Source organism: Pseudoalteromonas sp. SG43-6 (assembly GCF_014164365.1).
Taxonomy (GTDB): Bacteria; Pseudomonadota; Gammaproteobacteria; order Enterobacterales; family Alteromonadaceae; genus Pseudoalteromonas; species Pseudoalteromonas rhizosphaerae.
This window is the reverse complement of record NZ_JACJEZ010000004.1, coordinates 115,344-164,838: the sequence shown is the minus strand read 5'-3', so window position 1 is coordinate 164,838 and position 49,495 is coordinate 115,344. Positions and strand designations below refer to the sequence as shown.

41 protein-coding genes are annotated in these 49,495 nt (G+C 40.4%); 16 read left to right on the top strand and 25 right to left on the bottom strand.

Annotated features, from left to right (window positions below; genetic code table 11):
• Positions 1–274: 274 nt before the first annotated feature.
• Entirely contained in the window at positions 275–1,084 is an 810-nt protein-coding gene (locus H5201_RS02945) for a sulfite exporter TauE/SafE family protein (RefSeq protein ID WP_182767445.1), read from the bottom strand.
• A gap of 511 nt (positions 1,085–1,595) precedes the next feature.
• On the opposite strand from H5201_RS02945, the gene H5201_RS02940 reads away from it, so the two are divergent.
• Positions 1,596–2,570 carry a DUF1852 domain-containing protein gene (locus tag H5201_RS02940; RefSeq protein ID WP_182717840.1) on the top strand — a complete coding sequence of 325 codons (975 nt, stop codon included), beginning with the start codon at positions 1,596–1,598 and terminating at the stop codon, positions 2,568–2,570.
• A 68-nt stretch (positions 2,571–2,638) separates the two neighbouring features.
• Complete coding sequence (locus H5201_RS02935) at positions 2,639–3,688, top strand: methionine synthase (protein ID WP_182783679.1); 1,050 nt, start codon at positions 2,639–2,641, stop codon at positions 3,686–3,688.
• 102 nt (positions 3,689–3,790) lie between these two features.
• Here H5201_RS02935 and H5201_RS02930 read toward each other — a convergent pair whose 3' ends face one another.
• From H5201_RS02930 to H5201_RS02915, 4 genes are all read right to left on the bottom strand, one after another.
• Positions 3,791–4,222 carry a DUF3859 domain-containing protein gene (locus tag H5201_RS02930; protein ID WP_145233930.1) on the bottom strand — a complete coding sequence of 144 codons (432 nt, stop codon included), beginning with the start codon at positions 4,220–4,222 and terminating at the stop codon, positions 3,791–3,793.
• 49 nt (positions 4,223–4,271) lie between these two features.
• Positions 4,272–6,095: a protein kinase domain-containing protein gene (locus H5201_RS02925; protein WP_182783677.1), complete on the bottom strand. Its 1,824-nt coding sequence runs from the start codon at positions 6,093–6,095 to the stop codon at positions 4,272–4,274.
• Positions 6,096–6,416: 321 nt separating this feature from the next.
• The gene (locus H5201_RS02920; protein WP_182783675.1) at positions 6,417–7,343 is read right to left on the bottom strand and encodes an electron transfer flavoprotein subunit alpha/FixB family protein; all 927 of its coding nucleotides are present in this window, start codon (positions 7,341–7,343) and stop codon (positions 6,417–6,419) included.
• The gene (locus H5201_RS02915) at positions 7,344–8,093 is read right to left on the bottom strand and encodes an electron transfer flavoprotein subunit beta/FixA family protein (RefSeq protein WP_182783673.1); all 750 of its coding nucleotides are present in this window, start codon (positions 8,091–8,093) and stop codon (positions 7,344–7,346) included.
• 195 nt (positions 8,094–8,288) lie between these two features.
• Here H5201_RS02915 and H5201_RS02910 point away from each other — a divergent pair, with 195 nt between their 5' ends.
• The 6 genes from H5201_RS02910 (at position 8,289) to H5201_RS02885 (ending at position 14,962) form a co-directional block, all read left to right on the top strand.
• Positions 8,289–9,935 carry an electron transfer flavoprotein-ubiquinone oxidoreductase gene (locus H5201_RS02910; RefSeq protein WP_182783671.1) on the top strand — a complete coding sequence of 549 codons (1,647 nt, stop codon included), beginning with the start codon at positions 8,289–8,291 and terminating at the stop codon, positions 9,933–9,935.
• Between the two features lie 139 nt (positions 9,936–10,074).
• Positions 10,075–10,545 carry an acyl-CoA thioesterase gene (locus H5201_RS02905; protein ID WP_145233918.1) on the top strand — a complete coding sequence of 157 codons (471 nt, stop codon included), beginning with the start codon at positions 10,075–10,077 and terminating at the stop codon, positions 10,543–10,545.
• Positions 10,546–10,767: 222 nt separating this feature from the next.
• Positions 10,768–11,340, top strand: coding sequence for an outer membrane beta-barrel protein (locus tag H5201_RS02900; protein ID WP_182717846.1), 573 nt, complete (start codon positions 10,768–10,770; stop codon positions 11,338–11,340).
• 108 nt (positions 11,341–11,448) lie between these two features.
• Positions 11,449–12,153 carry a tRNA (N6-threonylcarbamoyladenosine(37)-N6)-methyltransferase TrmO gene (gene tsaA / locus H5201_RS02895; protein ID WP_182717847.1) on the top strand — a complete coding sequence of 235 codons (705 nt, stop codon included), beginning with the start codon at positions 11,449–11,451 and terminating at the stop codon, positions 12,151–12,153.
• A 90-nt stretch (positions 12,154–12,243) separates the two neighbouring features.
• Entirely contained in the window at positions 12,244–13,968 is a 1,725-nt protein-coding gene (locus H5201_RS02890) for a proline--tRNA ligase (RefSeq protein WP_182717848.1), read from the top strand.
• A gap of 151 nt (positions 13,969–14,119) precedes the next feature.
• A complete protein-coding gene (locus H5201_RS02885) occupies positions 14,120–14,962 on the top strand; it encodes a UDP-2,3-diacylglucosamine diphosphatase (RefSeq protein ID WP_182717849.1) in 843 nt (280 codons plus the stop codon).
• Positions 14,963–14,979: 17 nt separating this feature from the next.
• On the opposite strand, the gene H5201_RS02880 is transcribed toward H5201_RS02885, so the two are convergent.
• The 4 genes from H5201_RS02880 to H5201_RS02865 form a co-directional block, all read right to left on the bottom strand.
• Positions 14,980–18,030: an ATP-binding protein gene (locus H5201_RS02880; RefSeq protein ID WP_182717850.1), complete on the bottom strand. Its 3,051-nt coding sequence runs from the start codon at positions 18,028–18,030 to the stop codon at positions 14,980–14,982.
• Between the two features lie 192 nt (positions 18,031–18,222).
• Positions 18,223–19,431, bottom strand: coding sequence for an ABC transporter permease (locus H5201_RS02875; RefSeq protein ID WP_182717851.1), 1,209 nt, complete (start codon positions 19,429–19,431; stop codon positions 18,223–18,225).
• A complete protein-coding gene (locus tag H5201_RS02870) occupies positions 19,424–20,212 on the bottom strand; it encodes an ATP-binding cassette domain-containing protein (protein ID WP_182717852.1) in 789 nt (262 codons plus the stop codon). Before H5201_RS02870 ends, H5201_RS02875 begins: the two co-directional genes overlap by 8 nt.
• Positions 20,209–21,018, bottom strand: a complete 810-nt coding sequence (locus H5201_RS02865; RefSeq protein ID WP_149981087.1) for a DUF3025 domain-containing protein — start codon at positions 21,016–21,018, stop codon at positions 20,209–20,211. The genes H5201_RS02870 and H5201_RS02865 overlap by 4 nt, the downstream gene beginning before the upstream one ends.
• Positions 21,019–21,126: 108 nt before the next feature.
• Between H5201_RS02865 and H5201_RS02860 the strand changes: the two genes are divergently transcribed.
• Both H5201_RS02860 and H5201_RS02855 read left to right on the top strand, forming a co-directional pair.
• Complete coding sequence (locus H5201_RS02860) at positions 21,127–22,752, top strand: M28 family metallopeptidase (RefSeq protein ID WP_182783669.1); 1,626 nt, start codon at positions 21,127–21,129, stop codon at positions 22,750–22,752.
• Between the two features lie 69 nt (positions 22,753–22,821).
• A complete protein-coding gene (locus H5201_RS02855) occupies positions 22,822–23,994 on the top strand; it encodes a putative manganese transporter (RefSeq protein WP_182739266.1) in 1,173 nt (390 codons plus the stop codon).
• A gap of 65 nt (positions 23,995–24,059) precedes the next feature.
• Here the strand turns inward: H5201_RS02855 and H5201_RS02850 are convergent, their stop codons facing one another.
• The 6 genes from H5201_RS02850 to seqA form a co-directional block, all read right to left on the bottom strand.
• Positions 24,060–25,637 (bottom strand): dihydrolipoyllysine-residue acetyltransferase, encoded by a 1,578-nt coding sequence (locus tag H5201_RS02850; protein WP_182739265.1) that lies wholly within the window; start codon positions 25,635–25,637, stop codon positions 24,060–24,062.
• Positions 25,638–25,645: 8 nt separating this feature from the next.
• A complete protein-coding gene (locus tag H5201_RS02845; RefSeq protein ID WP_145233893.1) occupies positions 25,646–26,623 on the bottom strand; it encodes an alpha-ketoacid dehydrogenase subunit beta in 978 nt (325 codons plus the stop codon).
• A complete protein-coding gene (locus H5201_RS02840; protein ID WP_182783667.1) occupies positions 26,623–27,837 on the bottom strand; it encodes a thiamine pyrophosphate-dependent dehydrogenase E1 component subunit alpha in 1,215 nt (404 codons plus the stop codon). Before H5201_RS02840 ends, H5201_RS02845 begins: the two co-directional genes overlap by 1 nt.
• 261 nt (positions 27,838–28,098) lie before the next feature.
• Entirely contained in the window at positions 28,099–29,151 is a 1,053-nt protein-coding gene (gene astE / locus H5201_RS02835) for a succinylglutamate desuccinylase (RefSeq protein ID WP_145233889.1), read from the bottom strand.
• Positions 29,152–29,235: 84 nt separating this feature from the next.
• On the bottom strand, positions 29,236–30,873 hold the full coding sequence (gene pgm / locus H5201_RS02830) for a phosphoglucomutase (alpha-D-glucose-1,6-bisphosphate-dependent) (protein ID WP_182761325.1): 1,638 nt from the start codon (positions 30,871–30,873) through the stop codon (positions 29,236–29,238).
• Positions 30,874–30,883: 10 nt separating this feature from the next.
• Complete coding sequence (seqA, locus tag H5201_RS02825) at positions 30,884–31,468, bottom strand: replication initiation negative regulator SeqA (protein ID WP_182717858.1); 585 nt, start codon at positions 31,466–31,468, stop codon at positions 30,884–30,886.
• A 141-nt stretch (positions 31,469–31,609) separates the two neighbouring features.
• On the opposite strand from seqA, the gene H5201_RS02820 reads away from it, so the two are divergent.
• From H5201_RS02820 to fur, 5 genes are all read left to right on the top strand, one after another.
• Complete coding sequence (locus H5201_RS02820) at positions 31,610–32,374, top strand: alpha/beta fold hydrolase (RefSeq protein ID WP_182739278.1); 765 nt, start codon at positions 31,610–31,612, stop codon at positions 32,372–32,374.
• A gap of 99 nt (positions 32,375–32,473) precedes the next feature.
• Positions 32,474–32,695, top strand: coding sequence for a DUF2788 domain-containing protein (locus H5201_RS02815; protein WP_054204660.1), 222 nt, complete (start codon positions 32,474–32,476; stop codon positions 32,693–32,695).
• Positions 32,696–32,697: 2 nt separating this feature from the next.
• On the top strand, positions 32,698–32,976 hold the full coding sequence (gene ybfE / locus H5201_RS02810; protein ID WP_016709654.1) for a LexA regulated protein: 279 nt from the start codon (positions 32,698–32,700) through the stop codon (positions 32,974–32,976).
• A 14-nt stretch (positions 32,977–32,990) separates the two neighbouring features.
• Positions 32,991–33,518, top strand: coding sequence for a flavodoxin FldA (gene fldA / locus H5201_RS02805; protein WP_145233882.1), 528 nt, complete (start codon positions 32,991–32,993; stop codon positions 33,516–33,518).
• A gap of 186 nt (positions 33,519–33,704) precedes the next feature.
• Entirely contained in the window at positions 33,705–34,145 is a 441-nt protein-coding gene (gene fur / locus H5201_RS02800; RefSeq protein ID WP_145233880.1) for a ferric iron uptake transcriptional regulator, read from the top strand.
• A gap of 91 nt (positions 34,146–34,236) precedes the next feature.
• Here fur and glnS read toward each other — a convergent pair whose 3' ends face one another.
• A complete protein-coding gene (glnS, locus tag H5201_RS02795; protein WP_145233878.1) occupies positions 34,237–35,898 on the bottom strand; it encodes a glutamine--tRNA ligase in 1,662 nt (553 codons plus the stop codon).
• Positions 35,899–36,409: 511 nt separating this feature from the next.
• Here glnS and H5201_RS02790 point away from each other — a divergent pair.
• Complete coding sequence (locus H5201_RS02790) at positions 36,410–37,480, top strand: DUF3083 family protein (RefSeq protein ID WP_182717859.1); 1,071 nt, start codon at positions 36,410–36,412, stop codon at positions 37,478–37,480.
• Positions 37,481–37,522: 42 nt separating this feature from the next.
• On the opposite strand, the gene H5201_RS02785 is transcribed toward H5201_RS02790, so the two are convergent.
• The 9 genes from H5201_RS02785 to sdhC all read right to left on the bottom strand — a co-directional run bounded on the left by H5201_RS02785 (position 37,523) and on the right by sdhC (position 49,440).
• Positions 37,523–39,370 (bottom strand): diguanylate cyclase, encoded by a 1,848-nt coding sequence (locus tag H5201_RS02785; protein ID WP_182739262.1) that lies wholly within the window; start codon positions 39,368–39,370, stop codon positions 37,523–37,525.
• Between the two features lie 215 nt (positions 39,371–39,585).
• A complete protein-coding gene (gene sucD, locus H5201_RS02780; protein WP_145233870.1) occupies positions 39,586–40,458 on the bottom strand; it encodes a succinate--CoA ligase subunit alpha in 873 nt (290 codons plus the stop codon).
• The gene (gene sucC, locus H5201_RS02775; protein WP_145233868.1) at positions 40,458–41,624 is read right to left on the bottom strand and encodes an ADP-forming succinate--CoA ligase subunit beta; all 1,167 of its coding nucleotides are present in this window, start codon (positions 41,622–41,624) and stop codon (positions 40,458–40,460) included. The genes sucD and sucC overlap by 1 nt, the downstream gene beginning before the upstream one ends.
• Before the next feature lie 176 nt (positions 41,625–41,800).
• Complete coding sequence (gene odhB / locus H5201_RS02770) at positions 41,801–43,315, bottom strand: 2-oxoglutarate dehydrogenase complex dihydrolipoyllysine-residue succinyltransferase (RefSeq protein WP_182717861.1); 1,515 nt, start codon at positions 43,313–43,315, stop codon at positions 41,801–41,803.
• A 3-nt stretch (positions 43,316–43,318) separates the two neighbouring features.
• Positions 43,319–46,138 (bottom strand): 2-oxoglutarate dehydrogenase E1 component, encoded by a 2,820-nt coding sequence (locus H5201_RS02765; RefSeq protein ID WP_182739261.1) that lies wholly within the window; start codon positions 46,136–46,138, stop codon positions 43,319–43,321.
• 86 nt (positions 46,139–46,224) lie between these two features.
• Positions 46,225–46,941, bottom strand: a complete 717-nt coding sequence (locus H5201_RS02760) for a succinate dehydrogenase iron-sulfur subunit (RefSeq protein WP_064666153.1) — start codon at positions 46,939–46,941, stop codon at positions 46,225–46,227.
• Positions 46,942–46,951: 10 nt separating this feature from the next.
• Positions 46,952–48,724 (bottom strand): succinate dehydrogenase flavoprotein subunit, encoded by a 1,773-nt coding sequence (gene sdhA / locus H5201_RS02755; RefSeq protein ID WP_182717863.1) that lies wholly within the window; start codon positions 48,722–48,724, stop codon positions 46,952–46,954.
• The gene (gene sdhD / locus H5201_RS02750; RefSeq protein WP_169017830.1) at positions 48,725–49,072 is read right to left on the bottom strand and encodes a succinate dehydrogenase, hydrophobic membrane anchor protein; all 348 of its coding nucleotides are present in this window, start codon (positions 49,070–49,072) and stop codon (positions 48,725–48,727) included. It lies immediately after the preceding gene.
• Positions 49,063–49,440, bottom strand: a complete 378-nt coding sequence (sdhC, locus tag H5201_RS02745) for a succinate dehydrogenase, cytochrome b556 subunit (RefSeq protein WP_084448108.1) — start codon at positions 49,438–49,440, stop codon at positions 49,063–49,065. Before sdhC ends, sdhD begins: the two co-directional genes overlap by 10 nt.
• Between the last annotated feature and the right edge of the window lie 55 nt (positions 49,441–49,495).

Here is a 49,495-nt window from a genome sequence, read left to right as displayed (position 1 = left end):
AAAATGTTTTAATAATTAAGCTGGCAGTGCCAGCTTTTTTGCGCTTATACGGATACTTTTCATAAATGTTCTAATGTACTTTCATTTAAAAAACGACTTAGCTTTCTCAGATTTAAATCCTCATTTATTTCTCATTCTTTTCTCTTTGTGCAATAAAATTTTAGTGAATTATTCACAAAGGTATTAAGGTTCTCTGCGCTTAAAGAGCTAGCCACGCAAATAGAACCGATTTGATTAATTATTGGCTAACCTTATCACTGCAGTGCCCTTCCTTTTAATACATAATCATTTTGACAGCGGTTACTAGCAACAATGCGGCGAAGATTTTTTTGACTAACGTGACTGGCAAGTGATGGGTGGCTTTGGCGCCTAACGGGGCGGTAAACCAGGATGTGCAAATAATACCGAATAACGCTGGTAAATACACAAATCCAGCAAATCCATCTTCTAGTGCAAAATGGCCGCTGCCTGAGCTGATGTAACCAATTGAACCAAATAATGCGATAACAATGCCGCATGCGGATGCACACCCTATGGCTTTTTTCATATCGACTGAGAAAAACGTTAACAATGGTACCAAAAGCGCGCCTCCGCCAATACCGATCATCGCAGACAAGCCGCCGGTGATCGTGGTCATAATGGTTAACACACTTTTATTGGGCATGCCACGCTCAACCGATGGCTCACGCTTGTTACTTACAAACATCTTTATCGCAATAAGTACCACTGTGATAGCAAACACTAAGCGAACAACCTGCTCAGGTAATAGTGCCGCTATAAAGCCACTGATAAGCGCCCCCAGTGCAACGCCCGTCATTACCCAAGGAGCAAGAGTCCATGGAACATTGCCATTTTTATGATGTGCGATTGCGGAAGACGTTGATGTAAATAATATTGATGCTAATGACGTTGCAATTGCGGCAATAACGACTTGCTCAGCTGGTAGAATTTCAAAATGCAGTAAAATAATACTCAACACAGGAACAATAACCAACCCGCCCCCAATACCTAGCAGCCCTGCTAAAAAACCTACGCCACAGCCAAGTAAGGCGCAGTATAAAATCAACATTATCAATTCACTCATTGCGTTATCTCTTATTATAATTTGGGAGCACTCATGCTAAATGAATGCGGTTCTATTTCCTATTGAGCTGCTATCACTCACCATATTGGCCGCGAGTATATCAATATAACTGATGTCTATTGATATATTTGGCTAAATTAAGCCCTGAATAATCCTCATGTTTTAGATGAAATAAATACAACTTACACATCTAGAAGTCTAAATGTCTGTAGGGCCAAGTTGAAACTCTTTTTTTTCAAGTGCCACTTCAGATAATTTATAGCTAATGGCGTGCAATATTATTAGTTGATGAATACAGCTCATGTTTTAGGTGAAATTAAACCGTTTTTATTCATGTATCGATCCACGTATAAATAGCTCAACTCTTAGAGGCACACAGTTTTACAGCGGTTTTAATTAAGCCATCAGGCACAAAAACTGTGAACATCACTTACGAGATCAGTAACGTTAATCCGCTCAAGAGCACAGCATAAACGCAGGTTTTAAATCAGATAATTGGATATAGATCACTATGACTAAAGATTTCACATTTACTATTAAGAGTATTTGTCTCGATGAAAATTATCATCCAGCAGCTAATACACGTATCACTACCAATTTTGCAAACTTGGCCAGAGGCAGTTATCGCCAAGCAAACTTACGCAACGCCTTAAAAATGATCGATAACCGTTTTAATGCCTTGGCGCAGTGGGATAACCCAAAAGCGGATCGTTATTCTGTAGAGCTTGAAATCATCTCTGTTGATATGGATATTGCTGGCAGTGGTAATAGCTTTCCATCGATTGAAATATTGAAAACAAATATTGTTGATCATCACACTAACAAACGCATTGAAGGCATTGTAGGAAATAATTTTTCCTCCTATGTGCGCGACTATGATTTTAGTGTATTACTGCAAGAACATAATAAAGATCAGCCTAAATTTAGTATTCCTGATAACTTTGGCGAGCTGCATGGCAAACTATTTAAATATTTTATTAGTTCTGACAGCTACAAAAAGCACTTTAAAAAGCCGCCAGTAATATGCCTAAGTGTTTCGGATAACAAGACCTATCATCGTACTGAAAATCAGCACCCTGCGTTAGGTGTTGAATATCAGCCAAATGAACCGTCTTTGACTGAGCAATATTTCAAAAAAATGGGCTTGCAGGTGCGTTATTTTATGCCGCCAAATAGTGTAGCGCCCTTAGCCTTTTATTTTGTTGGTGATTTGCTAAATGATTACACTCATCTTGAGCTTATTAGCACTATTAGCACTATGGAGACATTTCAAAAAATCTACCGACCAGAGATCTATAATGCCAATGCGACTGCGGGGAAATCATATCAACCAAATTTGAAGAACCTAGATCATTCACTCACGCAAATTGTTTATGACCGTGAAGAGCGCAGTAAATTGGCGAATGAACAGGGGAAATTTGCTGAGCAGCACTTCATCAAGCCATATCAAACAGTGCTTGAGCAATGGTCTGCTAATTACGCGTAATAGCGAGTTCAATCGTTAGATTCAATCGCAACTTAAAAAGTTAACCCAAATAAATGGCATTATTTATTATGAAAACATCTATTAGCAAAACAATATTACCGACTTCAACTGCAGGCAGCTTACCTAAACCTTCATGGCTTGCAGAGCCAGAGACTCTTTGGTCACCTTGGAAACTTCAAGGTGATGAATTAATTGACGGCAAACACGATGCATTACGGATCTCTCTGCAAGAGCAACAACGCGCAGGTATTGATATTGTCAGTGATGGCGAGCAAACACGCCAACACTTTGTTACCACATTTATTGAGCACCTTAACGGTGTAGATTTTGAAAACCGTAAAACGGTGAGAATTCGTGACCGCTATGATGCCAGTGTACCGACAGTCATTGGACCTGTTAGTCGTATAAAACCGGTTTTTGTTGATGATGCTAAGTTTTTACGCAGCCAAACCAAACAACCGATCAAATGGGCGCTACCAGGTCCTATGACTATGATAGATACACTTTATGATGACCATTATAAAAACCGCGAACAGCTCGCTTGGGAATTTGCCAAAATTCTTAATCAAGAAGCCAAAGAACTAGAAGCTGCGGGGGTTGATATCATTCAATTTGATGAGCCTGCATTTAACGTGTTTTTTGATGAGGTAAATGATTGGGGAATTGCGTGTTTAGAAAGAGCCATTGAAGGCCTTCAATGCGAAACGGCCGTGCATATTTGTTATGGTTATGGCATCAAAGCCAATACAGATTGGAAAAAAACGTTAGGCTCAGAATGGCGACAATACGAAGAAGCATTTCCAAAACTGCAGCAATCTAATATTGATATTATCTCATTAGAATGCCACAACTCGCACGTACCAATGGAACTACTTGAACTTATTCGCGGTAAAAAAGTAATGGTAGGTGCCATTGACGTTGCCACCAATACCATAGAAACACCAGAGGAAGTGGCAAATACGCTACGTAAAGCACTGCAGTTTGTCGATGCTGACAAGCTCTACCCGTGTACTAACTGTGGTATGGCCCCCCTACCTCGCGCAGTTGCAAGAGGTAAGCTCAATGCGTTAACCGCTGGCGCAGAGATTATTAGAAAAGAGCTGGCTCAAAGTAATTAAAATCTAATTTATTTCATGAGGTGGAGTAACCACCTCGTCCTAATTTATTTTCAACAATTACACTTACTACAAATACAATAAGCCTATATACACATAAAGTATTTAATACCCGCGCTTTTGCCAAAACTCAATTTCTGACATGGACTCTTGTTCAAACACTGAAAATGTTTTATCGGCAATCAGTTTACCGTTTAGCTCTATGGTCATGCGCCAGTCACCTATTTTATTGCTGATAGGTTGCCACAAGGTATCACCTAAGTAAAAGTGCCAGTCATTGTCTTTAACGTATTCAAAGCCGTCAAATGGTGGCATTACCTCACCATCAGCATCCGGTATGTCAGGATGATAAATACAATAATGAAGCTTTTCGCCTTTGGCTTTTTTAATATTAATGATAAAACCAAACTCCACATCGAGTTGTGCGGGTACTTTTGTGGTAAATGCTTGAATTTGCGGTAAGGCTTTTGATGATGAGTCCCACTTTGTATAAATACCGAAGCTTTGCATAGTGATTACGGGCTTAGTTTTTGCCATTATTTATCCTTTTTTTGATGCATTAGTTTAACGTATTTATACGGCAAAATTAAGCGCCAAAACGTTTAGGATCTTTAGGATAGAAAAAATCAGGCTGGCGATCACACAAGGCAAACTCACGGGTATTTTTGTAAGGTAGTTTCATAAACCCGGCAACCCCCACATCAGTAATGCTCACCGCATATTGCATCAACTTATTAAGCAAGCGCTTAAACTGTGCTTCTTTAGTGCCATCTAACAAACGATAGTAATGATGTATTTTCATTCTATCTGGTAAAGCTTCAAAAATAATGCAGCCGGTATGATGTATTTGGTTTAACTCAAATACGCATTTGATCACTTTTTTAGGTAGCTGCAGTTGCTCGTCCGGATCTTTACCGTCTTCAAAATACGAATGTGGTCGGGTGACTTCTGAGCTTTTTAAATTCATTATCTCATAGTCAAGCTCTGGAAGTTGTTCAAACTTAAATGCACCGGTGCCATCACGCTCCAGTTGAATGGTCTTTCTGGCATCAAATAAACAACACTTAAATAAGCCTTTTTGATGAATGCCTTGTGCCAACATCACGGTATTATTAACCGCTTGGGTAAAAGCATGGCCTAAACTTTCATCATGCATGATCAGTGATGATTCAACGAACAGTGATTCTTCTTTCCAATGAAAGCTTAAGCCCCCTACTACTGGGTATTTCGCTAATCGGCTGATAGAGGCTAAAAATGCTTTTTCAGTATCGCCGGTATCAAACAGGAATTCTTTATAATACCGGTCCAATTGAGCGTCATTTACATCAAGCAGTTGTTGATTGTGGTCGGCTTGGCGTAAAAATTGTTTACGTGAACTATAAACCACAGTATCAGGTAGTTCGTCATCGTTACCAAACCAAAATGGAATATTGGCTCGCACATCTTCAGCTAAATTGAGCTCTGGTAAATATGCTTTTGCCATAGCAGGCATATTACGCATAAAGTAATCACCCGCCCCGTCTCTTGTAATTTTATTTTTAGAGAGCATACCGTCAATCACTTTTGCAAGCTCCATAGGGAGCCCTAGTGAACTGGCTGGGATCACTTGCGCGCCAAATCGGCATGACTGTGCAGAAGCCAGTGCGTATAAGGTGGACGCCACGCCTTGCTCATCAAAACGCGGCGATGATTTAGCACCTGACATTTGCTCATCACCAATAAAATACACATCCCCCATCCGCGCATTGGTGGTACTTAAATCGCCAGACATTAAATCCATAAAGTTACTGGTGATTGGCTCGCCATTACTGTCTATTTGGGCATACACAGAGCTGCCCCAGTCCACCAGCGATAAGCCTTGGGTATGTTCATCCCACACTAGATTAGAGGGCTTGATATCGCCATGCACAATCGGTTGTGGCGTTATGCCATTTTGCTGAGTGCGTAGGTCTATTAATACATTACGTAGTTTTAGCGCTAAACTGGTGATTGCTGCGGCGCTAAAGCGGCCTTTTTTAAGTGATACTTTTTCTAAGTCTTCGCCTAGCGCGCGGGCCATCATTAAAATGCCCTGCTTTTTTATCCGTTCAAAAGCATAAAACTTAGGCACTAATGGGTTATCAACTTGCGAGAGCATATACGCTTCGTCCTCAAGTCGATCACGTACACTTTGCGCCAAGGTGATACGTGAAAATTTAAACACCCAAGGAAGTTTACGCTCATCTAAACCCGCAAATACAAATCCAAAAGCACCCGAGCCAATCATTTCAACCTGGCTGTAGCCTAAATTAGTGAGTTGCTTAATACAGATATTCAACCATTGGCGGTGTTTTTTGGCGTCATGGTGCGAAAGCAAATAGACCGACTGCTCTTCATTGATATAAAAATTGCGGATTGCTTTGGTTTTCACTGCGAAGTCTCAACGTATTCTAAAAAATGTAAGGGATAAGGGTGAAGCTAGCTTATTGATTATTAATTTTTTAGTTCTAAATTTCTAGTCATTTAGCCTCAGCTTAGCGTGTCCTGACATTTTGCGCAAAAAAAGTGTAAAAAGGCAATCTGTGTTAAAAAAATAATGCACCCAACTCACTAAACGACAAGTGATACTCCTTTTTCATGGTAATTGCTTAGTTAGATATTACAGACTTTCTGATTGGTAAAATAAAAGAAAAAAAGCCGCGTGATCAGCGAACTGATCACAACAGCTTTTAACAACCAGAATCGTTATAAATTAGAGTGCTTGTTCAAGCTCTGGTAGCACATCAAATAAATCCGCAACAAGGCCATAGTCTGCAACTTGAAAAATAGGCGCATCGGGATCTTTATTGATTGCAACAATCACTTTTGAATCTTTCATGCCTGCTAAATGCTGAATTGCGCCACTAATACCTACAGCAATATATAAGTTAGGCGCAACGATCTTACCGGTTTGACCCACTTGCATATCGTTTGGTACAAAGCCGGCGTCAACCGCAGCACGAGACGCACCAATTGCCGCGCCTAGTTTATCGGCAATACCATTAAGTAATGAAAAGTTCTCGCCATTTTGCATACCGCGTCCACCTGATATAACCACCTGCGCAGCAGTTAACTCTGGGCGCTCAGATTCGGTTTGCTCAACACTTACAAATGCGCTTAATTCACTGCTAAACACAGAATCAACAACACGACTCTCAGCGGGAGCTTGCTCACCTTGCAGATCAAAGCTACTTGCACGAACGGTGATCACTTTTTTGCTATCCAGTGATTTTACAGTTGCGATGGCATTACCTGCATAGATTGGACGTTTAAATGTATCAGCGTCAACCACATCAATGATTTCTGAAATTTGTGCAACATCAAGTAATGCGGCAACACGTGGCATGAAATTTTTGCCCGTTGTAGTGGCACTAGCAACAAGATGCGAATAATCTGGCGCAAGCAATAACACTAAATCTGCGATGTTTTCAGCTAACTGATGCGCATACTCACTATGATCAGCCACCAGCACGGTGTTTACACCTGCAATACTGGCCACTATTTCACTCATTGGTGCTACGTTTTCACCAGCAATTAGTACATCAACAGCAAAACCAAGCTTTAATGCTGCGTTTATGGTTTTAGAAGTTTCAGGCTTTAAACTGCCATTGTCATGATCTGCTATAACTAATGTTTTCATTTAAATCACCTTCGCTTGTGTTTTTAATAAATCAACTAACTGGGCTACATCATCAACAATGATACCGCCACTGCGTTTTTCCGGTTCATGTACCGCAACAAGTTCGATACGCGGGGTTAAGTCTACACCTAAGCTATCAGCTGCAATTACCTCAAGTGGTTTACGTTTGGCTTTCATAATATTTGGCAATGATGCATAACGGGGTTCATTCAAACGTAAGTCTGTTGTGACTACGGCCGGTAACTTTAATGCCACTGTTTGTAAACCGCCATCAACTTCACGCGTCACATTAACAGTGCCATTTGCTATGTCGACCTTTGATGCAAACGTACCTTGCCCGCGCCCAGTAAGAGCCGCCAGCATTTGACCTGTTTGATTGTTATCTGAATCAATCGACTGTTTACCTAAAATCACCAGTTCAGGGGCTTCTTGCTCGACGATTTTAGCAAGCAGCTTTGCAACGTGCAGTGATTCTAATTTTTCGTCAGTCTCAATATGAATCGCTTTATCGGCGCCCAGTGCCAGAGCTGTACGTAATTGTTCTTGAGATGCTTTAGCACCAATGGTTACAGCAATCACTTCAGTGGCAGTGCCCGCCTCTTTTAAGCGGATAGCTTCTTCAATGGCAATTTCGCAAAATGGGTTAAGTGCCATTTTCACATTAGTTAGATCAACGTCGCTATTATCTGCTTTAACGCGTGCTTTTACGTTGTAGTCGATAACTCTTTTTATTGGAACGAGAACTTTCATAGGAACTCCATAATTATTTAAACCTACAAGCTAACGTGTACGTCAACCTATTTATTTTATGAAATCAGACTACTTCCTGTTGACGTAAACGTCAACCTAAAATAACCTTAAACTATTCATCGCCTGTAACGTTTCATTTGCAAGTATGAAATTGCCCTCGTAAAGGCACAGGTCCGTCACATAAAAGAGGTTAATATGGTCGAACGCGAAACCATGGAATTTGATGTCGTTATTGTCGGCGCAGGCCCTGCAGGCTTAGCTACCGCCATACGATTAGCGCAACAAGCACAAGAAAAACAACAAGAGTGCATGATCTGCGTGGTTGAAAAAGGCTCTGAAGTGGGCGCTCATATTTTATCGGGCGCAGTATTTGAAACCACCGCTTTGGACGAGTTACTGCCCAATTGGCAAGAACTTGGCGCACCAGTGACCACTAAAGTAACCAGTGATGAAATATATTGGTTTAATAATGACAGCAAAGCCACCGCTATCCCTCACTTTGCCGCACCTAAAACATTTCATAATACTGATAACTATATTGTCTCTATGGGTAATGTATGCCGCTGGCTTGCAGAGCAAGCAGAAAACCTAGGTGTTGAGATTTTCCCAGGGTTTAGCGCGCACTCACTGATTATTGAAGATGACACAGTAAAAGGCATTATTACCGGCGATATGGGCCTTGATAGCAATGGCAATGAAAAAGATGGCTTTATGCCTGGCATGGAACTTCGTGCTAAATACACTGTATTTGCTGAAGGTTGTCGTGGTCACTTAGGTAAACAGCTGATCACTCAATTTGCACTTGATCAAGATGCCTCACCGCAACATTATGGTTTAGGCTTTAAAGAAATTTGGCAAATCGCTCCTGCTAAACACAAGCAAGGCACGGTAGTTCATGGCACCGGTTGGCCCTTAAGTGCAGATACTAACGGTGGTGCGTTTATGTACCACAGTGATAATAATCAAGTTGTAGTCGGCTTAATTGTTGATTTAAATTACTCAAACCCGCATTTAAGCCCGTTTGATGAATTTCAGCGCATGAAACACCACCCAATCTTTAAAGATGTATTAGCCGGTGGTGAACGTATTGCTTATGGCGCTCGTGCGATTGCAAAAGGTGGCTTACACTCATTACCAAAAATGCACTTCCCGGGTGGTTTGTTGGTCGGCTGTGATGCTGGCACCTTGAATTTTGCCAAAATCAAAGGCAACCACACAGCGATGAAGTCAGGTATGATTGCCGCTGAGGTGATCTTTAGCGCGCTTACAAACGAACAACAGCATACTGACTTAGTTGACTACAGCGAAGCATTTAAACAAAGCTGGGCTTATAAAGAGCTATACCAATCACGTAACTTTGGCCCTGTGATGCATAAGCTAGGAAAATTTATTGGTGGTGCGTATAACACCCTTGATCAAAATATTTTTGCAGGGGCATTACCTTTTACTTTTAAAGATAATATCCCAGATCACGCAACGCTAGTTGATAAAAATCAGGCCAGTGTCATTAATTACCCGAAGCCTGATGGTCAACTCAGCTTTGATAAATTATCTTCGGTGTTTTTATCAAATACCAATCATGAAGAATCTCAGCCGTGTCATTTAAAACTAAAAAATAGCGCTATTCCTATCGATGTTAACTTAGTTAAATTTGACGAGCCTGCTCAGCGCTATTGCCCGGCGGGTGTGTATGAGATACAGCAAATTGCCGGCAAAGACGAGTTTGTGATTAATGCACAAAACTGCGTGCATTGTAAAACCTGCGATATTAAAGATCCGAGCCAAAACATCACCTGGGTAACACCTGAGGGAGCCGGTGGTCCCAACTACCCAAATATGTAATCTAAATACAATTAAAGCGCTTGATACAGCGTAAAAATAATATTTTACATATAAGTTATAAACCTATCCTAAATTGCAGGGGCTTCGGCCCCTTTTTTGCGCTATGCTAATAAGAATTATATATGAGTGAGATATTTTTATGCCGTCGTCTAATGTTGTATTCCGTTTTTTAGCAGAGCCCACCGATGTGAATTTTGGCGGGAAGGTTCATGGCGGTGTCGTCATGAAGTGGATTGACCAAGCAGGTTATGCCTGCGCTGCTGGTTGGAGTGGTCATTACTGTGTCACTGTATCTGTCGCTGGGGTTAAATTTCGTCGCCCAATTCTAGTTGGTCAAATTGTTGAAGTTGAAGCTAAAATTGCCCACACTGGCAAAACCAGTATGCAAATCTTTATACAAGTTCGCTGTGGCGATCCGAAAACGCGTAATTTAGTTGAGACTAACCACTGTGTAATTAGCTTTGTTGCCATGGACGAAACAGGTTACCCCGTAGCAGTGCCAGAATACATCGCAGTGAGTAATGAAGACAAAAAATTAGAAAACTACGCAATTAAGATGAAAGAGATTGCCATAGAAACTGAAACTTTATTGCATAAATCAGAACCCTGATCACCTAAACTATCTATCTGTAAAAGCTACATCCTAGTCAGAAATATTTTCTCCAGCCAAACTGAACGAGCGTTTAAATAGCGCTCATTGGTATACTTTATATGCTATAAAAGACTATAACTGGCTGTTTTTAAGCCAAATTAATCATGGCACGCACCATGCAATATTAAAATTAACCGGTAATTTAAAGGTTATATTTTTATTTTGTAAAGGAGCTATTAAATGATTAAATCAATTTCACTTTCTGCTATCTCATTAGCATTGTTAGGTTTTAATACTGCAGCTAGTGCAGAAACAACAAACATGGATTACCCTCGCGTATATACAGGTATTGGCTATGGTCAATACTCATTCAAATTTGAAGACTCTGATGACGACATCGATTTTGATGATGATTCACAAATGCTTAAGGGTTACGTTGGTACGCAATTTAATAAGTATTTAAGTTTAGAGCTTGCCTATCAAAACTTTGATGAAGTAAGCGATATTGATAGCTATGCTGAAGTTGATGGTGTGTCTTTGGCCGCACGGTTAGCTGCCCCTATTACGGATAGCTTCTCTGTCTATGCTAAAGGTGGTTGGCTAGAATGGGATGCTGAGGTAACCAGCGACCTTCCTGCTATTGGTAAGATATCAGCAGATCAAAGTGGAGGCGATGTATTTTATGGTGCAGGTATCGAGTACGCATTCACCACCAACATGCAGGTACGCTTTGAGTATGAACGCTATGAACTAAAAGATGAAATTGATCCAGAAATGGATGTAGCATCGGTTTCATTCCAATATATGTTCTAAGAAATGCTTAACCTATTTTGAGGTTATTTAGCAGTAAAAGGCAGCTTCGAGCTGCCTTTTTTGTTGTTAGCGGTTAGAATATCGTATCTTTAACAGTAATTGAGTTTCATGAGCGATTTTCAACTAACGGCTATTGGCCATATTCAATCTCCTTATAAACAAAAGTTCGCCATTCCTCGCCAACCGCGTTTAGTTCCACAAGCAAAAGCTAAGTTGGTATTTGCTGCTGATTTTAACCGTGAAGAATTTGTTCGTGGTTTAGATGAATTTAGCCATATTTGGTTATTGTTTCGCTTTCATGAAACTGCAGATAAAGGCTACTCAGCCATGGTTAGACCACCGCGTTTAGGCGGTAATGAGCGCAAAGGCGTATTCGCCACACGCGCGACCTTTAGACCCAATGCCATAGGCATGAGTGCCGTCAAACTTGAAGGCATAGAGTATAAAAATGGCCAGCTGTGTTTATTATTGGCAGGCATAGATTTACTTGATGGCACCCCGATTTTAGACATCAAACCATATTTACCTTATTCAGATGCCATGGTTGATGCCACTGCAGGCTTTGCTGACACGCGCCCAGAAACGCAAATGACCGTTGAGTTTAGCCCGCAAGTGCAGGCGTTTATTGAACAGCAAACCAACTTCCCACAGTTGCATGACTTTATTAGTAATGTACTTAAGCAAGATCCTCGCCCTGCCTATAAAAAGCAAAAAGAGGGTGAACAAAGTTATGGAATGACCTTGTATGATTTTAATATCCGTTGGCAAGTAAACGACGAGCATAACTATGTCACTAGCATAGAAAAAAGTTAGAAAAACACACTTAGCGCTTTAGTGTAAAAGCAACCGCTGCTAAACTGAGTGCCCAATTGAAATAATAATTTTATAACTATCGGAATAAACATGCGTACCAGTCAATATATACTCGCAACACTTAAAGAAACGCCATCAGATGCTGAAATTGTATCGCATCAATTAATGTTAAGAGCGGGCATGATCCGTCGCGTCGCGTCGGGCCTATATACTTGGTTACCCTCTGGATTACGCGTGTTACGAAAAGTCGAAAACATTGTGCGTGAAGAAATGGACAAATCAGGTGCAATCGAAATGTTGATGCCTGTTATTCAACCTGCGGATCTATGGGAAGAGTCTGGCCGTTGGGAGCAGTTTGGCCCAGAACTTATGCGTTTTACTGACCGTCACAATCGTACTTTCGCGTTAGGACCAACCCATGAAGAAGTGATCACTGACTTTGTTCGTAAAGAAGTAAGTTCGTATAAACAATTACCGCTTACTTTGTATCAAGTACAAACAAAAGTGCGCGACGAACGTCGTCCTCGTTTTGGGGTTATGCGCGCGCGTGAATTTACTATGAAAGATGCCTATTCATTTCATTTAAGTGAAGAATGTTTAGATGCAACTTATCAAGTAATGCACAAAGCATACTGTAATATATTCGATCGCTTAGGCCTTGATTACCGTCCTGTTATTGCTGATACCGGCTCTATAGGTGGTAGTGTATCTCATGAATTTCATGTGTTAGCTGAATCAGGTGAAGATGCTATCGCCTTTAGTGATAAAAGTGACTACGCAGCAAACATCGAAAAAGCAGAAGCATTAGCGCCAAGTGAAGCGCGCCCTGCTGCCGCAAAAGAATTAAAAGCATTCCCAACGCCTGATGCGAAAACTATCGACGAGCTAAAGAAACACTATGGTGTTAAACCTCATCGCAGTGTTAAAACACTGATTGTTTACGGCGCGCCAAATGAAGATGGTCAACGTGGTTTAGTTGCATTAGTAATACGTGGCGATCATGAGCTTAACGAACTTAAAGCTGAAAAACATCCATTAGTAGATTCTCCACTGGAAATGGCAAACGAGGCTGACATAATTGCAGCCATTGGTGCTAAACCGGGTTCATTAGGCCCTGTTGGCTTAATCATGCCAATTTTAGTAGACCGTACAGCCAACGTAATGGCTGATTTTGTAGCCGGTGCTAACAAAGATGACGAGCATTACAGCGGTATTAACTGGGATCGCGATGTAACTGAGTATGAAGTTGCTGATCTACGTAATATTGTCGAAGGTGATCCTAGTCCATGTGGTAATGGTACTTTACATATTAAACGCGGTATTGAAGTTGGCCATATCTTCCAGCTTGGTACTAAGTATTCAGAAGCGATGAAAGCGGGAGTATTAAACGAAAGCGGTAAAAACCAAATAATGACTATGGGTTGTTATGGTATTGGTGTATCGCGTATTGTCGCAGCGGCTATTGAACAAAATAATGATCAATACGGTATTATTTGGCCACAGCCAATCGCCCCGTTCGATTTAGCTATTGTGCCAATGAATATGCATAAATCGCATCGTATACCAGATATCGCTAATAACCTTTACGACGGTTTAAAAGCCGCAGGCTTAGACGTGTTATTTGATGACCGTAAAGAGCGCCCAGGTGTGATGTTTAACGACATGGAATTACTCGGTGTACCTTTCACGTTGGTAATTGGTGAGCGTAATCTTGATGAAAACAAGGTTGAGCTGAAAAATCGCCGTACCGGTGAAAAACTAATGATAGATATTGATAGCGCTGTTGAAGCAATCAAAGCGGCCATGAACGCTTAATCATCAGCACCCTCTGTAACAAAAAAACCGCGAAATGCGGTTTTTTTGTTTTTGCACGATCATTAATTGTCATAGATGTTTCGTCAAACAGTCTTATAAACGTCATTCAAGTTGCTTAACTTTGTTGTTATTACACCGTGAGTAACCTCCTATGCACGACATCGAAAAAAGTGATAAAAAGTACTACCCAGCCGTTTGGATCTCCGATGTACATTTAGGCTATAAAGATTGTCGAGCAGATTACCTACTCGACTTTTTAAATAGTATTGAGTGCGATACCCTTTATCTAGTGGGTGACATCGTCGATTTATGGTCTATGAAGCGAAGTTTTTATTGGCATCCTAGTCACTATCAAGTATTAGCCTGTATTCAAGCCAAAGCAGTTCAAGGTACTCGAGTGATTTATATTCCCGGCAATCACGATGAAACATTCCGGCACTACGTCAATAACAGCCTATTTGGTATTGAAGTCCACCAGCAGTTTATTCACACAACCAAAGCCAACAAACGATTTCTTCTGGTTCACGGTGATGATTTTGACTCAGCAACTAGGTATAACAAACTGATCAGTATTGCCGGTGATACAGGTTATGACTTTTTACTGTTTTTAAATCGCTGGACTAATCGTATTCGACGCCTATATGGTGGTAACTATTGGTCACTTGCTGCTTGGATAAAAGCCCGCGTTCATAAAGCGCGTGAAGCAATAGAGGCATTTGAAAATGCTGCTATTCATGAGGCTAAAAAGCAAGGCGTAGACGGTATTATTTGCGGTCATATTCATCACCCACAACTCAAAGTCGTTGATGGCATTGTTTACTGTAATGATGGCGATTGGATAGAAAGTTGTACCGCAGTAGTAGAGCAAGAAAATGGTCGTATCGAATTGCTACACTGGTCTGACACTCAAACAGTGATTAATTCTGCTGATATTACCAAACTTAATCAAAATCTTGGTGGACCAAAGGCTAAACCTGAAAAATCAGCAGCTTAAAATTTAGACTGTGTGGTTTATTTTAACCACATAGCTAATTTGTCTTTCAAAACTTTTGGCTTTATGGGTTTGGTAATATAATCATTCATACCAGCTGTAATACAGCGTTCTCTGTCACCTGCCATAGCGCTGGCAGTCATAGCGATAATAGGCACTTTCGCATAGTCAGCACCAGCTTTGTTGCTGCGAATTGCAGAGGTCGTGTCATAGCCATTGAGGTTTGGCATTTGGCAATCCATTAAAATTAGATCAAATAAAGCTGTTTGCTCTGTATTTAATATTTCTAGCGCATCGAGGCCATCACTGGCACATACAATAGTGACACCGGTATTTTTTAATATTGCTTTGGCAACTTCAAGGTTGATCATATTATCATCAACCAATAACACCTTAAAATTTGAGAAATCGTATTCAACATATTCTGTTTGCTCACTACCTTGGCTAGCAACCAAAAAACTATTATTAACACCAAACAAACTTGCTAACTTATAGCTAAATTGATCTTGAGTAAGCGGCTTATTAAGTACATGGCAATTTTCAGGCACCTGCTCTTTGGCTTTTTTACTAAGCAGTAAATCCCGCAAGATTAATACATATTTTTTATTCTGCTTATTACATAAATTAATCAGTGTTTGTAAGTATGGGTGATCATTATCAACAACCAGTAAATCAACTTTTAACTCTTGATATTGTGCTTGGTAGTCAAATCGTTGAATATTATTGGCCGCTACTTGGCAATTTTTAATCAATAAATTAGTGACATTGTTATATACACTGTCGCTATCTATCAGCACGCCAACCTGAATATCTTTTGCCAACTCAACGGCTGTATTGAGCTTTTTCTCAGCTGCAATATGTAATTGCACTTGCGCTGTAAAACAGCTTCCCTGGCCCTTTTCACTGGTGACGCTAATATCACCGCCCATCAATTGTGCCAACTTACGACAAATTGACAAACCAAGCCCTGTACCACCAAAGTGGCGAGTGGTACTGGTGTCCTCTTGGGTAAAGGCCTCAAACAACTTATCGATATTTTTTTCAGCAATGCCGATGCCTGAATCTTCAATAACAAAGCTCATTAATAACTTTTCTTCAGTAAGATACTGACATCCAAGAGTCAAACTGACTTCACCTTGATGGGTAAATTTGAATGCATTATTAAGTAAGTTTATTAATATTTGTTTTAATCGGTGGCTATCTCCTACTAACATACGATCAATAACTTTATCGGTATGCAAAAACACTTCTAAGCCTTTACGCTGGGCTTGTAATGCCATAGAGGTGATCATATCACTGCATACAGTAATCACATCAAAACTGTGATTATCAATATCAAGTTTACCTGCTTCTATTTTTGAAAAATCCAAGATGTCATTAATTAATGTCATTAATGAGTTAGCGCTGCTATTGGCCAGCTCTAGGTATTGCTGTTGCTGTTGCGTTAGTGTGTCTTCTTTGAGCATTTCCAGCATCCCTAATACACCATTCATAGGGGTACGTATTTCATGGGAAATGTTAGCAATAAAATCACTTTTCGATTTACTGGCTGCCAACGCTTGTTCAATCGCACTTTCAAGTTCAGTTGTGCGTTGGCGAACCTTTTGCTCTAACGTACTATTGAGTTTTTCAAGCTCTACTTGAGTCTGTTTAAGTGAATTGATGTTTCGTAAAATCGCTGCAACCTGGTGGCGCTGGGTAAAAATATCAAACACGCTAGTAAGTGTAATTGAGTAAAAGTGTTGTTGATCCTGCGGATCAGTATACACGCCTTCAAATGATGGTTTTGACCCCTGCGCTATGGTTTCATCAATACATGAATTATCACTTTCAGCAAGCGTAAATAATTGCGTGAATTTGGTGTGATCAATAATGATATCAAAGAACTGCAACGCTGTTTTATTGGCATTACTGATAAGCCCATCCTCTTGTACTGTTAAGATTGCATCGAGGGAATTTTCAATAATCTTGTTATTACGCTCCTTCAAGGAGTGAAACTCTAATTTGCGGTTTATATACCTTTGGTATAACCACACTAATAACCACAAAGCAGTGAAAAGTGAAATAATTACCAGCACAAAATGATCACGACGCTTAGCAACGTCTTTTGCCAAAATATCGGTATTAATTGATACCGCAAGTTCAAGGGGCAACATGCTAATGTTATTTTCTAAACTAATACGTTGTTTTAAATAATAATGGCTTGGTAAATCATGAAAAGGTAAAGTCGCTTGGCTGCTCATATCTTGGCTTTGACTAAATACACTTGACCAAGTAATGTCTTGACCAAACTCAAAACCAAATCGCAGTTTAGGATCTGGGTGAAATAAAAACTGCTGCTGATCATTTAACAGATAAACATCAACCCCAGCAGGTGAACTAAAAGTAACACTATTAAATAACTCATCAGCAAAATAATTGGTTACTAATACAGCAAACACTGCTCCTTGTTTATTAAATACCGGCTTAGCAACTCGGTAGGTACTCACGTAGGGGATCTGAATTTGGCCATGCTCTCGATTATAGTTAATCGGTGATATATAGACAGATTCACTATCTAACCTGCTGGCATTAAGCATGTAATCCCGCTGCCCTTTTTGTTGTAATAAGTCTCCCTCTAGGCGAACCAAAGCATCATTGATCCTATCAACACGGACAATTTCTTGACCATTATCAGCAAGGGTAATATATCTGGCTTGTAATAGCTGCGGGTCAGTGCGCATAAAGCCACTAAATATTTCAGCTAAGCGCGTTTGCCATATTGCGATGGGAGTATTTAATAGTGGATCAATAAGGTTATTTGCAGCGGCTCGGCTGATGCCACTGATAGGCGGTGTGGCATTTAAAAAGTTGATTGACGAAACACTGTCTTTTAAATGTCCTTTTAACATCAGTGCTTTTGTATCAAGCTCTTGCTGTAGTGTGGTTTGGGCAACCTGGTAAACATCTTTGCGTACTTTCAGCTCAAATATATATAAAGCAGGTATTGCGAGGATGAAAAAAAACAGCAATGCTAATAAAGAAAGTTTATTACTGCGAAATAAATTAAAAAATGTCAGTGAGTTGCGCATCAAAATTGCCAGTTTGCTTTCAAATACAAACTACATTATAGAGCAATTAAAAAGTTATCTCTGCGCTTTTTATCGATTCTTAGTTTTTCTAAGGAAACTATAGTAATAAAAAATGACGAGCTAGCCCGTCATTTTTATTATTTAACTAAGAGTATTGTAACAACCACGCCCAGCCTACTTCTATATAATTTATTATCTAAATAAGACTTCTTCTTTATTAAACCATTTAACACAAAATGCTAATAGTGCACCGGCAACAATCACGGTCGCTAAAAAGATTAGTCCAAGTAACGTGTAATCAATCGTACCTTTGATAATTTCTTTAATCGCTAAAGCCACATTAGTAACCGGTATAAATGCGGTTTTAGCTGTTAGCTCAACATTCGGTAGTAAAGCAACAATGATAGGAAATATCACCCCCATACTCAGTGGTGTCATGTAATTCTGAGCTTCTTTAAAGCTACGAGCATAAATCGATATTGCTAACGCAAGAGAAGAAAAAATCGCGGCGACGGGTAATAAAATAATAAAAATGAGTGCCAAATCTAATACGCGTAATGAACTAAATGCTGTTTTTATCACATCCAAATCAATGAAAGAAATCGCGATACTGATCCAAACGCCCATACTCAACACGGTTATCGTTGTGGTGGCGATTGACGCTGCAAGTAAAGTAATAAATTTACCTAATACAAGTTGCGTACGGGTGATTGGTGTCAATAGTAACGTTTCTAATGTGCCGCGTTCTTTTTCACCTGCACCTAAATCAATTGCTGGGTATGTTGCTCCCATCAATACTAATGGGATCAGTAAGTAAGGGATAAAGCCGCCTATTTTCTCACCTAAATTTTCTCGTTTATCAGCAGTATCAACTTTTACAACTTTGATTGGATCAATAATTGCACTTTGTTGCTCAACTGAAACACCGTAGCTTAATAGTTTTTCAGCTCTTAGCTTATTACCAAATTCTTCAGCAAGCTCTTTTACTCTGTCGAATAAAAAGTTAATCGCTTTAGCATCGTTATAAACCACTTGCCACTGACTTTGTTTTGCGTCATCAAGGTTTTGTTTGGCATCTGCGGGTAAGAAAATACCCATATCAATGGTGCCGGCTTTAACGGCCTCTGTAAGCTCTGCAACTGTATTAAAGGTGTGATCACCTTTGTATAATTGAAAACTTTTATGATAAAAAACTTTATCTGTGAATGATTGCGCATATTCGCCATTGATAATGGCATAGGTATGAACTTTTTGTTCGGCTTCAAGTGTTGCTTGAGAACTAATAAATGCCATCACCGCAAATAATAATGGAAAGATAGCAACTGGTAATGCGACAATAAAAATGAGTGTTTTTTTATCTCGTAATAGCTCCTTTAATTCCTTTTTAAATACTTCAAACATTATTTTTCTCCGTCAATATATTCATAAACGCTTGATTAAGTTCGTCGCTTTTACCCACTTTTTTAAATTCGTCAAGACTGCCGTCAAAACAACTGATACCTTCGTTGATCACCGCAACGCGGTCACACAGTAGCGCTACTTCATCTAAATGATGGGTTGAAAATATAACAGGAGTCCCTTGCGCTTTAAGCCGTTTTATAAACTCGATCACCGTTTGAGTGGTCATAATGTCTAATCCAGTGGTCGGCTCATCAAGTACCACGACTGCCGGATGGTGCACAACTGCGCGGGCTATATTGGCTTTTTGCTTCATACCCGTTGATAAATTATCAGCACGTTTATCAATAAAGCTATGCATATCGAGTAAATCAAATAACTCTTCACACCGTGCTCTAATCGCGTCTTTACTCATACCGTGTAGTTTTGCAAAATATTCGATATTTTCTTTTACCGTTAAACGGCCATATAAACCGGTACTGCCAGATAGAAAACCAATAGACTTACGACCAAATAGTGGTTTTTTAATGATGTCTTCACCAGCAATAATTATTTGCCCTTCATCGGGTTTTAACGCTGTCGAGAGCATTCTTAGCGTGGTGGTTTTTCCTGCACCATTAGGGCCGAGTAAGCCCAGCACTTCGCCTTTATTACAATGAAAGCTGACATCTCGCACCGAATGAAAATAATCTTTATCTTCACGGGGATCTATTTTATCGACTTTGTTTTTTTTATGGTCTTTAGTTAGCTTAAATTTCTTTTTAAGCCCCGTAACTTCTATCATGTTCGTGTCCTTCGTTTTGGTCTAAAGTAATCCGTATTACTATAAAACTCGGGGTTATTATTATCATACCAGCCTGGTACGCCTAGCAGTGGTAATGGTGAGAGCTGGCTATTGTCCCTTAAACAGTTATCAATGCTAATCATCTCATAAAGGGTTTGATCAATATACTGATACTGCTGGGCTAAATCTTTACAAAATATGTCACTCGGTACTTTTACAAATAATGCTTTACCTGTCAGACCAATATACGGCTTTGTTAGCATTTCATAATTAGCGTGGCCGAACATAAATGGCGCAATGGTTTTACCCCACAACGCTCTTTGCTCAATAAATGCCTGCTGCCATTGATGATTTTTAAGTAACGCAGGCCAAACATCATCACTTACAGCAAGTACAACCCCACATTCATCAAACAAGGTTAAGGCATTGCGGTGTTTTGAGCGTACTTTAGTGCCGTGAAGTGTGATCTCTTCAACATGGCGTTGATTGATCAATGCTTTCGTTTTAGGAAATAAACACCAGATAAGTCCACCAAATAAGTCATGCCAATTTTGTTGTCGCGTTGGTACTTTACCGGTATCAAAAATGATTTGCTCATAATAGCGCTCTTCCTCACTAAAGCAGGCGTCTTCAACAAAGCGAATTGTTTGCTGATTTGCATTTTTAGCATCTAAAAATGATGAAATCCACGCACATTGCGGCCAGTCGGATAAACCGTTTAAAGAAAACAGTGTATTTAAATGGCTAAATGCACCATTTTCTAAACTGGCGCTATGCCATTGTTCGTAAGGGGTAAAACGCTTCATGAGTATCTTTAGCTTTACAATTATTATGGTTGGAGTTTACCGCAAAAACTGGTTCTCTTTAATAGAAGTTCTTATACTGAGCTCACTTAAAACAAAAAAAGAGCGACTATGAAACGTTATTTTTCTCTGACACTCCTTGCAACTGCGGTACTTGCAGGATGTGCAACAACAAGTCTCACCTCTGATGATGTTAGCAAAGGGTATAATTCAATCAATGCCCAACAACTCGCAGAGCATGTCAAAGTGCTTGCCTCCGATGAATTTGGAGGCCGCGCTCCATCTTCAAAAGGTGAAGAACTCACACTAGCTTACCTTACTGAAGAATTTAAAAAACTAGGTTATCAACCAGGTAATGGCGACAGCTTTTTACAAGAAGTTCCGTTGGTGTCTCTTGAAGCAGATCCAAACATGGTGTTAACTATCGGCGGCAAAGATTACCAGTATAAAAAAGACATGGTAATGGGCAGCAGTCGCATTAGCGAACGCCAAAGTATTAAAGACTCTGAACTGGTATTTGTTGGTTATGGTGTTAATGCCCCAGAATATAATTGGAATGATTACGCAGGTTTAGATGTTAAGGGTAAAACTGTGGTGATTTTAGTCAACGACCCTGGTTTTGCCACTAAAGATCCTGCTTTGTTTACCGGTGATGCCATGACTTACTATGGCCGTTGGACTTACAAATACGAAGAAGCCAGCCGTCAAGGTGCTGCTGGGGCTATCATCGTTCATGAAACTGCACCGGCCTCTTACCCTTGGTCTGTGGTTGAAAACTCATGGAGCGGCGAGCAGTTTGGTTTTCAAAAAGAAAACAATAATATGGACAGAGTCGCTGTTGAAGGTTGGGTAACCACAGAGGTTGCTAACGAGCTTTTCACTAAAGCAGGTTTAGATTTTGCCAGTGCGAAAACCAATGCAGCAAAAGGCGCTTATCATGTTGATATGGGCGATTTAACAGCGTCTGTTGCGGTTAAAAACACCATCAAAAAATCAATTTCATATAACTTCATTGCGACTTTACCCGGTAGTGAAAAACCAGATGAGCATATTATATACTCAGCACACTGGGATCACTTAGGTACTGATAAAAACCGTAAAGGCGACCAAATCTACAATGGAGCACATGATAACGCGACAGGCACTGCAGGCTTAATTGAAGTAGCAGAAGCGTTTGCAAGCTTACCAAAGCACCCTAGCCGCTCAATGACTTTCTTGGCAGTGACAGCTGAAGAGCAAGGTTTATTAGGATCTAAGTATTATGCTGCACACCCAGTGATAGCAGCAAATAAGACAGTCGCTAATATTAATATGGATAGCTTGAACTTGTTAGGCAAAGTAAAAGATATCAGCGTGGTTGGTATTGGTAAATCAGAAATGGACTCGCTATTAGCACAGGCAGCTAATGCACAAGGGCGCACTGTCTCGGGCGATCCTAAACCATCTTCAGGCGGGTACTATCGCTCTGATCATTTTGCTTTCGCCAACATGGGTATTCCAGCGATGTATGCGGGTGGTGGCAGTGAAGCACTTGACGAAGATACGGCTAATTATCGTAAACACATGAGCTTAGTGCTACGTGGTTGTTACCATCAACCATGTGACAGATACCGTGATGAATGGGATCTATCGGGAGCTGTACAAGACTTACAACTGTTTTATCAAGTAGGTTTTGATATTTCAGAGCAACCACAATGGCCCAAATGGAATGCGAACTCAGAATTCCAAAGAAAATAACGCAAATGATATTGATTTTCATTTAATTTGAATCTAAAGTGCAACTTAGATAGTTTTTAGGTTGCACTTATGTTTTTACTTTCACTGCCCAAAATTAGTTTTCCAGCGTCCACACATTTTATTACCAGTAATAAACGGCTGCTATTACCGCTATTGTTGTTGTGTTGTTTAGCTTATGCTCCTTTGCGAGCAATGACATTGACGGCAATGAGTGATGCGTTTTTTCAAGTTAGTATATTTGTTGCCGTCACTTTATTTATCTATTACTACGCCATCGATCGGTTGCCTCACTTAGAGCTTGGCTATTTAAGCCAAAAATCACCCTTGTTAGAAATTAGTTTTGCTTCACTACTAGGAGCTTTACCTGGCTGCGGAGGCGCCATCATAGTAGTGACACAATTTACCAAAGGACAAGCGAGCTTTGGCTCTATCGTTGCTGTATTAACAGCGACCATGGGGGATGCTGCATTTTTACTATTAGCAACGAAGCCGCTTGAAGGCTTACTTATTATGATTATTGGCCTAAGCGTTGGTATTATCAGCGGATCCTTAGTCAATGCATTTCATAAGCAAGATTATCTTCGCCCAGCAAAAAATGATTATGCTGATGAGTGCTTAAATCAGCCTAGTAAGGCAATTATAGTCAGTAAATCAATTTGGCAAATTATTATGATGCCCAGTCTTATTGTGGCAATAATGATTGCTTTCAATACTGACTTTTCAGCCTTTGATGCTCTACTTGCTGAATCAATAACCTTATTTGGCGCTATTATGGCGCTATTGGCTGTTACCACTTGGGCGCTGTCGTCTAAAGGTCAAAGCTATCAACAAGTAACTTCAGAAGAAGAGACTATAACGCCCCCTTCAAAGCTATATAAAGTTTTGCAAGACACCCATTTTGTTACGGCATGGGTAGTTGCCTCATTTATGCTATTTGAGTTATTAGTAACATTTGCCGGTGTGGATTTAAAAGCCTGGTTTACTCACTATGCATACTTAGCGCCTTTAATTGCCGTTTTGATTGGTTTTTTACCTGGCTGTGGACCACAAATAGTGGTAACTACATTGTATATTCAAGGCATCATTCCCTTTAGTGCCTTAGCTGCGAATGCAATATCAAATGACGGCGATGCCCTTTTCCCTGCAATCGCAATGGCACCACGTGCCGCATTTGTGGCAACAATATATTCGGCAATTCCCGCTTTACTCGTTGGCTATGGCTTATATTTCTTTGGGGTGTAAGTCACTGACATAAAAAAGCTCAGCGACTGCTGAGCTTTGATAAAATGAATAATTAAGAGCTACGCTTAACTCATTGCCATCATCATTTTGGCTGGGTTTTCTAAATACGATTTCCACAAGTTATTGAATCGCGCTATCGTGGCCCCATCAATCACTCGGTGATCGCCTGACCAACTAACTTGCATAATTGCAGCAGACACCACTTGCCCTTTGGCATCAAAACGCGGTAGATGTTGTAATTTACCCAATGCCACAATCGCCACTTCTGGCTTGTTGATAATTGGCGTCGCAACTGTTCCGCCAATCGCACCAATATTAGAAATGCTAATTGTGCCGCCTTTGAGATCGTCAGGGCTAACACGTCCTTCACGGGCAGCATCCGTCAATCGCGTTACTTCATTGGCTACATCAACAATACTCTTTGTTTGACATTGTTTGATATTTGGCACTAACAAACCAATTTTAGAGTCAACTGCCATACCGATATTGTGATCATCAAAGTAGCTAAGCTCAGTGCATTCATCATTTATTTTCGAGTTTAATACCGGAAATTCTTTCATAGCCAGCGATAAGGCCTTGATGAAAAATGGCATCATTGTCAATTTAACGCCTTGTTGCTTATATTGCTCTTTTAAATCACTGCGCAAAGCAATCAAAGTTGTTAAATCAATCTCATCACAAAATGTAAAATGTGGGATAGTCGTTACCGAAGCAACCATTTGTTTAGCCATTGCTGCTTTGATGCCTTTAATTGGCTCAATGCGCATGCCGCCAGTGTCGCTAGCTGTGGTTTTCGTAACGTCAGGCTTCGTTTGCAGTGGTGATGTATCAATACTATTTGGCACTTCCCCTTTCACAAACTGTTCAATGTCCTCTTTGTAAATACGGCCATTCTTACCACTGCCTGGGACTGTGGTTAGATCAACATCAAGTTCACGTGCTTTGCGTCTTACTGCCGGTGATGCGACCGCCTTTTTATTAATTACAGGGGCTGTCACTGACTTTTCAACTACTGCTGTTTTTTGCTCTACCGCTTTGGTTTGTGCTTTCACTAATGCATCATTGATATCGACAACGTTTGCTTGAGTGCCTGCAATCGACATTTGAAAAAGTGGACTGTGTACTTGTGCAACATCCCCTTTAGCATAATAAAGTTTTACCACTGTGCCGGTATATTTAGCTGGAATTTGTACCAGTGCTTTATCTGTCATTACATCACAAACGGCTTGGTCTTCTTCTATCAAATCGCCTTCGCTGACTAACCACTCAACAATTTCACACTCAACAATTCCTTCACCAATATCGGGAAGGATAAAATCCTCAACGACTTCAGCGTGAGTATTTGTTTGCGTGTGTTCTATCGCGCTGGTTGTTTCTGGTTGAGTATGATCGGCTGTAGTCTCACCAGCTACATCCATTGCAAACAGCGGGGCATGCACTAAAGCAATATCCCCTTTAGCATAATAGAGCTTACTGATCACACCATCATGAACCGCAGGAATTTGCACCAGTGCTTTGTCTGTCATTACATCACAAATCGGTTGATCTTCAGCTACGGTGTCGCCTTCGGCTACTAACCATTCAACAACTTCACATTCAACGATACCTTCACCGATATCCGGTAAAATAAAATCTTTTGCCATGATGACTCCTAAAATTCGACCGATTGCTTGATTGCTGCGAGCACTTTCAACGCATCAGGTACATATTCTTTTTCAAGCGCTAATGGATACGGAGTATCTAAGCCGCAAACACGTAAGATAGGTGATTCTAAATGCAAAAAACATTCTTGTTGGATTGTCGCCGCAATTTCTGCACCAAAACCATTAGTGATTGGTGCTTCATGGCTAACAATAAGTCGCCCTGTTTTTGTCACTGAGTTAACAATCGTTTCCATATCCCATGGTAAAATACTGCGTAGATCAATCACTTCACAACTAATACCTTGCTCACTTGCACGTTTTGCAGCATCTTCGATGATTTCCATCTGTGCGCCCCAAGCAAGTAGTGTTACATCCGTACCTTCACTAACTATTTCAGCTTTACCCAGTTCAATGCTGTAATCTTGTTCAGGAACTTCACCCGTTGATGCACGATATAAACGTTTAGGCTCAAAGAAAATAACTGGATTATCATCTTTAATTGCAGCACGTAATAAGCCCTTTGCTTGGTAAGGGTTGCGAGGGACAACAATCTTAAGTCCCGGGGTATGTGCAAAATAAGCTTCAGGTGATTGCGAATGATATAAACCACCGGCAATACCACCACCGTAAGGAGTACGGATAGTCAGGTTGCCAACATTAAACTCGTTACCGCTACGATAACGAAATTTAGCAGACTCATTTACTATTTGGTCAAAGGCTGGAAATATATAATCGGCAAATTGAATTTCAGCAAGTGCTGGTGCGCCAAACGCTGCTAAGCCATTAGCAAAACCCATGATCCCTTGTTCGGTTAATGGTGTATTAAATACACGGTGCTGACCATATTTCTCTTGTAGTCCAGACGTTGCGCGAAATACGCCGCCAAAATAGCCAACATCTTCACCAAAAATACACGCTTGCGGATGTTCAGCCATGGTTATATCAAGGGCTGAATTAATCGCATGTAACATATTCATTTTAGCCATTACTTAATTCTCCCTGCAGTCACTGGGTAAGCATCGGGGTGTTGCTTGATATGCGTTTTCAATTGCTCGTATTGACGTTGCAAAGAAGGGATCGGTGTATCATATACATCCGACACCAACTCTTCTAAGGCCGGTTTTGCAATCACTTCAGCGCGTTTTAATGCGGCTAGGATATCATCACGAATTTGCTCTTTGGCTTTATTGTCTTCTTCTTCATTAAGCCAGTTTTGCTTAATTAACCATTTGCGAAAACGTTCGATTGGACAAGATTGATAATTTGCTTCTTCGTCTTTTGAACGATAGCCACTAGGATCATCTGATGTAGAATGCGCGCCAAGGCGATATGCAATCGATTCAATTAAAATCGGCTCACCTGTTTTAGTGGCAAGTTCACGGGCTTTTTTAGTTGCGGCATAAACAGCAAGTGCATCAGCACCATCAACACGAATCGTTTTAATACCATAACCTACGCCACGAGAAGCGATGCCGTCGCCCTTAAATTGCTCATCCGCAGGGGTTGAAATCGCATAACCGTTATTGCGAGCAAAAAATATAACCGGTGACTTATGCACTGCGGCCATATTTAAACCAGCATGGAAGTCTCCTTCTGAAGCAGCCCCTTCGCCAAAGTAACAGATAGTTATGTTATCTATCGTTGAGCTTAGCTCACCTGATTTTGCATCTATGTGTTTAATTTTTTGGCCGTACGCGTAACCTGTTGCTTGCGGTATTTGAGTGCCTAGCGGCGATGAGATAGTCATGTAATTAAGTGCACTTGAACCGTAGTGAATTGGCATTTGGCGACCTTTACCTAAATCCAACTCATTTGAAAACATTTGATTCATAAACTGATCAAGTGTGAAGCCACGGTAATGAAGTGCAGCCTGCTCACGGTATTGCGCCATGATCATATCGTCTTGATCAAGTGCCGCAGCAGACGCTGTCACTGCCGCCTCTTCGCCTAAACATTGCATGTAAAAGCTTACCCGGCCTTGGCGTTGAGCAGCTTGCATACGCTCATCAAGTGCACGAATAAAACGCATTGTTTCATACAAGCGCAGCGCAGTACTTTCATCAATATCGGGGGCTGTTGCACCGTCGTGGATATCGCCATCCTCGTTTAAAATACTCAAGGTCGGAATATTTAAGGCATGACCGTCAATAAATGAGAGAGCATGACTAATATTCAGCGATACGTTATTTGGATTGCTCATAACCTACCTTCTTTTGTTGTCGTAAACAGTACAAGTCAGTTGTTATTATTGGCTGTGCTCTGCAGGATAAACTTTGCAGAAACTGTACTGTATTTAAATTAAAGCTGCTAACACTTTACGTTAACGTAAAGTGTTATTCAACTAATCATAGACGAAACAAAGTTAATTGGCGACAGTGGCATTGGAAAGTTAACTATACAAGAGCATAAAGTATATACAATCATATAGTTAACGATTTGAGCTGACCTGCAAAGCAACAAATTAAATAATATTATCAGTCAGTTGTAATGGTATTACCGTTAATAATGCACGTTGTCCAAGGGCAACATCGGCATTAGGAAATATAATTGCTTCGCCTTCAACATCTGCGTAATAACAGGTCTGACCATCCGTTGCGAGTAAATCACCTTTGCTAAACCCGGTAAAATTCTCGGCATCATCCGAAAAAGGAAACGAAAAATCGTGTTCAGTGCGATTGATTGATCGGTGCACAGCAAATAACTCAAAGTCACTTGCATCAAATTCTTTATATATCACTTCTTTTTGGCTAATTAATGCGATTAGGGTCGCTTTGGTTTTCGCAAAACGACTCATATCATTTTCACCAAACGGTTTTACTTGACCAAGTTCAACGGTAAATGAATCTGCACCATGAACAAAAGAAGAATAGTAACTAAAAGTGGTGGCTGGTGATTTCATCATTAGCACCGTATTTACTCCACAGCTTAATAAAAACTGTAGTTGCGACTTTTTCCACGGTTTACCATGCAAAAATGGATATACAGCAAATTTATCATTTTTTGAACCACGAATAGCAGTGTGTAAATCGTAATGACAGCGCTCTCGCTGCTGACCGCCGCGTTGATAAAAGTCACTAACATATTGTTCAAGCTTGGCCGCTCGTGTGCGCTCATTATTCATCTTTACACCTTCGACAGTGTGATGACCATTAAATAAACGGTTTAGATTTTCTTCAACAAAACGCTTGTCAATATTAATTGATTGCGGGTTACCAAAAATAAACAGTACACGCTGTGCTAGTTGTAAATCGCCTAAGATAATACGCTTAATTAATTCATCGCAAATTTCAATAGGTGCTGTTTCATTACCATGGATCGCACTTGAAAGTACCACATCGATTGTAGTAGCGCATTTTGGTTGAAACTCTATAACGCCGGTGTCATGAATAGTTACAGTGGTACCATTACTTAAAGTAAAAGCACTCGGTGCTAAGTGCCATTCATTATTACGGCTGAGAGTTAAAAAATCGCCTTGCTGTTGTAATTCGTTTAAATACTCTGAGTTGGCTGTCATAATCCAAATGCCTTCATATTATTATGCAAATGAGAAACAAAAACGGCTGAATAAATCAGCCGTTATAAAATAGTCTAAGCGTTATTAACTAATCACTGAATCAACCAACTTCTTGGCTTCTTTTTCTAATAGCGCTAAATGTTCTTCACCTTTGAATGATTCAAGGTAAATTTTATAAATGTCTTCAGTACCTGATGGACGCGCTGCAAACCAGCCGTTTTCAGTAACTACTTTTAAACCACCAATTGCGGCATTATTTCCAGGCGCATGAGTTAGCTTTTGTAAAATAGGCTCGCCCGCAAGTGTATCTGCCGTAACATCTTTCGCACTTAGCCCTTTAAGTCGCTCTTTTTGGGCAGAACTTGCAGGCGCATCTATACGTTTGTATATAGGCGCACCAAATTCGAGCTCAAGCTCTTTATAAAGTGCTGATGGGGTTTTTCCTGTTACAGCTAAAATTTCCGCGGCTAATAATCCCATGATGAAACCGTCTTTGTCGGTATTCCATACTGTACCGTCAAAACGAAGGAATGATGCCCCGGCACTTTCTTCACCGCCAAACGCGAGTGTTCCAGTACTTAGCCCTTCGACAAACCATTTAAAACCAACAGGTACTTCTCGTACTTGACGATTATTACGGGCAACTACTCGGTCAATCATCGCACTTGAAACAAGTGTCTTGCCAATTTCAACGCCTTTGGACCAATCACGATGATTTAATAAGTAATCAATGGCAACCGCTAAAAAGTGATTAGGATTCATTAAGCCGTCAGGAGTTACAATACCATGGCGATCATAGTCAGGATCATTGCCAATGCTTATATCAAAATCATCTTTAAGGGCGATTAAGTTTGCCATCGCATAAGGTGATGAGCAATCCATACGAATTTTGCCATCTTTATCAAGTGGCATAAATGCAAAGCGCGGATCGACACTTTCATTGACGATTGTTAAATCTAAAGCAAATTTTTCGGCGATAATAGGCCAAAAGTTGATCCCTGAACCACCGAGCGGATCAATACCCACTTTAATATTTGCTTTTGCAATCGCTTTTACATCAACAACATTAATCAGATCTTCAATATAAGGAGTCATTAAATCTTGGTATTTAATAAAACCTGAACGGGCTGCTTTTGCAAATGGGAATAGCTCAACTTCAACTAAATCTTCTAGTAGTAGTTGATTTGCTCTGTCTTCTATCCACTTAGTAACGTCAGTATCTGCCGGGCCACCATTAGGTGGGTTATATTTAAAACCGCCGTCTTCTGGAGGATTATGTGAAGGTGTAACAACAATACCGTCAGCTAATTCATGAGGATGTAATTTGTTATGACACACGACCGCGTGGCTAATCACCGGTGTAGGTGTAAAATCGTCGTTTTCTTGCGTGATCACTTGTACTTCGTTAGCAACAAGCACTTCAATCGCTGAATTGTAAGCCGCCTCACTTAACGCGTGCGTATCCTTACCTAAGAATAGCGGTCCAAAAATATTATTTTGTTTTCGGTAATCACAAATTGCTTGAGTAATGGCGAGAATGTGAGATTCATTGAATTTCACATCATATGAACAACCTCGGTGCCCTGAAGTACCAAAAGCAACACAATGTTCAGGGTTTTGCTCTAGATCGGGTTCATTTAAATAATAAGCAGACACTAATTTTGGTACATTTACTAAATCTGATTGTGTTGCAGGTTTCCCTGCACCGGAATGAATCGCCATTACATTTCCTTTATAAGTAGTCTCGAATTTTTTCAGCTTGTTCAGCACTATAGCCTAAGCCAAGTGCCACTTCGTGTAGCATCATTTTCTTACGGGTAGTATTTGAGTTGGTCATTACCCAGTATTCACTGTCGGTAATGTTTTTTGGATTCATACTGCTGCCACTGTTTACTAACGCTTCTTTGCTGGTTGCGAAGTAAACGCGATCACGCCCTTGCACATCCAATACCGCTGAAAAATCAGTTTTATGAGTTCTATGTAAAGCAGATAAAATAAACAAAAAGCGCCCTACTACGCCTTTTTGCATCGCCAACTCTTCTTTATTGAGTATATTAAAAACACTGGCATGCGCTTGTGTCAATGGTGTGACAGCGGCTGACTTTTTATTCTCGGTCGATGAGGTGTGTTCAGTTGTTTGAGTCGTCTTTGCAACCTCATGCGTGACGGGCTGTTCTGGTTTTTCTTGCGCGGCTAAATCATTTTCGCCGTGAATATTTAATAAACGACGTAAAATAGTTGAGGCGCTTTCGCCTATACTTTGAGTGTTACTTGCAATGTATTGATATAACTCGTCGTCTATGTCAATTTTTTTCATGTTATTCCTGTCGTTACGGGTCACATTTTTTTCATCCATGCTGATTATACCCAAACCTGATTTAATTCTCTATGTTTTGCAATTTGTTATTTCACTAGGCAAACTAGGCACACTTTTATGAAATTGTTTTTGGAAACTGTGATGCTGTTAAATTACAAACAAACTGGCCAAGGGCCGCATGTAATTTTGATCCATGGATTGTTTGGTTCACTGGAAAATTTAAATGTTATAGCCAATGCATTGGCAGAAAATTTTACAGTAACGAATCTTGATTTACGTAACCATGGCCGTTCACCACACAGTGATATTATGGATTACTCGGCAATGGCTGACGACGTACTCGCCTTAATGGACCATTTAAGTATTGATAAAGCCCATTTAGTCGGTCATTCTATGGGCGGGAAAGTTGCTATGCAAATAGCACATATTAATCCAAGCTCAGTAAATAAGCTCGTAGTATTAGATATCGCTCCTGTTGCATATCAAAGTCGTCATGATGATATCATTGCGGCATTAAAGCTGGTAAAAAGCCATGCTATTAATGACCGCAAAGAAGCGGATAAATTAATGACGCAGCTAATACCTGAATTAGGTGTTCGCCAGTTTTTGCTAAAAAGCTATGCGAAAAACGAACTTGGTGAACTGCAGTGGCGCTTTAATTTGACTACCCTAAGTGAAAAATATCGCAATATTTTAGCAAATATTAAAGCAAATGATTCTTGTTTATGCGATACTTTATTTATCAAAGGGAACGATTCTGATTATATATTGCCTGAATATCGTGAAGCTATTATGGCTCAATTTAGCAACGCAAAAGCAAAAATTATTCATGGCGCAGGTCATTGGTTGCATGCCCAAAAACCAATGGCGGTTAATAAGTCTATCAATGATTTTTTAATGGCTTAATAAAGCAAAATTTAATCTCGTATTTTTGACTTAGCGCACTAAATTATTACAATTTTATATGCTATAGTACGCGCCGTTTAATTTAAAGGTTATACGTTGATGGTCAGTCAGTTAATTAACGAATTTGATACCCTTGGGTTGTACTTTGGCTTAGCCGGTGTGTTCTTTTTTATCGGTATGGCTATCCAAGACGTACTAAAAAAAGGTAATGTGCCTAAATTTGGCCGTTATGTAGTATGGCTTGTGCTATTTTTAGGGTGTTCTGGTTTTATCGCTAAAGGACTTATTCAAGTTTTTTGGCAAGGTGCGGGTGTGGGTTAACCATGGCTAAGTCTGAAACAGATAGAACAACGCTCGATTTATTTGAATACGAAAAACGCCCCGGCAGACCAAAAACGAATCCCCTACCAAGGGAGGTTCAGTTAAAGGTAAATAAACGTAATCAAATAAAAAGAGATAAAGCACGTGGTTTAAAGCGTGTCGAATTTAAAGTTTCATCGCAGTTATATCAAGCGTTAAGCGATATGGCCGATGCACAAAATATTAGCCGCAGTGCGCTGATTGAAACTATTTTACAAGAAAGATTGGCTATTGATAGATAAAAGGTTTTAAATCCATGGCAAGTGTAGGTATTTTTTTCGGAAGTGACACAGGTAACACAGAACACGTAGCTAAAATGATCCAAAAAGAATTGGGTAAAAAGTTAGTGGCTGTGCATGATATTGCTAAAAGTTCAAAAGAACAGATCGCAGAATTTGATTTAATCTTATTTGGCATTCCTACTTGGTATTATGGTGAAGCACAATGTGATTGGGATGACTTTTTCCCTGAATTAGAAGAAGTTGATTTTGAAGGCAAGCTTGTGGCTATTTTTGGCTGTGGCGATCAAGAAGACTACGCTGAATACTTCCTTGATGCGATGGGTATGATCAATGACATCGTTACTGAGCGTGGCGCTATTGTTGTGGGTCATTGGCCAACACAAGGGTATGATTTTGAAGCCTCGAAAGGCATGGCTGATGACAACCATTTTGTTGGTTTAGGCATTGATGAAGACCGTCAACCAGAGCTTACTGAACAACGTGTAAAAGCATGGTCAGCACAAGTTTATGAAGAAATGTGTTTAAGTGAACTTGCTGATTAAATGCACTTTATTGCTAGTAATCGTATAAAATAATGACGTTCGTTTTCCTATTACACATTTTATAAGTATTTCTAGCAATTGATCTTTGCACTTAATGACTAGGCACGTTATTCTTATCGTTGCTAATGTGTCGTGTACATCTTTGTAAGGTGTCTAGTATAACCAAATATAATTGAGACAGATTTAATGACTGATCATAACTTGGAATTAAAAAAAGCCGGCTTAAAAGTAACTTTGCCGCGTATTAAAATTTTAGAGATTTTACAATCTCCAGATAACCAACACATCAGCGCTGAAGATGTTTACAAAATTCTTTTGGACCTAGGTGAAGAAATTGGCCTTGCTACTGTGTACCGCGTACTTAACCAATTTGATGATGCGGGTATTGTTAGCCGTCACCATTTTGAAGGCGGTAAGTCTGTATTTGAACTCTCTGGTAGCACACACCATGATCACCTAGTATGTTTAAAATGTGGTAAAGTTGTTGAATTTGAAGATGAAATGATTGAACGTCGTCAACTTGAAATTTCAGAAGAAAATGGTATTAAATTAACCAACCACTCTCTTTATCTGTATGGCGAGTGTACTGACACTGCAGCATGTAAAGCATTTGCTGATAGCCAATAATTTATTAGCTGAATAAAAAAAACCTGCAAATTGCAGGTTTTTTTATGTCTGTTACTTTTATCCCCTCGCCTTTGAGCGAAGGGATAAAAAACTACTGCTGTGTTTTAGTCCAAGAATCACGTAAACCAACTGTTTGGTTAAATACAATGTTCTCTGACTTAGTATCACGGCTGAAGTACCCTGTACGTTCAAATTGAAAACCTTGTGCAGGCTCTGCATTAGCAAGTGATGGCTCAAGTTTTGCATTTGCTAAAACCACTAATGAATCAGGATTTAAAGTTGTTGCAAAGTCTTCAGCTGCTGCAGGATTTGGTACGCTGAATAACCGATCATATAAACGAACTTCTGCGGTGATTGACTCACTGGCTGACACCCAGTGGATAACGCCCTTCACTTTACGTCCATCAGTTGGATTTTTGCCCAGCGTTTGTGGATCATAGCTACAGAAAATCGTGGTTATTTCGCCATTTTCGTCTTTTTCAACACGCTCTGCTTTAATAACATAAGCACCACGTAAACGAACTTCTTTATCAAGTACTAAGCGCTTGAATTTGTTATTTGCTTCTTCTTTGAAGTCTTCACGTTCAATATAAATTTCACGGGTGAACGGAACATCACGACGACCCATACTTTCATCATTTGGATGATTTGCAATTGATAAGGTTTCAACGGTATCAACAGCATAGTTTTCAATGATGATTTTAACCGGATCGAGAACGGCCATGGCACGTGGAGCATGTTCGTTTAAGTCTTCACGGATACAGGCTTCAAGCATGCCCATTTCAACCATGTTTTCTTGTTTGGTTACGCCAATACGTAAGCAAAATTCACGAATTGATGCTGGTGTATAACCACGACGGCGAAGACCTGCAATGGTAGGCATACGCGGATCATCCCACCCTTCAACATACTCATTGACCACTAAATCATTTAGCTTACGCTTTGACATTATAGTGTATTCAAGGTTTAACCTTGAAAACTCAATTTGTTGTGGATGACATTCAAGACTGATGTTATCTAACACCCAATCATATAAACGGCGGTTATCTTGAAATTCAAGTGTACACAATGAATGGGTAATGCCCTCTAGCGCATCTGAGATACAGTGCGTAAAGTCATACATTGGGTAAATGCACCATTTATCACCGGTCTGATGATGGTGTGCAAATCGAACACGATAAATAATAGGATCACGCAGCACCATAAATGAGCTGGCCATATCGATTTTTGCACGTAGTACACACTCGCCTTCTTTAAATTCACCAGCACGCATTTTTTCAAATAGTGCTAGGTTTTCTGAAGGACTAGTATCACGGGTTGGACTATTTTTACCAGGCTCTTTTAACGTGCCGCGATATTCACGCGCTTGATCAGCTGTTAAAAAGCAAACATAGGCTAAGCCTTTATTGATAAGCTCTACAGCATAGTCATACAAAGTATCAAAATAATTTGACGAATACTTTATTTCACCATCCCAGTTAAAACCTAACCACTGAACATCTTCTTTGATTGAATTAACGTAGTTAATATCTTCTTTTTCAGGGTTAGTATCATCAAAACGTAAATTACATTGACCACTGTAGTCTTGCGCTATACCAAAATTTAAACAAATTGATTTAGCATGACCAATATGTAAAAAACCATTTGGCTCTGGTGGAAAACGAGTATGTGTAGACGCATGTTTACCTGATGCTAAATCTTCATCAATACGGGTTCTTATAAAGTTACTTGGGCGATTCTCAATTTCCGCCATAGGAATACAATCCTCACAATAGTGCATGGTGACAAAACTACTGCATTATACCCAAACCACCCCAAGATGCGAGTTTCAGTTGGAATTAAAAGCGATTTAGGCAAGGCATTGATTGCAAATAATAGTGGTTCTATTGGTAAAATCAATAACGCAGTATAAATCGCTTTTAAACCAACCCGTTGGGCGTTTCGCAGGCATTTACTCTCATCGTTGTTACTTCTTAAAAGGGACTATCATTGTTGCAAAGTAACGCCTTGATATTAAGCCCCTGTGAAACGCTGAATTCTGCATATTGAGGTGGTTTGGGTATATTATAAAAACAAACCTTAACATACAGTAATAGATGCGGGTTTATTACATACTGTGTACTTAGCGGAAAATACTAGCTGAAGAACCACGTCTGGGTTGTTATTTAACCTCTTAATGGCGATAAATTGTTCTAGCGCAATAAAACAGTCATTCAACCAAGCTACAGTGGCGTCATTAAAGTAATTCTTTTAAGGAGAAAATAATGGCTTCACTTTCACAGCATCGCGTTTATATCCCAACTACTGCACGCGCAAACCAATATATCTTAGCGGAGTTCGTACCCAGTGCCGATTTATACGCACGTTTTAGCAATATACAGCAATGTTATGAACGTTTAGCACGACAGCTATTCTCCTCATGTGATGAATACGAGCTACACAATGTACATTTGATAGCAAACGATAAGCTTCCCGTTGTTAGGTTTCATGAAGAGTCGTATTGTTTACAAACAGAAAAGCAAATTTTATTCTTTTATAACCCGCGTTACCATGAAGCGCATAAATGCATTTACGACAGCAGCAAACCCAGTAAAAAAATTCGCTTGCTCTTCCTTGCTACTGGTGAAGACTTGCGTGCGAATGCTGCTATATTCCATACCCGTGTTAAAAAAGTACTCGAATACCTACAAAGCACATTATTGATCGATGAAACAGCAATAAAAGTGCGTGATCATCAGCATTTAACCTATGACTTGTTCGCCAAAGCGAAAGGATGTAAAGAAAGCTACGGTTATAAACTTAGAGGACTCTACCCTCGCTACCAAAGCCGCCATTGTACACTCCCCGCAGAACATAATGAGATGACTTATACGACATTTGCGATCCCAATAACACGTACCATTAAAACTCAGTTTCATCATTTACTTAATAAGCCAACATTCACAGAGTTTTACCAGTATTTTTATGACGCATTTATTCAGCAATGCGCCGCCAAAAATTTACATTTAGCGGCGATGATAGCAAATGGTACGATGCCAATAATTAGAAACAGTAAGACTGATAACAACGATGGCAATCATGAATTGCAAAAGCTGAGCTTTTCAACCGACGATCAAAAAACGCAATACAGTCATTATTGGCATGATGAAAAACTAGTAGATTCACTGCATTTTGTTATTGTTGCCAGTGAAAAAGACGAACAAGGAATTGGCCACGGTCGGTTTATGAATCAAGTTGAAAGTGTGATCCGTACACTCATCGAACCATTATCTATTAATAAAGAGCGCCAAGATATCACTGTGCGATTTTTTCAACATATCAATCATTATCTATAATAGCGAGCTTGTCGATAATGACCCCCTTAAGCTAAGTTCAGGTTAACTACAAACCTTATCCCTGCCAGTATTTTTAGCATGGTAAAGGTTTGTGTCAGCAACTTTTAATAATGTATTAAGGGCTAATCCTGGCTGCATTTGTGCGACCCCAGCACTGCTTGTTAAAGTGATTTTTTTATCGGTCAAGCTTAACGATTTTAAACAAATGCATAAGTTACCGATAAAATCATGCCCTTGTGCAAGTGTTAAGTTTGGCATTACCACAATAAACTCTTCACCACCAAAGCGAGCAAATTGATACTCAGTATCAGCTAACTGCTCAGTAAGTAACGCGCTAAAAGCAATTAGGGCTTGATCACCGATATCATGACCATATTGATCATTTACTTGTTTAAAATGATCAATATCTAAAATTGAAACTGAAAAGTTTTGTTGCTTCCCGATAAGTTGCGATGCAATAAAATCGAGAATATAACGACGGTTATGAGCTCCAGTGAGTGGATCTGTATTTGCTCTGCGTTGGCTTCGTAAATATGCTTTGCGTTGATTTAATGCGAAAATTGTAATGCTTAATATCGCTAATATACCAATAACAGAATAGGCTGCTTGTAACTGTCCTTCTTTAGCTAACTTATCTAAAGTAATTTGTTGGTATTTTAATTTCTCTTCAGCCAACTGCAATTTGATATCTTGTTGAGTAGATTCAAATCGTGAGCGTGCTTCTTGCTCGAGTTTCTGCTGCGTTGTTTCTTTTGCTTGCTCTGTAAGCTTAATCAATAACTTCAGTGCATTAGTAGCCTCTGCAAAACGACCTAATTGTTCTAGGCTTTGCGCCTTTAAGCTAAGTGTATTACGGCTGTAACGGTTATTAAGCGGCCTATCGTAATCAGTCAACAATAACTCTGATGCTTGAATATATTCAAGTGCTTGCTCTGGTTGCTGTAATGCTAAGAAAGTTTTAGCAAATCCATTATTTAACGCAATTATATGCGCTGGATTTACAATCACTTTATTGACATAACTTTTAGCCAAGTATAGTAGTTGCAACGCTTGCGAATATTTTTTTTGCTTCAGAGCGACATTTGCCTTACCAGCTGGTGCCAAAAAAAGATAGCGCGGTGCTTTTACCATTGCTGATAACATTATCATTTCTTCATAACAAGCCGCCGCTGAATCAAGTTTTTCAGCGCGCTCATATGTCATGCATAAGATATAGATAACAGGCAAACCATTGACAACATCGCCGTTTTTGCTGGCGATATCGCGCGCCAAAACTGCATATTGCTCACCTTTCTCAAATAGTGACATGGTCGAATAATATGCCGCTAAACTATCATAAACATAAAGCATGGTAGTTGATGACATATTCGTAGTTTTCGCTTCAATGTAGGCATTTTCGATAATTTCTATTGCTTTAGGGTATTCCTCTTGCCAGAGCAACAGAGCTCCTTCAATAGACTCAGCTTGTACCAACATCTCTAAATCGTTTGCTTGAGTAAAGGCATTTTGTGCTAAGCGGATTTGTTTAATACTTTCAGGTAACAGCCCTTCTTCTAAAGAAAAAACACTCCGATACATTAACCAATAACCTTGGATCCAATCATCGTCTTTAGGCAGTTGTTGTTGGGCAAGTTCAAAGTAACTTTGTGAACGTGCGATATCACCTTTAAATAAATACAGCCGCGCTAACAAAGTATTATTATAAGCGTGTTCAGTGGTAGAAATACCCTGAGCTGCTTGTGTAAGAACTAATTCTTCGATCAACTGATTTGGTTCAGCTAATGCGCGTTGTTCGGTTACTAAAAATGCGGTACGAAATGAAGTAGATGAAAATAAATTGAAAGAGCAACAAAAGCATACAAGGTAGACTGTAAAATAAATTATTCGCATTACTGCTAGATCTTCCAATGATAAAAAGCAATCGCACATTATAACGGCAGTTTTGATTATTACCAGTAGATTTTATTGAAACAAGCTATTGATTTTTATTATTAAATAAACAGCTAAAGATTCTGAAATTTATTATTATCTAGACATAATACTTATAAATAATGGCAATAAAAAAGGCTCACTAAGTGAGCCTTTTTTCAAAACATAGCAGGTTATTACCAGCCAGTTTTTTCTTTAAGTGCTTTACCGATATCAGCAAGTGAACGTACAGTTTTTACGCCCGCAGCTTCTAATGCAGCAAACTTCTCATCAGCAGTACCTTTACCGCCAGCGATGATTGCGCCAGCATGACCCATACGCTTACCTTCTGGTGCAGTAACACCAGCAATGTAAGAAACAACAGGCTTAGTAACGTTAGCTTTGATGTACTCTGCAGCTTCTTCTTCTGCAGTACCACCGATTTCACCGATCATTACGATCGCTTCAGTTTGTGGATCTTTTTCGAACATTTCTAAAACGTCGATAAAGTTAGTACCAGGAATTGGGTCGCCACCAATACCAACACAGGTAGACTGACCGAAACCTGCATCTGTAGTTTGTTTAACAGCTTCGTACGTTAAAGTACCAGAGCGAGAAACAATACCTACTTTACCAGGTTTGTGGATGTGACCAGGCATGATACCAATCTTAGTCTCACCAGGAGTGATAACACCTGGACAGTTAGGACCGATCATACGAGTACCTGTTTGATCTAGTTTAACTTTAACGTCAACCATATCAAGTGTAGGGATACCTTCAGTGATACAAACGATTAGCTCGATGCCCGCATCGATTGCTTCTAAGATAGCATCTTTACAAAAAGGTGCTGGTACATAGATAACTGATGCAGTTGCGCCAGTTGCTTCTACAGCATCACGTACAGTGTTAAATACTGGAAGACCAAGGTGCGTTTGACCGCCTTTACCTGGGCTTACACCACCAACCATTTGTGTACCGTACTCAAGCGCTTGCTCAGAGTGGAAAGTACCTTGGCCACCGGTGAAACCTTGACAGATAACTTTTGTATCTTTATTGATTAATACAGACATTATTTGCCCTCCGCAGCAGCAACAACTTTTTCAGCCGCGTCTGTTAGTGATTCAGCAGCAATGATATCTAGACCAGAGTTCTTAAGAACTTCACGACCTAGCTCAGCGTTAGTACCTTCTAAACGTACAACTACTGGTACGTTTACGCCAACTTCTTTAACTGCACCAATGATGCCTTCAGCGATCATGTCACAACGAACGATACCACCGAAGATGTTAACTAAAACGGCTTTAACGTTGTCATCAGAAAGAATGATTTTGAATGCTTCTGATACACGTTCTTTAGTCGCGCCGCCGCCAACATCTAGGAAGTTTGCAGGCTTGCCACCGTGTAGGTTTACGATGTCCATAGTACCCATTGCTAGGCCTGCACCGTTAACCATACAACCAACGTTACCGTCTAATGCAACGTAGTTAAGTTCAAAACTTGCTGCATGAGCTTCACGTGCATCTTCTTGTGATGGATCGTGGAAATCACGCATTTTAGGTTGACGGTAAAGTGCATTACCATCGATACCGATTTTGCCATCAAGACAGTGAAGGTTACCTTCATCAGTGATAACAAGCGGGTTGATTTCAAGTAGTGCGAAATCGAAATCAGTAAACATTTTACCAAGACCCATAAAGATCTGTACGAACTGTTTCATTTGTACTGGGTTAAGACCCAATTTAAAACCTAGTTCACGTGCTTGGTAAGCTTGAGGACCTACTAATGGGTCGATCTCTGCTTTGTGGATAAGCTCTGGTGTTTCTTCAGCAACAGTTTCAATTTCAACACCGCCTTCAGTAGACGCCATGAAAACAACTTTGCGAGATGCACGGTCAACAACTGCACCTAAGTACAATTCGTTGGCGATATCAGTACAGCTTTCTACTAAAATTTTAGCAACTGGCTGACCATTCTCGTCTGTTTGGTAAGTAACTAGGTTTTTACCTAACCAGTTAGCTGCAAACGCTTTAACTTCGTCGATAGTTTTAACTAGCTTTACACCGCCAGCTTTACCACGTCCACCTGCGTGAACCTGAGTTTTAACAACCCACATATCACCGCCGATTTTCTCAGCAGCTGCTGCAGCTTCTTCAGGTGTATCGCAAGCGAAACCTTGAGAAACTGGTAAACCATATTCGGCAAAAAGTTGTTTTGCCTGATACTCATGCAAATTCATGATGCTTTATCCAATTTTTTATACTAAAAGAGCTGACTATTTTTATAAATAGACAGCTATCCCAAATTGCGCACCTAGTATAGATCCCAAGGCTTAACATGAAAACCCCAGTACGACCAAAGGCGCAAAAAAAAAGCTGTGAATATGACTCACAGCTTATATTTTATACTACTGAATTAAACATCCAGTAATAAACGAGTTGGATCTTCAAGTAACTCTTTAATTGTTACTAAGAAGCCAACAGATTCTTTACCATCTATTTGGCGATGATCATAAGATAATGCCAAATACATCATAGGAAGAATTTCAACTTTACCATTCACAGCCATTGGACGATCTTGGATTTTATGCATACCCAAAATTGAAGACTGCGGTAAGTTAATAATAGGTGTTGATAGTAACGAACCGAACACACCACCGTTAGTGATAGTGAAGTTACCACCGGTCATATCGTCAAGCGTCAGCTTACCGTCACGACCTTTAAGTGCTAGTTCACGAATACCTTTTTCGATTTCAGCAACAGATAGCTTATCGCAATCTTTTAGTACTGGAGTTACTAAACCGCGCGGCGTAGAAACAGCAATGCTGATATCAAAATAGTTGTGGTATACGATATCATCGCCATCAATTGAAGCATTTACATCAGGGAAGCGTTTTAGCGCTTCAGTGACCGCTTTTACGTAAAAAGACATGAAACCTAAACGGATACCGTGACGTTTCTCGAACACTTCTTGATACTGCTTACGAAGGTCCATGATTGGTTTCATGTTTACTTCGTTGAATGTTGTTAACATTGCCGTTGAGTTTTTCGCTTCAAGAAGACGATTAGCAATGGTTTTACGTAAACGTGTCATAGGCACGCGTTTTTGTGTACGGTCACCCATTGGTGCCGCTGGCGCTGCTTCAGCTTTCGCCGCAGGAGCTGGTGACTTCAAGAATTGATCAACATCTTCTTTTGTCACACGACCATTTTTACCAGAGCCTTTAATTTTAGAAGCATCTAGGCCTTTTTCTGCGATTAAACGACGCACTGACGGTGTTAACACGTCTGAGCTATCGCTAGAATCAGCAGCTGGAGCTTGTTCTTTTGCTGCAGGGGCTGCAGCTGGTGCGCCACCGGCTTTAACTTTACCGATAACTTGGTCACCCAGTACTGTATCGCCTTCTGCGTGAATAATTTCACCCATTACGCCATCTTCTTGAGCAACAACTTCAAGAACAACTTTATCAGTTTCGATATCAACTAGGTTTTGATCGCGTGTTACTGCGTCACCTGGTTGCACATGCCAAGTAGCTACTGTCGCGTCTGCGACTGATTCTGGAAGTACAGGTACTTTAATGTCCACTTCTTTACCTTCTGATGCTGGTGCTGATTGCGCCGCTGGCGCGTTTTCTTGTTTGTCCGAAGCTGGTGCAGCTTCGCTCTTTGCGTCTTCAGTTGGCGCAGCTGCATCAGCCTCACCAATGATACCGATCACTTGGTCGCCAAGTACGGTTGCACCTTCTTCTTGTGAAATTTCAGTGATCACACCATCATGTGGTGCAACAACTTCTAAAACAACTTTGTCTGTTTCGATATCTACTAAGTTCTGATCACGGCTTACTTTGTCGCCAACACTTACATGCCATGTAGCAACGGAAGCATCAGCAACCGACTCAGGAAGAACAGGAACTTTAATTTCTGTGCTCATTGCTTATCCTTTATTTTCAATAGTAAGCGCGTCTGCGACAAGCGCTTGTTGTTCTTTAGTATGCACTGACATATAACCACACGCTGGAGAAGCAGAGGCTTTACGACCTGCATATTTAAGCTTCGCACCTTGTGGGATTGCATCTACAAAGTGGTGTTGTGAACAATACCAAGCACCTTGGTTTTGCGGCTCTTCTTGACACCAAACAAAGTCTTTCACATGTTGATAACGCGCCATAATGGCTTCCATTTCATCATGTGGGAATGGGTATAACTGTTCAACACGCACAATAGCTATATTGTCTTGCTCAAGCTTACGACGCTCTTGTAATAGCTCGTAGTAAACTTTACCACTACAAAATACTACGCGTTCTACTTTCTTAGCATCAATATCATCGATTTCATCGATCATATTATGGAATACACCTTCTGCAAGCTCTTCAAGCGACGACGTTGCAAGTGGATGACGTAACAATGATTTAGGTGTCATAACAATCAGTGGGCGACGCAGTGGTCTTACTGATTGACGACGTAACATTGCATATACTTGTGCCGGTGTTGATGGCACACATACTTGCATGTTGTGATCAGCACATAGCTGTAAGAAACGCTCTAAACGTGCTGAACTGTGCTCAGGACCTTGCCCTTCATAACCATGTGGCAATAAAATGGTCAGTCCACATAAGCGGCCCCATTTTTGCTCACCTGAACTTAAGAATTGGTCAAATACAACTTGGGCGCCGTTAGCAAAATCACCAAACTGTGCTTCCCACAATACTAGTGATGTTGGCTCTGCTGTCGCATAACCATATTCAAACGCCACAACCGCTTCTTCTGAAAGCACAGAGTCAAATACTTGGAAAGTACCTTGATCTTCACTTAAGTGCTGTAAAGGCGTGTAAGTGGCCCCATCAGTTTGACTATGTACAACTGCATGGCGGTGGAAGAAAGTACCACGCCCTGAATCTTGGCCTGTTAAACGAATATCAGTGCCTTCAGTTGCGATTGTTGCATAAGCAAGTGTTTCTGCCATACCCCAATCAAGTGGTTTCTCACCGTTAGCCATTAATTTGCGATCATCGTAAATCTTTTTAACGCGAGACTGGGCTTTATATTGCTCAGGGTAACTTGCTATTTTGTTACCCAGTTCTTTTAATTTTTCAACTGGAACGCTGGCATCGTAATCAACACTCCATTCATGGCCAACATACTTAGCCCAATCAGATGAGTGTGATGTTTCTGGTTGAATTTCTTCAACAACACAATTGCCTTCGTCTAAACCATTACGGTAGTCATCAGCCAGTGCTTTAATTTCATCTTCAGTAAACGAGCCTTCAGCCATTAACTGATCTGCGTAGATCAAACGTGGCACAGGGTGTTTTTTGATTTTTTGGTACATGATCGGTTGAGTCGCATTCGGCTCATCCGCTTCATTATGGCCGTGACGACGATAACAAACTAGATCAATAACCACATCACGTTTAAATTGATTTCTGAAATCAAGTGCTATTTGCGTAACAAATGCAACCGCTTCAGGGTCATCTGAATTAACGTGGAAAATAGGCGATTGCACCATTTTTGCGATGTCTGTACAGTAATCTGTTGAACGTACATCGTATTGTTTGCTTGTAGTAAAACCAACTTGGTTGTTCACTACAATGCGAATACTACCACCACAACTAAACGCATTTGTTTGCGATAAGTTAAAGGTTTCTTGAACAACACCTTGGCCTGCAACTGCCGAATCACCATGAATGGTGATAGGTAGTGCTTTAATACCTGAACTGTCACCCAAACGGTCTAAACGTGCACGAACCGAGCCCATAACTACTGGGTTTACGATTTCAAGATGCGATGGGTTAAAGGCAAGAGCCATATGAACTTTGCCACCTTTAGTAGCAAAATCCGAAGAGTAACCCATGTGGTATTTAACATCACCTGAGCTTAATGTTTCTTTATGCTTGCCAGCAAACTCATCAAATAGTTCTGATGGATTTTTACCAAGTACATTGACAAGAACATTTAAGCGACCACGGTGAGCCATACCAATTACCGCTTCTTGTTGGCCACTTTCGCCAGCACGGTGAATAAGCTCTTTCAGCATCGGTACTAACGCATCACCACCTTCAAGTGAGAAACGTTTAGCACCGGGGAACTTAGCCCCTAAATATTTTTCAAGACCATCCGCTGCGGTTAATCCTTTTAGGATACGCAACTTTTCATCTTTACTGAATGTTGGACGTGATTGCACTGACTCTAAACGTTGCTGTAACCAACGCTTTTCTTCAGTTGATGTGATGTGCATATACTCAGCGCCAACAGAACCACAGTATGTGGTCATTAGAGCTTGATATAACTCACCTAAAGGCATGGTATCGCGGCCTACGGCAAACGATCCCACGTTAAATTCACGGTCAAAATCAGCTTTAGATAATTCATGATATTCAAGCTCTAAGTCTCGAACACGTTCACGTTGCCAAATGCCCAATGGATCTAAGTTGGCATTTTGGTGACCACGGAAACGGAAAGCATTTATAAGCTGGAGAACTTTGACTTGTTTAGGGTCACTGCTTCCACCTTCTGCTACCACTACTTCTCTATGCTTGTTTTTCGCAAGCGCCGCAAACTGTGCCCGAACTTCTGAATGCTTAACTTCAACATCCACACCATCAACTTTTGGTAATTGTTCGAACACTTCTCGCCATTCTTCTGGCACAGAAGTCGCATTGTCTAAATACGCTTCATAAAGCTCTTCTATATAAGCAACGTTTCCGCCGTTTAAATGTGAAGATTCTAGCCATGCCTTCATCACACCTTCGTGCATTTATAAGCCCTTTTCTTTAGCGCAGAAATTAATTGTTATAACAAGATGGCTAATTTACATTAGCCATCTTACATTTATCAATATTATTAAACCGAACGGTTTATTAACATTGATTTGATTTGTCCGATTGCCTTAGTTGGATTAAGACCTTTAGGACAAACGCTAACACAGTTCATGATACTGTGACAACGGAACACGCTGAATGCATCGTCTAAGTCAGCTAAACGCTCTTCTGTTGCTGTATCTCGGCTATCTGCCAAGAAACGGTAAGCATGAAGAAGACCAGCTGGACCGATGAACTTGTCTGGATTCCACCAAAACGAAGGACACGATGTTGAACAACATGCACATAGAATACACTCATACAAGCCATCTAACTTGTCACGTTCTTCAATTGATTGAAGACGCTCACCTGCAGCAGGTGTATCGTTAATTAGATAAGGCTTTACTTTTTCGTATTGAGTGTAGAACTGACTCATGTCAATAACAAGGTCACGTACCACTGGTAAACCTGGTAATGGACGAATTACGATTTTACCTTTGCCACCTTTTTGTAGCGTTGATAAAGGAGTAATACATGCTAAACCATTTTTACCATTCATGTTAACACCGTCAGAGCCACACACACCTTCACGGCATGAACGACGAAATGATAACGTTGGATCTTGCTCTTTTAATAATAAAAGTGCATCCAATACCATCATGTCGTGGCCTTCTTCCGTTTGCAAAGTATATTCTTGCATACGGGGGGCGTTATCAACATCTGGATTATAACGATAAACAGAAAATTGTACTTGTGCCATCGTCTCGCTCCTAGTAGGTACGTGCTTTAGGTGGAAATGCTTCGCGCAGTTTCGGCGCATAGTTTACATCACGCTTGCTCATTTCATCCGTTACCGGATTGAATACTGAGTGACATAACCAGTTTTCGTCATCACGATCTGGGAAGTCAAAGCGAGAGTGTGCACCACGGCTTTCTGTACGGAAGTTTGCAGCAACTGCTGTTGAGTATGCTGTTTCCATCATGTTATCTAACTCTAGACATTCGATACGTGCAGTGTTGAAGTCTGATGATTTATCATCAAGACGCGCATGCTGCAGACGTTCACGAATTTCTTTAAGCTCTTTTAGACCGGCTGCCATTGACTCACCTTCACGGAATACCGAGAAGTTAAGTTGCATACACTGCTGTAGGTCTTTCTTGATTTGTACTGGATCTTCGCCTTGACCAACTGTTGAGTTCTCCCAACGATTGAAACGAGCGAGTGCAGCGTCTAAATCTGATTCTGAGGCATCTTTTGATACTTCAACGTCATTTAGGTAAGTGCCAAGGAAGTTACCTGCAGCACGCCCAAATACAACTAAATCAAGTAATGAGTTACCACCTAGGCGGTTTGCACCGTGTACAGATACACAGGCAATTTCACCAACAGCAAATAAACCTTCAACTACTTTTTCGTTGCCGTTAGCATCGATTTGTAGCGCTTGACCATTTACATTGGTTGGCACACCACCCATCATATAGTGACAAGTAGGGATTACTGGAATTGGCTCTTTTGCAGGGTCAACGTGAGCAAATGTTTTAGCAAGATCACATACACCTGGAAGACGTAGGTTAAGCGTTTCTTCACCTAAGTGATCAAGTTTAAGCTTAATGTGTGGACCCCAAGGACCATCACAACCACGACCTTCACGAATTTCTGTCATCATTGAACGGGCAACAACATCGCGTGACGCTAAGTCTTTCGCATTCGGTGCATAACGTTCCATGAAGCGTTCGCCATCTTTATTTAAAAGATAACCACCTTCACCACGACAACCTTCCGTTACTAGCGTACCCGCACCAGCAATACCGGTTGGGTGAAACTGCCACATTTCCATGTCTTGCATAGAAATGCCAGCACGTGTCGCCATACCAACACCGTCACCAGTGTTAATGTGAGCATTAGTAGTTGAAGCGAAGATACGACCCGCACCACCTGTTGCTAGTACCACAGCTTTTGATTTGAAATAAACAACTTCGCCTGTTTCAATATCAATAGCAGTACAACCAACTACATTACCATCATCGTTTTTAACTAAATCTAATGCATACCACTCAGAGAATACATTGGTTTTGTTTTTAACGTTTTGTTGATAAAGAAGGTGCAATAACGCATGACCTGTACGGTCAGCCGCAGCCGCGGTACGTGCTGCTTGCTCGCCACCAAAGTTTTTCGATTGACCACCGAAAGGACGTTGGTAAACACGGCCATTTTCAAAACGAGAAAACGGTAGACCCATGTTTTCTAATTCAGTAATTGCTTCTGGGCCAGTTTTACACATATATTCGATAGCGTCTTGGTCACCGATGAAATCGGAACCTTTAACGGTATCGTACATGTGCCATTCCCAGTTATCTTCATGTGAGTTACCCAGCGCAACCGTAATACCACCTTGTGCAGACACAGTGTGTGAACGCGTTGGGAAAACTTTAGAGATAAGTGCACAGGTTTTACCTGATTCAGTGATTGCAAGTGCCGCGCGCATACCCGCACCACCTGCGCCAATCACGACGGCATCAAATTCACGAACAGAATATTTCACTTAAACACCCCATAGAACGATTAGACCAATTGCTACGTATGCAGCGGCCATTAGGTTCAAAACAAAACCTAAAACAGCACGCAATTTTGCGCATTTAACGTAGTCAGTCAGTACTTGCCAAAGGCCAATACGGGTATGAACCATAATGCAAACAAGGGTAATTAGTGTGAACCCTTTCATTGCTAGGTTTGAAAACAGGCCTTGCCATGCTTCGAAAGTGACTTCTGGTGTACATAAGAAGTAGCCAATAATAAAAATCGCATACGCGGTAATTACTAGTGCCGTGGTACGTAACGAGACATAATCTTGTATGCCGTCACGTTTTAGAGTTGCTTGATTTAAAACCATATCCACACCCCTGCTAATACAGAAGCCACAACGCCAAGTGCCATTGCAATTTTAGCGCTAAGGTTACCTGATTCAAGTTCTTCCCAATGTCCCATATCCATAATGATATGACGGATACCACCAATAAGGTGATACGCCAATACAGAAATGGTGCCCCAAGCTATAAATTTGGCAATGAATCCGCTAAACAGACCCTTGACGAATTCAAAACCTTCAGCTGAAGAAAGAGACTCTGACCAAGCCCAAATGACAAACGTTAAAGCAAAAAATAATGCAACACCGGTGACGCGGTGAAAAATTGATGCTTTAGCCGCTGCCGGCATAGATATAGTTGTTAGATCTAGATTTACAGGTCTTTGCTTTTTCACAGTTACTTGCCCATCTTGCCCACTAGGAGCTCATCTACTTGTTTTTCTTAACCCA

What these genes read in the sequence shown, in the direction of transcription:
- H5201_RS02930 (WP_145233930.1), bottom strand. Translation starts at nt 4,222, where the DNA reads ATGGCAAAAACTAAGCCCGTAATCACTATGCAAAGCTTCGGTATTTAT.
- H5201_RS02815 (WP_054204660.1), top strand. Translation starts at nt 32,474, where the DNA reads ATGGTCAGTCAGTTAATTAACGAATTTGATACCCTTGGGTTGTACTTT.
- H5201_RS02905 (WP_145233918.1), top strand. Translation starts at nt 10,075, where the DNA reads ATGCCGTCGTCTAATGTTGTATTCCGTTTTTTAGCAGAGCCCACCGAT.
- H5201_RS02865 (WP_149981087.1), bottom strand. Translation starts at nt 21,018, where the DNA reads ATGAAGCGTTTTACCCCTTACGAACAATGGCATAGCGCCAGTTTAGAA.
- odhB (WP_182717861.1), bottom strand. Translation starts at nt 43,315, where the DNA reads ATGAGCACAGAAATTAAAGTTCCTGTTCTTCCTGAGTCGGTTGCTGAT.
- H5201_RS02885 (WP_182717849.1), top strand. Translation starts at nt 14,120, where the DNA reads ATGCACGACATCGAAAAAAGTGATAAAAAGTACTACCCAGCCGTTTGG.
- tsaA (WP_182717847.1), top strand. Translation starts at nt 11,449, where the DNA reads ATGAGCGATTTTCAACTAACGGCTATTGGCCATATTCAATCTCCTTAT.
- H5201_RS02875 (WP_182717851.1), bottom strand. Translation starts at nt 19,431, where the DNA reads ATGTTTGAAGTATTTAAAAAGGAATTAAAGGAGCTATTACGAGATAAA.
- H5201_RS02870 (WP_182717852.1), bottom strand. Translation starts at nt 20,212, where the DNA reads ATGATAGAAGTTACGGGGCTTAAAAAGAAATTTAAGCTAACTAAAGAC.
- H5201_RS02855 (WP_182739266.1), top strand. Translation starts at nt 22,822, where the DNA reads ATGTTTTTACTTTCACTGCCCAAAATTAGTTTTCCAGCGTCCACACAT.
- fur (WP_145233880.1), top strand. Translation starts at nt 33,705, where the DNA reads ATGACTGATCATAACTTGGAATTAAAAAAAGCCGGCTTAAAAGTAACT.
- H5201_RS02760 (WP_064666153.1), bottom strand. Translation starts at nt 46,941, where the DNA reads ATGGCACAAGTACAATTTTCTGTTTATCGTTATAATCCAGATGTTGAT.
- H5201_RS02915 (WP_182783673.1), bottom strand. Translation starts at nt 8,093, where the DNA reads ATGAAAGTTCTCGTTCCAATAAAAAGAGTTATCGACTACAACGTAAAA.
- H5201_RS02765 (WP_182739261.1), bottom strand. Translation starts at nt 46,138, where the DNA reads ATGCACGAAGGTGTGATGAAGGCATGGCTAGAATCTTCACATTTAAAC.
- H5201_RS02880 (WP_182717850.1), bottom strand. Translation starts at nt 18,030, where the DNA reads ATGCGCAACTCACTGACATTTTTTAATTTATTTCGCAGTAATAAACTT.
- H5201_RS02945 (WP_182767445.1), bottom strand. Translation starts at nt 1,084, where the DNA reads ATGAGTGAATTGATAATGTTGATTTTATACTGCGCCTTACTTGGCTGT.
- H5201_RS02890 (WP_182717848.1), top strand. Translation starts at nt 12,244, where the DNA reads ATGCGTACCAGTCAATATATACTCGCAACACTTAAAGAAACGCCATCA.
- fldA (WP_145233882.1), top strand. Translation starts at nt 32,991, where the DNA reads ATGGCAAGTGTAGGTATTTTTTTCGGAAGTGACACAGGTAACACAGAA.
- astE (WP_145233889.1), bottom strand. Translation starts at nt 29,151, where the DNA reads ATGACAGCCAACTCAGAGTATTTAAACGAATTACAACAGCAAGGCGAT.
- H5201_RS02850 (WP_182739265.1), bottom strand. Translation starts at nt 25,637, where the DNA reads ATGGCAAAAGATTTTATTTTACCGGATATCGGTGAAGGTATCGTTGAA.
- sucC (WP_145233868.1), bottom strand. Translation starts at nt 41,624, where the DNA reads ATGAATTTGCATGAGTATCAGGCAAAACAACTTTTTGCCGAATATGGT.
- H5201_RS02900 (WP_182717846.1), top strand. Translation starts at nt 10,768, where the DNA reads ATGATTAAATCAATTTCACTTTCTGCTATCTCATTAGCATTGTTAGGT.
- H5201_RS02940 (WP_182717840.1), top strand. Translation starts at nt 1,596, where the DNA reads ATGACTAAAGATTTCACATTTACTATTAAGAGTATTTGTCTCGATGAA.
- pgm (WP_182761325.1), bottom strand. Translation starts at nt 30,873, where the DNA reads ATGGCGATTCATTCCGGTGCAGGGAAACCTGCAACACAATCAGATTTA.
- H5201_RS02860 (WP_182783669.1), top strand. Translation starts at nt 21,127, where the DNA reads ATGAAACGTTATTTTTCTCTGACACTCCTTGCAACTGCGGTACTTGCA.
- sucD (WP_145233870.1), bottom strand. Translation starts at nt 40,458, where the DNA reads ATGTCTGTATTAATCAATAAAGATACAAAAGTTATCTGTCAAGGTTTC.
- H5201_RS02785 (WP_182739262.1), bottom strand. Translation starts at nt 39,370, where the DNA reads ATGCGAATAATTTATTTTACAGTCTACCTTGTATGCTTTTGTTGCTCT.
- H5201_RS02910 (WP_182783671.1), top strand. Translation starts at nt 8,289, where the DNA reads ATGGTCGAACGCGAAACCATGGAATTTGATGTCGTTATTGTCGGCGCA.
- H5201_RS02920 (WP_182783675.1), bottom strand. Translation starts at nt 7,343, where the DNA reads ATGAAAACATTAGTTATAGCAGATCATGACAATGGCAGTTTAAAGCCT.
- H5201_RS02840 (WP_182783667.1), bottom strand. Translation starts at nt 27,837, where the DNA reads ATGAGCAATCCAAATAACGTATCGCTGAATATTAGTCATGCTCTCTCA.
- ybfE (WP_016709654.1), top strand. Translation starts at nt 32,698, where the DNA reads ATGGCTAAGTCTGAAACAGATAGAACAACGCTCGATTTATTTGAATAC.
- sdhD (WP_169017830.1), bottom strand. Translation starts at nt 49,072, where the DNA reads ATGGTTTTAAATCAAGCAACTCTAAAACGTGACGGCATACAAGATTAT.
- H5201_RS02845 (WP_145233893.1), bottom strand. Translation starts at nt 26,623, where the DNA reads ATGGCTAAAATGAATATGTTACATGCGATTAATTCAGCCCTTGATATA.
- H5201_RS02790 (WP_182717859.1), top strand. Translation starts at nt 36,410, where the DNA reads ATGGCTTCACTTTCACAGCATCGCGTTTATATCCCAACTACTGCACGC.
- H5201_RS02935 (WP_182783679.1), top strand. Translation starts at nt 2,639, where the DNA reads ATGAAAACATCTATTAGCAAAACAATATTACCGACTTCAACTGCAGGC.
- glnS (WP_145233878.1), bottom strand. Translation starts at nt 35,898, where the DNA reads ATGGCGGAAATTGAGAATCGCCCAAGTAACTTTATAAGAACCCGTATT.
- H5201_RS02820 (WP_182739278.1), top strand. Translation starts at nt 31,610, where the DNA reads ATGCTGTTAAATTACAAACAAACTGGCCAAGGGCCGCATGTAATTTTG.
- seqA (WP_182717858.1), bottom strand. Translation starts at nt 31,468, where the DNA reads ATGAAAAAAATTGACATAGACGACGAGTTATATCAATACATTGCAAGT.